Genomic DNA, 42,390 nt, shown 5'->3' on the forward strand with positions numbered 1-42,390 from the left:
CCGCCCTGGCCCTGACGCGTCGCGGGTCGGTAGGCTGAGGCGCGCATCGAAGCGCTTCGACGATCCACGGGGGGTATCGCGGCATGACGTCTGGTCTCGCACGGCTCACGGACGAGCTGGGCATCCTGTACGGCGGGGACTACAACCCTGAGCAGTGGGACCCGTCCGTCTGGCGGGAGGACGTCGCGCTGATGCGCGAGGCGGGGGTCAACCTCGTCACGGTGGGCGTGTTCAGCTGGTCGCACCTCGAGCCGCGGCCGGGGGAGTACCGCTTCGACTGGATGGACCAGGTGCTCGACCTGCTGCTCGACGCGGGGATCGCCGTCGACCTCGCCACCCCCGTCGCCTCTCCGCCGCCGTGGCTGGGCCACCTCCACCCGGAGTCCCTGCCGACGATGGCCGACGGCACGGTGCTGAGCTACGGGTCCCGCAACCAGTTCTGCCCGTCGTCCGACGCCTATCGCGCCGCGGCCGTGGGCATCGCCGAGCAGGTCGTGGCGCGCTACGCCAGCCATCCCGCCGTGCGGATGTGGCACGCGGGCAACGAGTACGGCCAGGTCTGCTTCTGCGACCGCTGCGCCGAGCGCTTCCGCGACTGGCTGCGCGCGCGGTACGGCACCCTCGACGCGCTCAACGCCGCGTGGGCCACCGTGGTGTGGTCGCAGGAGTACGGCGACTGGGCCGAGATCCTGCCGCCGCGCGTCGCGCCGTACCACCGCAACCCGTCGCAGGAGCTCGACTTCCGGCGCTTCGGCTCCGACCTGCTGCTGGACCTCTACCGCGAGCAGAGGGCGGTCGTCCGGCGGCACGACCCCGCCCGCCCGGTCACGACCAACCTCATGGGGTTCTTCGGCGGCATCGACCCGCACCACTGGCGCGCCGACCTCGACGTGATCGCCGACGACGCCTACCCCGACCCGGCCTCCCCCGACGCCGCCGCGGACGCGGCGCTCGTCAACCACCTGGCGCGCGGGCTGGCGGACGGCGGGCCGTGGCTGCGCATGGAGCAGGCGGCGAGCGCCGTGAGCTGGCGCGAGCACAACCTCACGAAGTCGCCCGCGCGGCTGCGCACCGAGGTGCTGCAGGCGCTCGCGCACGGCTGCGACGGCGCCCTGTTCTTCCAGTGGCGCCAGGCGCGCTCCGGGCCCGAGCGGTTCCACTCCGCGATGCTGCCGGTCGCCGGCGCGGACACGGCCGTGCACGAGGGCGTCCGTCGCCTGGGCGCCGAGCTGCGCGCGCTGCGCGGCCTCGTCGGCGCGCCCGTGCACCGCCGCGTGGCGCTCCTGTGGGACTGGACGTCGTGGTGGGCCGCCACCCAGGTCGCGCTCCCCACGGCACGCCTCGACCCGCTCGCCACGCTGCAGGCCTGGCACCGCGAGCTGTGGCGGCTCGGCGTGGTGGTCGACGTCGTTCCCGCAGACCGGGACAACGTCGCGCTGGACGGGTACGACCTGCTGCTCGCCCCCGCCCAGTACGTGCTCGACGACGACGCCGCGGCCCGCCTCGACGCGTACGTCGCGGGCGGCGGCCACCTCGTGTGGGGGCCGTTCGGCGGGGTCGCGGACGGGTCGTCCCACCTGCACGTCGGGCGGTCGCCCGCGTTGCTGCGGCACGTGCTCGGCGTCTCCGCGGAGGAGTGGGTGCCGCTGCCCGACGGCGGCAGCTCCGTGGTGTGGACGGACACGGGGCTCGGCGACCGGCCCGGCACCGCCACGGTGCTGGGCGAGCGCACGCGGTCCGACGGCGCCGCGGTGCTCGCGACCTACGACGACGGACCCCTGGCCGGGTGCGTCACCGTCGCGCACCACGCGTACGGCGCGGGCCGCGCCTGGTACGTCGGGGCCGACCTCACCGGGCCCGGCGGCGCCCTCACCACGGTGCTGCGCGCCGCGCTGGACGGCGCGGGGGTGCCGCTCGGCGGCCAGGTCCCCGGCGTCGAGACCGTGTGGCGCGGTGCCACCCTGGTCGCCGTCAACCACACCGGCCACCCCGCGACGCTCGACCTCCCGGCCGCCCTCGCGGCCGGGCCCGATGTCGTCCGCGCGGCCGCCGGGCTGACCGACGCGCTCACCGGGTCGCGGTACCGTCCGGCCGACACCCTCCCGCTCGCCCCCCACGACGTCGTCGTCCTCGGAGCGGGATGACCGCACCTGCGCGAGCGCGTCCTGAACCGGAGCCGGCTCAGGCCCCGACGTCCCCGTCCACGTAGTACCAGCGCCCGCCCTCGCGCACGAACCGGCTGACCTCGTGCAGACGGCCGCGCTCGCCCGTCGTCGTCTCGCGGTACTGCGCGACGAACTCGACCTCGCCGCCGTCGTCGAACGGGCCGCCCGCGTGGGTGGCCAGCACGACGAGGCGCCGCCACTCCTGGTCGGCGTCGAGCTCCAGCGACGGCGGCCGCGTGCGGGGGTGCCACGTGGCGCGCAGGTAGGCGGCGTCGCCGACGGCGAACGCGGTGTACCGCGAGCGCATCAGCGCCTCCGCGGTGGGGGCGGGTCGGTCGCCGCGCAGCAGCGGCCCGCAGCACGCGCCGAAGGTGTCGCCGGAGCCGCAGGGGCAGCGGTCGTCGTCGAGCACGGGTCCTCCTGTGGGTCGGTGCGTCGGGTCAGTGCGCGCCGGGCAGGCGCGGGTTGAACCGCTCCTCGCCGAGCGCGACGAGCAGCGCCAGCGCCACGACGACGGCGCTCGCGAGCGGGACGACGCGTACGTCGACGGCGGCGACCAGCGCCGCGCCCAGCCCGGAGCCGGCAGCGATGCCCACGTTGAACATGGACGACGAGATCGCCACCCCCATGTTGGTCGAACCCGGGGCCACGAGCATCACGCGGTGCGACAGGGCGGGTGGTACGCAGGAGAACGAGAAGCCGAACAGCGCCAGGGACGCGACGGCGGCGACCGGCTGCTCGCCGAACGCCCACAGGCATGTCAGCGCCACGGTGAGCACCCCGAGCGCCACCAGCAGCACCGCCACCGGGCGGGCGTCGATGAACCGTCCCACGACGATCGTGCCGACCACGCCGGCCGCGCCCTGCAGGAGCAGCAGCCGGGCCATGTCCGACTGCTCGAAACCGGTGACCTCGATGAAGTACTGCGTGACGAACGTGATGACGCCGAACGCGCCGGTCAGCACCAGGCCGGTCGTGACCATCTGGAAGAGGAACCGGCGCCGGTTGGGGTGCTGTGCCCTGCTCGCCCCGCCCTCCGACGGAGCCATCGTGGGGAACAACGCCAGGACGACGAACGTCACCACGAGCGACAGGGCCGCGACGGCCGCGAACGTCCACCGCCACGACGTGTGCTCGCCGAGCCACGTGCCCGCCGGCACGCCGAGCACCGGGGCGAGCGAGTTGCCGAGCGCGAGGCGCGTCATCACCCGGCCGCGCACCACGGGCCGGAACAGCCCGGTGGTCGCGGGCACCACGGCCGCCCAGAACAGCGCCTGCGCCGTCGCCGTCACCAGCCGCGCGACCAGCAGCTGCTCGTAGCTGGGGGCGAGCGCCGCCCACGCCGTCGCGACGGCGGCCACGCCCGCGCACGCGGACAGCACCCACCGGCGCGGCACGCGTCGCGCCCAGTGCGCCAGCGGCACGGTCGTGACGAGGACCACCAGCGCGTAGCCCGTGACGAGCAGGCCGATCTCGGACGTGGACCGGCCCAGGTCGGGGGCCATGAGCGTGAGCAGGCCGGACGGCAGCGACTCGACGGTGACGAACAGGAACGTCGACAGCGCCATCGCGACCAGGATGATCGTGGCGCGACGCTCGTCGACGGGTGGCGTGATGGCGGACGCCGGCGCGGGGGAACGGTTCTCAGTCATGGGGATCGAAACGATCTTAGGCGCGAGTTGTCAGGACCAGGCGCATGAAAACCCTCGCCTGGCCCTGACAGGTCCGAGGCGCGCCGAGGTGTCAGGGCCACGAGCACAGGAACTTGCTCCTGGTCCTGACAACTCGCGTGAGTGGGGTTGCGGTGACGTGCGGCGTTCCCGATTCTCGGAGGGTGCCCACGCTGGCGGAGGTGCTGACCGAGGTCGCCGGGGAGCTCTACGCCCTCGAGCCGGCGGAGTTCGTCCCCGCGCGCGACGCCCGGGCCGCCGCCCTGCGCGCCGACGACCAGGACGAGGCGGCCGACCGGGTGAAGCGGCTGCGCAAGCCGTCGACGGCGGCCTGGGTGGTCAACCTCCTCGCACGCGCCGAGGCGGAGCAGGTGGAGCAGGTGGTCGAGCTCGGCGCCGCTTTCCGCGAGGCGCAGGACGACCTCGACGGCAAGCGGCTCCGCGAGCTCACGCGGCAGCGGCGCCAGCTCGTCGCGGCGGTCGCGGCACGGGCGCGCTCGCTCGCCGTCGAGGCGGGCGCGACCGTCTCCGGCGCCGTCCTGGCGCAGGTGGAGGCCACGCTCACCGCCGCGATGATCGACGGCGACGCCGGCCGCGCCGTGCGCAGCGGGCTGCTGGTCGGCCCGCTCCAGGCCACCGGCATCGGGCGGGCCGACGTCGCGTCCGCCGTCGCCGTCCCCGACGCGCTCGGCATCGCGCCCGTCGACGACGACGGCGCGCCGTCGCGGCACCTGCACGCGGTGCCCGACCTGCCGGGAGGGGCACGTGGCGGCCGCCGTGGGGCTGCGTCGTCGCGGACGAAGGACGCCGCGGCGCGGGCGGAGGAGGAGGCGGCCCGGCAGGAGGCGGAGCAGGCGCTCGCCGAGGCGGAGGACGACGTCGCCGCCGCGCGCGACGCCGGCAGCGCGGCCGCCGCCGAGGTGAGCCGCATCGAGGGCGTCGCGCGCCGTACCGACGCCGAGCGCGACGCCGTCCGCCGTCGCCTCGCCGAGCTGGAGGACGAGGCCGCCGCCGTCGACGCCGAGCTGCGCGGCGCCGTCGTCGCCCGGCAGCGCGCCGAACGCACCCTCGCCGACGCCACCCGTCGCCGCGACGAGGCCGCCGCCCGCCTCGCCGAGGTAGCACCGAAACCGCCGAGGTAGTGCCGAACGTGCCGAGGTAGTACTACCTCGCCACACCGCGTACTACCTCGCCGTCCGGCGGACGGCGGAGGGGACGACGACGGATCTCCGTCGCCCGACGGATCCGCCAGCGCGACCGCCCTGCGAGGGTGGAGGCACCGACACCGAGGACGAAGGAGACACCATGCGCCGCCGCCGCATGCGCACGCCCCTGACCGTCACGACCGCCGCTGCGCTCGCGCTGGGCCTCGGCGCGCTGCCCGCGGGGGCGGACGAACCGCCGCAGCCTTCGACGCCACCCGCGGCGGCGTTCGACGCGGACCGCTCGTCCGTCGCCCGCGCGGTGGCCGACGCCGTCGCGGAGGCGGAACGTCGGGCGAGCGCCCGGACGTTCAGCGCTCCGAGCGAGACGTCGGGCGGGGACGACGCCGTGACGGACGCGCTCGACCGGGCGCTCGCGGACACGGCGGCGGGCGTCCCGGTCGGCGTCGTGGGACGCGTCGACGCCCCCGGCCTGCACTGGAGCGGCGCGGACGGCACGCGCCGCCTGGACGGGCGTGGGCCGGCGCGGTCGCAGGACCGGTTCCGCGCGGCGAGCAACACCAAGCTGATGGTCTCGACGCTCGTGCTGCAGGAGGTCGAGCGGGGCACGTGGACGCTCGACACCCCGGTGGTCGACGTCGTGCCCGAGGCGGCCGACGTCGTCCCCGACGCGTACGAGGACGACGTGACGCTGGAGCTGCTGCTCACGCACCGCTCGGGCCTGCCCGACCACCTCGGGCCACTCACCGCGAGCCGGATGAGCGACCCGGAGGACTACGACGAGTTCTTCGACGTCCTCGGCGAGGAGTACACGACGGCGGACCACCTCGCCGCCATGGACGACCAGCCGTGGCTGTTCGAGCCCGGGACCGACGCCTCGTACTCCAACGCCGGCTACGTGCTGCTGGGCCTCGCGCTGGAGCGCGCCACCGGGCAGGACGTCGAGCGGCTGCTGGAGAAGCGCGTCTTCAAGCCCGCCGGGATGCGCCACTCCGCGTACCCGGACGACCCGGGGTACCGGGGTCCGTTCCTGCGTGAGGCCGCGTTCACGGGCGACCTCGGGGCGGGCTGGTACGGGCTCGGCGGCTTCGACCCGAGCCTGTTCGGCTCGGCCGGCGCCGTCACCAGCACCACGGAGGACCTGCAGCGGTTCACCGAGGCGCTGGTGGCGGGCGACCTGCTCGAGCCGGAGACCGTGACCGACGCCCTCACGCCGCGCACCGTCGGCAGCCAGACGCTGCCCGACTACGGCCTCGGCGTGTACCGCCTGCCCGACCCGTGCGAGGAGAGCGCGTGGCTGTACGGGCACGATGGCGCGTCGTTCGGCACGCTCAGCATCACGCTGACCTCGCCGGACGCCGAGCGCCAGGTGACCGTGGCCCTCACCGGCCGCGACCTCACGACGCTCGAGTCCGACCTCAACACCGCCCTGGTGCCGGCGCTGCTCGCGACCTGCTGACCTGCGTCCTCGCTCCGCGTCCACGGGACCTCGGTCGGTCACTGCTCAAGGACGTCGCAACGGTCAGGAGCCCGATGCCATCACGCTGCCCACCTCCCTCGTGGTGCGCGAGTCGGCCTGAGCGGTGTCCGAGGCCGTCCCGTCCGCGGGGAACGTCGGCGGGTCGGCGCGCACCTCGTCCACCAGCTGCTCCAGCAGCACCTCCGGCTCCAGGTCGGCGGGGAGGTCCATGCCGTCGGGCACCAGGACGCCGACCGACACCAGCGCTCCCTCCGCGACGGTGGCGAGGGACGTGGTCCGGAACTCCGCGCCGTCCTCGCTTCGCTGATGGGTGGCGAGGCCGAACGGGCCGAGCTCGTCGAGCTCGATGTCGTACCGCTCGGCGGGAGCGGGCCGCCGGCCGACGTACTCGACGGACCGCACCGTGCCGTCCGGCACCCAGACCAGCGAGTCGTCGTCCAGCCCGTGCTCGGCGGCGCGCTCCGCCTCCTGCTGCAGCTCCCACACCGTGGCGCCCTCGTCCGCGAGCGTGTACGGGCCGTACGGGGAGACGGTGACGAACGTAATCACCTGGACACCGCCCACGTCGACGCCGGAGGTGGCGTCCAGCGGGTAGGGGCCGTCCTCGCGGTACCTCCAGGGGAGCAGCCCGTCGCTCGTGGTCGTGAACTGGAGGCCGGCGAAGTCGCCGGCGAACAACGGCCCGAGCGCGTCGTACATGACTGCCGAGACGCTCCATCCCGGCTGCCGCATCATCATCATCCGCGACGTGTCCACGGGCAGCGCGGTGGCGTCGTGGCCGGGGAACTCGTCCGCGGTCAGTCCCCACGGGTCCGGGCTCCAGTGCGCGGCCTCGGCGATCGCGCGGTCGTGCCGCCACTCCCGCCACGCGTCCCGGCCCAGGTGGAACCAGAGGAACAGCCCCGTCACCACGAGGCTGACGACCAGGAGCGGTGTCACGCTGGGGTTGGCGAGGACGAGGCGCGTCGTGGACCTCATGAACAGTGCTCCTCCGGGTCGGACAGTGCGTCGAACGTCTGGTCGAACCTCGTCGCCGGGTCGGAGCCGTTCTCGGTCGGGTCGAGCTCACCGACGAGCCTCTCGATCGCGCCGTCGGACAGGCCCAGGTCACGTTCGTTCTCGACCAGGGCCTCGTGCATGGCGGGGGCGTACCGGTCGACCAGTGCGTCCTCGGTGGCCCGGACCTCCTCGCGGGCCTCGTGGAGGGGCGCTTCGGTGTCGAGGAACCTCAGCGCCGGCACGCTCGCCAACGACACCGCCTCGGTCACGGCCTTGCTCCCGAGGTGCAGATGGCCGACGCCCGCCCCCGCGAGCCCGACGTAGGCCTCTCGGGCAGCCACCTCGGCCTTGGCCGCCTCGATGGTCTGGGCCTGCATCGCGCCGGCGACCGCGCCGATGTCCCCCAGCGCCGCGCGGACGAGGGGTGCGCCCGTGCTCGGGTCCGCGTCGACGACGGGCGACGTCGCGTGCTCGAGCGTCGTCGCCGCGTACCGGTCCGTCACGCCCAGCCAGGCGGCCGCCGCCTCGGGGGTGCGGGACGTCGCGCCGATCACGTCGCGCAGCGCGAAGGCGTCGAGCTGGGGCTGGACCACGAGCGGGAACAGCTCGTCGAAGCCCGGCGCCGCCTCGGCGTCGGGGCTGGTGCCCGGGGCGGGAGGCGGCTCGACGTCGGGACAGCTGGTCGTCAGCCCCTGTGCCGCGGCGGCGTCGCCCATGACCGGGACGTACGGCTCGTAGGCGAGCGCGACGGACCGCGCGGCGCCGTCCGCGAGGCCGGGGGTCAGCAGCAGCCCCCGGGGTAGGGCCTGGGTCGCGTGCGAGACGAGGAGCGCCGCACGTGCCTGGTCGCCTCGGTCGGTGGACGTCGACCCGACGTCGACGGCGGCCGAGAAGGCCCCCGCGACGGCGACGCCGCCGTCCGGCCAGCCGGCGCGGGGCACGCTGCCGAGCCACCGCGAGACCGACCCCGCGGTGCGGCTCTCGTCTGCGGGTGCGAGCCGGTCGAACGCCAGCCTCGGGTGCGCGGCGAGCCCGCCGGCGACCGCGACGAGCACCGGCGCCAGGACGGTGAACGACCCGTCGAGGGGTGCGTGCTCGCCCCACCAGGCGTCGAGCGCGTCGTCGGCGCCCGCGTGGACGGCGGCGGGCAGGGATGCCGGGAGCAGGGCGGCGGCGACCTCCGCCTCGCCGGCCGGCGTGAGCGGCGAGGCGGCGACGGCCGCGACGTCCTCCACCACCTGGCGTCCCAGGTCGCGCTGCTCCTCGGGCGACGCCGTCTGCACCCACTGGCCCACGCCGTCGCCGAGCGCCCGGGCCAGCTCGGCGTCCAGCTCCAGGCCGCGCCCGGCGTCGAGCGCGGCGGCTCGCGGCCCGCGGGCGACGAGCGCCGTGTAGAGCTGCGCGGGTGACGCGGTGTCCCAGAACACCGCCCAGAACGCGGGGTCGTCGCCGTGCGCGGTCAGGACGTGGCGGAGGTCCTCGCGCACCGTGCGCCGGTCGGCGGCGTCCCCTCCCGACACGGCGCGCGGCAGCAGCGCGACGGCCGAACGCGCGGCTGCGCCGGAGGCCTGGAGGCCCGCCACGTCCGCGCCCGCCGCGGTGATCGCCCGGACCGCGCGGACGTCGGCGAGCGACGACAGCGCGGCCGCCGACTGTCGCGACGCCGCGTCCTTCGCGTCCCGGGCGGCGCGCCAGCGGGTCTCCGCCGCAGCGACGTCGGCACGTGCCGCGGCCAGCTCGCGCTCGGCGGTGGCGAGGCGCGCGTGCGCGGACGCCGGGCCGCCGGGCAGCGCCGGGGCCCCCTGCCAGGCTGCCCCCGCCGTCACCGCTGCGGGCCCGCCGAAGCCCGGCACCGGAGCCGCGGAGGCGCCGCCCGCGGCGGCGATGTTCCACGTGGAACGGCGTGCGTCGTCCGCCTCCGCCAGCCACCGGGCTTCCCGGTCGCGGGCGTCCGTGCGGTCGGCGAGCGCCTGTCGCGCGGCCGCCTGCGCGTCGCCGAGCGCGTCGGCGTGGCGGCGCAGGGTGGCGGCCGCCGCCTCGAGCATGCCTCCGCACGCCCGGGCTCCGTCGGCCGAGGCCGTGACCCGCTCGACCGCCCGGTCGACCGCCGCGCTGCGCTGGCCGCCGAGCGCCGCGCGCACCCGCAGCAGGCGGGTGCGCGAGTCGAGGAGACGGGCCGCAGCGCGCCCCGCCGAGCCGGCGGCGTCGACCAGGGCGGGCGGGCTGCCGGGGAGCGGGCAGGGCTCGCCGGCTGGCGGCGCGAGCCGTGCTCCGAGGCCGCTGCCGTGCGGGCCCACCGGCGTCATGCGCCGGCCCCCGTGGCGTCTCCGCCGAGCAGCGCGGCCAGGTCGTGCGTCGTCGCGCGCTCCGCCCCCTCGAAGACCTCGGCTGCGTGCGAGAGCCCGACCGCGAGCGACCCGAGCTCGCCCGCGAGGGCCTCGTCGGTGGCACGCCAGGCCGCGGCGAGGTCCTGGAGGGCGGCCGACAGGCCGGCGTCGCCGCTCGCGGCGGGCGCTGCCGCGGCGACCAGCGCGCCGCGGGAGACGTCGGCGAGCGTCGCCGCGGCGCCGCGCACGTCGGCGCCCGCCGTGGCGAGGGTCGTGGTCTCGAGGTCGAGCTGAGTCATCCCGTCCCTGTCCTGGTCCGTCGTCGGGTCGTCCGTGCCTGCGCCGGGGCGCGCGGACGACGCTAACGACGACGGGCCCGGCGTCGCCGGGGTTATCCACAGGGGCGGTCCGGGAGGGCTCGGCCCGCGGCAGCGTCATGGCACGGCCGGCCGGTCAGTCCCACCAGACGCGGAACCACGGCGTGCCCGTCCCCGCGGGCGCGCGGTCGTCCGGTCTCCGCCCCCGCCACGGCGCGACCTCGTCCGGGGGCGCGTGCATGTCGTCGATGCCCAGCTCCGCGAGGGCGTCGACGACGTCGGGCGGCTCCCCGTCCGGTCCGCGCCCCGGCTCGAGGAGCACGTCCGGGCCCGGCCGGAGCAGCACCCCCGTCACGGTGATCCGTTCGTCGCAACGCAGCGGGCCGACGACGTACCCCTGCGCGCGGACCCGGTCGGGGTGCCGCACGACGGCCCGCAGCACCGCGCCGAGCGAGGGGCCGAGGTTCTGCCGCTGGGTCGCGAGCTCCACCGCGTCGAGCCGCTCCAGCAGTCCGGCGGCGGTCCGCTCGTCGAGGGCGACGAACGGGTAGAAGCCCGGTGTCGTCGAGCCCGCGAGCACGGGCTCGAGCAGGACGTCGAGCCCGTCGTCGAGCAGCCAGCCGTGCCGGCCCGGGCAGCCGCCGCCGCGGCCGCCATGGTGGGGGCTGCCCGCCCGCCGCGCGAGGGCGCGCTCGCGGGTCCAGGCGGTGCGCAGGTCGACGAGGTCCGGCGGGACGAACCGGGCCGGGTGCGGTGCGGGCGGGGGCGTCGTCGCGACGGGCATATCGGGCTCCTCGGGTCGGGGCGTCCGGGCTGGGCGTCCGTGTCCGAGGCTGGCGGGCGGAGGAGGGCGTCGGAGGCCCCGCGACCTCGACCTGTGGACGGGCGGGACCTGGGGGCAGGCTCCCGGGCGTGGCCCCCCGCGGTGGCGTCGTCGCCGGTCACGACCGATGAGTCCGGGGGTGGCGCGCCGTCCTTCCCACACCCAGGATGAGTACCCCCACCTCGGCCGACGGAGGCCCCCATGAGCGAGCTCACCACCCAGACCCTGGACGTGCCCGGCGCCGTCCTCACCTACGACGTCCGTTCGCCGGCCGTGCCCGGTGGGCACCCGCCGCTGTTCGTGCTCGCCTCCCCGATGGCGGCGTCAGGCTTCACCCAGCTGCTCGGCCACCTCGACGACCGCACCGTCATCACGTACGACCCGCGCGGCACGGAGCGGAGCACGCTCGCCGACGACGGCGAGGTGTCGGTCGAGCTGCACGCCGACGACTTCCACCGCGTGGTGGCCGCCGCCCGGCCGACGATCGGGGACGGCCCCGTGGACGTGTTCGCGTCCAGCGGCGGCGCCGTCAACGTGCTCTCGTGGATCGTGGACCATCCCGACGAGCTCGGCACCGTCGTGGCGCACGAGCCCCCGCTGTGGGCGCTGCTGGAGGACCGCGACGTGCAGCGCAAGGTCACGCAGGACATCGTGGAGACGTACCAGCGCGACGGGTTCGGGCCCGCGATGGCGAAGTTCATCCAGGTCTCCATGCAGGACGCGCCGCTCACCGAGGACTACCTGACGCAGCCCGCGCCCGACCCGTCGGCGTTCGGCCTGCCCACCGAGGACGACGGCTCCCGCGACGACCTGCTGCTGAACGGGAACATGCGGGCCCTGCCCTGGTTCGAGCCGGACCTCGACGCGCTGCGCCGCACCACCGTGCGGCTGGTGCCCGCCGTCGGCAAGGAGGGGGCGGGCACGATGCCGCGCCGCGGGGGAGAGGCGCTGGCCGCGGCGCTCGGCCTCGAGCCCGTCGTCTTCCCCGGCGACCACGGCGGCTTCGCGTCCAACGAGTGGTCGCCGGGCAACGACCCGGCGGCGTTCGCGGACCGCCTGCGGGAGGTGCTCGCCGGCTGACGAGCAGGGCGGCTCTCAGGCCCGCACCCGCGCGTCCCGGCCGACCCGTTCCAGGCCGGCGATGCCGGCCGGGGCGTACTCGAGGTACCGCTCGACGGCGGTGCGCACCTCGGGCCGTGCAGACTCCTCGGGCGGCACGCGGGCGGGGTTGAGCAGCACGGAGTGCGCCCACGCCGCGACGTCCGGGTCGGCCATGTAGGTCGCCGCCGCGCGTGCGCCGCGCCCCTGCATGGCCGCCCAGTCGGCCGGGGTGCTCCAGTAGGGGGTCGGCAGGCACAGGGCGTTCTTCTCCTCGTCCGGACGGTCGTGGCGGAGGCCTTCGACGTACCCCACGAGCGCCGCGCAGAACGGCGGGAAACCCGCACGCACCGACTGGAGCGTGATCCGCTCGCCCCAGATCGGCAGCGCGGGGCGCACCCGCAGCCCGTACGCCGCGCAGTGCACGACGACGGCGCCCTGCGGCACCGCCACCTCGTCGTCGTCGAGCACCAGCCGCCCCGGCTCGACCCGACGCAGGTGGCCGGCGCGGACCACACGGGTCACCGACCGCAACAGGTCGAGCTCCCACCGGCCGAGCGTCGGCGTGCGGGCCATGGTGGGCACGACGGCCGGGTCGATGCGCGTCATGACACCGGCGTCCTCGAGGCGCAGGAAGAGCTCGTCGGGCGACGAGGCGTCGGAGGCCGCGGCCATGAGCGTGCCCGCCATGCCCAGGAAGACCGCCGGGTCCGGCTGCATCACCGCGCGGTCGAGCATCCACGGGTCCCGCGGCCGCACCCACTGGATGGCGTCCGGGTCGACGCCGCGCCCGAGCAGCCACACCACAGCGTCGGTCGCCGTCTTCCCGGAGCCGACGACGACGAAGGCGGGGGCGTCCGCGACGTCGGGCAGCCCGCCGGCGGGGACGACGCGGGCGTCGTCGTCGACGTCGAACGGCGGCGGTCCCAGGGCGGGGACGGACGGCGAGAGGTAGCGCGCGTCCACCACCCTGCGGCGGACGCGCGGCTCGACGACGTCTCCGGACGCGAGGTCGACGAGCAGGCCGTCGCGGTACTCGTGCCCGGCGAGCAGCTCCACGCGACCGGTCGGCAGCAGCCGGTCGGCGAGCACCTCGGCGAAGTAGGCGCGGATCTCGGGCCCCGTGGCGCGCTCGTGCATCCCGCGCTCCGGGCCCGAGTCCTGGGTGCGCCCGGCACCGAGGCGGGTGGACGCGACCCCGTAGAACTGCGACGCCTGGTGCAGGCGGACGAACGGGTACGCGTCCAGCCAGTGCCCGCCCGGAGCCGCACGCCGGTCGACGAGCGTCGCGTGCGCGGCCGGGTCGTGGTCGACGAGCGCGTCGACGAATGCCATCCCGGCCGCACCGGCGCCGACGACCAGGTAGTCGGTGTCGACCGAGCGGGCCATGCTTCCAGTGACCCACCGGCGTCATGGGCCGGTCAACGGGCGCCGAGGGTGATTGAGGGTGCTCCGGGCGACGCCCGCCGCGTCCGCGTCCCGGACGACGGGGCGCGGCGCTCAGTCGTCGCCGCGCTCCTGCGCGACCTTCCCGTCCTGGATGCCGACGCGGTAGTCGGTCTCCGCGCCGTCCACCAGCACGGTGACCGACCAGTGGTACCGGCCGTCGTCCTCGTCGAGCTCGGCGTCGTCGAGGTCCCCGCCGGACGTCGCCACGGTCCGCTCGATCGCCTGCGTGATGGAGAACCTCGCGTCGGCCAGCGCGCGGCGGTCGTCGGCGTCGAGGTCGTCCTCCTGCGTACGGACCACCTCGGTGCCGTCGGCGCTGACCTCGACCTCGACGCTGATCGTGCCCGTCGCGACGTCGACCTCCCACGTGTTGTCGCGGTCCGGGTCGTCGATGGCGTAGGCGGTGCCGCCCGCCTTCTTCTCGGCGGTCGCGATCGCCAGCAGCCCGGCGGCCGTGCGGTGCTCCGGCGCGGCGGCGGACGCGCTGGCGGACGCGCCGTCGTCGTCGGTCGCGTCGTCGGTCGCGTCGTCGGTCGCGTCGTCGGTGGAGGTGTCGTCGGTCGCGGTGCCTGTCGCGTCGTCACCCGCGGACGTCGTGGTCTCGTCGGCGGGCGCCCCGGCGTCGTCGGCGCAGGCGGTGAGGGTGAGGCCGAGCGTCAGGGCGAGGGCGGCGGGGACGGCGAGGCGGCGTGCGGTGCGGTTGCTCATGACGACGATCCTCCGGACGGTCGGTGACCCCTGGATGAGGTGCGGATGTGAAGATCCTCATCCGCCACCCGGACGGCCGCGACCGGGCCTCCTGCGACGCCCCCTTGCGGTTGACGCAACGTCAACCTCTACCGTCGGTGTCATGACCCGTTCCATCCAGGACGTCGCCCGGCTCGCCGGCGTGAGCAGCCGCACCCTGCGGCACTACGACCAGATCGGTCTGCTGCCGCCGTCGGGCACCGGCTCCGGCGGGCTGCGTCAGTACGACGAGGCGGCGGTCCGGCGGCTGCAGCGCATCCTGCTGCTGCGCGACCTGGGCCTGCCGCTGTCCGACGTCGGCCGGGTGCTCGACGAGCAGGCGGACGAGGCCGGCGCGCTGCGCCGGCACCTCGACCAGCTGCGCGCCGAGCAGGACCGCCTGGCGAGGCAGATCGCCTCGGTGGAACGGACCGTGACCGCGATCGAGAAGGGAGAACAGCTCATGGCCGAGGACATGCTCGACGGCTTCGACCACACGCAGTACGAGGAGGAGGTGACCGAGCGCTGGGGCGCCGACGCGTACGCGAAGAGCGACGCGTGGTGGCGCGGGCTCGGCCCCGAGGGGCAGAAGGAGTGGCAGGCGCGCACCCAGGAGCTCGGCGAGGCCTGGAGCGAGGCGGCCCGCCGCGGCGTCGACCCGACGTCCGACGAGGCGCAGGCGCTCGCCGCCCGGCACGCCGAGTGGCTCGGTGGCATCCCCGGCACGCCGGGGTCCGAGCAGGGGCGGCCGACCAAGGAGTACGTCGTCGGCCTGGCCGAGATGTACGTGGCCGACCCGCGGTTCGCGAAGAACTACGGCGGCACCGACGGTGCCACGTTCGTGCGCGACGCCCTCGTCGCCTACGCCGAGCGCGAGCTCTGACCCGCCCCGTGAGTTGTCAGGGCCAGGTTCACAGGAACCCGCTCCTGGCCCTGACAACTCACGGCACGGGGAGTTGTCAGGGCCACGAGCGGCTATACCTGCGCGTGGCCCTGACAACTCGGGGGCCGTGGCGGGGTGGGAGGATGCCCCGGTGAGCGACGACTGGGCGGCGCAGCGCACGGAGGCGGCACGCGTGCAGGAGGAGCGCCTGCGCGCGCGGCAGGACGCCGAGCACACGGAGGCGGAGGCGCTGCTGCACGACTTCGTCCGGGCAGCGGCGGACGCCGGGCTGGAGCCGGAGCCGCTGCACGTCAAGGGCTACGGAGGGCGCGGGACGGCGCGCACGTCGCTGCGCGGCTGGTACCTGCGGCAGGACCGCACGGCCGCCGTCACGACCGACGGCACGTTCTACGTCCTCACCGCGCCGCTCACCCTGCTCGACCGGGTGCGCGGCGCGCGCGTCGCGCCGCAGCGTCCGCCGATGATCCTGGGCGCGGGCGGCAAGGACGGCAGCTCGATCGAGCTCGTCGACGCGCTCGAGCGGCTCCTGCCCGGCTGGCGGGACGCCGCGACGTAGCGGTTCCTCGTCGTCCCGCGCCGGGACGGCGAGCGCGCGCTACGTCAGCGCCTCGCCGACCGGCCCGGCGACCTCCGGCAGGGCCAGGTAGCCCGCCCAGGAACCGTCGTCGAGCGGGTACGCCGCCGCGTGGAAGCCCGGGGCCCGGTTCGTCACGCGCGGGGCCTCGATCGCCGGCGAGCCCGCCGGCAGCGGGAAGACGGCGGGCGTGAGGTCGTGCAGCGCGAGCAGGTCGCGCGGGTCGCGGGGGCTCACCCAGCGCGCCACCCGAGCGGGGAACACCAGCGGCGCACGGGACGCCAACGCGTCGCGGACCGCCCGGATGCCGAGCGGCGTGCCGGGGGTGAGCAGCAGCGGCACCTCCGGCCCGGGGCCCCGCCCGGCGAGCACCGAGTACGCGACCACGCTGCCGAGGGAGTGCGCGACGACGACGACCGGCTCGTCGCCGGACGTCGCGCCGGCCAGGGCGTCGACGAGGCCCGCGTCGATCTCCCGCCGGACGGCGTCGACGTGGAGGTAGGCGTACACGTCGCGCGTGAGCGTGAGCAGGACGGCGGCGCTCACGCCGGGCACGTAGCGGTCCACGAGCGCCAGCGCGGCGACGGCGGCCTCGACCAGCGCGTCGCCGACCACGCCCTCGGCGACGACGGGCGGCACGACGTCGGGCCGGTGCCGGGCGCCCGCGAGGATCTCGCGCGCCACGTCGAGCAGGAACCGCAGCTCGCCGTCGGGCAGCGCGCCCACGAGCCGCGGCAGGGCCGCCGGGTCCGCTGCCAGGGCGTGCACCGTCACCGGCGGCGGCGTGCCGCCGTCGACCAGCCGCTCCAAGGTGTCGCCGTAGTAGACGAACGCCGCGTCGTCGTCCGTGGGCCGCAGGGGCGACCCGGCCGCGGCGAGCCCCGCGCCGAGCGCGCCCAGCCACTGCGCCTCCAGCGCCTCCGGGTCGCGTCCGTCGAGGTCACGGCCGTGGACGAGCACCAGTCGGGTCACGCGGGCGACGGTACCGGCACCCGCGGGCAGACCGTGGCACGCTGGGCCCGTGGGAGACAGCGCAGAGTTCGTCGCAGCCCGGATCGCCGAGGTCGAGCAGCAGGAGCGCGAGCTCGTGCTCACCCGCTTCACGCACGACGACGCGTGGCAGCTCGGCTGCCTGCTCGTCGAGCTCGCCGCGGAGCGCGGCCTGGCCGTGACGGTCGACGTCCGCAAGGGCCCGCAGCAGGTGTTCCACGCGGCGCGCGAGGGCACGACGCCGGACAACGACTCGTGGGTGCAGCGCAAGGTGCGCGTCGTGGAGCGGTTCGGCGCGTCGTCGTACCTCACCGGCCTGCGCGCGCGGGTGAAGGGCGAGGACTTCAACGCCAAGCACCAGCTGCCGCTGCAGGAGTACGCGGCGCACGGCGGCGCCGTCCCCGTGCGGGTCGAGGGCGTCGGGATCGTCGGCGTCGTCACCGTGTCCGGGCTGGCGCAGGCCGACGACCACGCGCTCGTCGTCGAGGCGCTGCGCGTGCACGCCGCCGGCGGCGCCTGACCGGAGCGCGTCGCGACGCGCGCCGTCTACGGTGGGCCCGTGCCCGCCCTGCTCCTGACGAACGCCCGCCTCGCGGGCCGCACCGACCGCTGCGACATCCTGCTCGACGGCGGCCGGATCGCCGCCGTGACGCCGGCGGGCGCCTCGGCCCCGGTGCCGGTCTCGACCCTCCCCGAGCAGGTCGACGTGGACGGCCGCATGGTGGTCCCCGGGCTGTGGGACGCGCACACGCACCTCACGCAGTGGGCGATGGTGCGCCAGCGCCTCGACGTCTCGGCGGCGACGAGCGCGGCGCACGCCGCCGCCCTGGTGCGCGACCGCCTCGACCTGGCCGCCCCGCCCACCGGCGGCACGCCGCTCGTCGGCTACGGCTTCCGGTGGGCCACGTGGCCGGACACCCCCACCGCAGCGGTGCTCGACGCCGTCGCCGGTGATGTCCCCGTGGTGCTCCTGTCCGGCGACCTGCACAGCGCGTGGGCGTCGACGGCGGGCCTACGCTTCCTCGGCATCGCGGAGCACCCCACCGGGCTGCTGCGCGAGGAGGAGTGGATGCCCGCCAGCCCGCGCATCGTCACGGTGGACGACGCGGTGTCCGACGCCCTGGTGGCGGACGCGGCCCGCGCCGCGGCCGCGCGCGGCGTCGTCGGCGTCGTCGACCTCGAGGTGGCGGACAACCTCACCGCCTGGCGCCGCCGGGTGGCCGGCGGCTGGGACGGGCTGCGCGTGCGCGCCGGGGTGTGGGAGCAGCACCTGGACGCCGTGCTGGACGCCGGGCTGCGGCACGGCGACCCGCTCGGCGACCCGGCCGGGTCCGACCTGGTGACGCAGGGCCCGCTCAAGGTGATCAGCGACGGGTCGCTCAACACGCTCACCGCGTACTGCTTCGAGGAGTACGCGGGCGTCGCCGGGCCGGACGCGCACGGCATCCTCAACATCGCGACGGACCACCTCGTCCCGCTCATGACCCGCGCGCACGCCGCCGGGCTGCGGTGCGCGATCCACGCCATCGGCGACCGCGCGAACTCCCTCGCCCTGGACGCGTTCGAGGCGTCCGGCGCCCGCGGCTCCGTGGAGCACGCGCAGCTGCTGCGTCCCGACGACGTCGCCCGGTTCGCCGCGCTGGGCGTCACCGCGAGCGTGCAGCCCGAGCACGCGATGGACGACCGGGACGTCACCGAGCGGCTGTGGCCGGGTCGTGACGACCGGGCGTTCCCGCTGGCGGAGCTGCGGGCGGCGGGCGTGACGCTGGCCCTCGGGTCCGACGCGCCCGTCGCCCCGCTCGACCCGTGGGTCGCGATCGCCTCCGCCGTCACGCGGTCGCGGGACGGGCGCGCGCCCTGGCACCCCGAGCAGCGGATCGACGTCCGCTCCGCCCTCGAGGCGTCCGTCGACGGCCGGCCGCTCGACCTCGCCGTCGGCGGCCCCGCCGACCTGGCCGTGCTCGACGCCGACCCGCTCGCGCTGCCCGCGGCGCACGACGACCCGGCCGACCTCGCCGACGCGCTGCGCGGCACCGCCGTCGCCGGCACGCTCGTCGCGGGCCGCTGGACGCACCACGCCCTCTGACCCCGGCGGCCAGAGGGCGTGAGCGGTGCCGGTCAGCCGCGGAGCTCGGCGATCTCCGCGAGCAGGGCGTCACGCTGCTCGGCGCCGTCGACGTGCTTCGTCACGACGCGCTCGAGCCGGTCCCAGTCCTCGCGGGCGAGGGCGGAGAACAGCTGCTGCGCCTGGCCGGTGGACAGGTCGAGCGCGGCGAGCCGGGCGAGCAGGCCGGGGCCGGGCTCGGGCTCCGGGTCGGTTTGCTCCTGGGCGGCCTTCCAGCCGACGAACGCACCCGGGCGGTTGGTGATCATGCCCTCGACGCCGAGGTCGGTGAACCGGGTCCAGTCGGCGGCGGAGTCGATCGTCCACACGAACACGCCGACGCCCGCGGCGTTGAGGTCCTCGACGACGGACGGCCGCGTGGCCAGGGCCGAGCCGGAGGGGTTGTAGTACGTGGCGTGCAGGCGCTCCGCGGTGGCGACCGGGTCGGCGTCGAGGGTGCCGCGCAGCAGGCCGAGCGGGATCTGCGGCGCCCGGTCGTACGCGTACTCCAGGGCCTTCTCGTCGAACGACTGCAGCACCACGCGGTCCTCCAGCCCGGCCTCCAGGATCATGTCGACCGTCCGGTTCACCTCCTCGCGGGTCTCCGGCCCCTTGATCTCGAGCAGCAGGTCGGAGCTGCCGGTGTCCATGAGGTCGAGCACCTGGGCGAACGTGGGCACCTTCTCCCCGGTGAACGCGGGGCTGAACCACGAGCCCGCGTCGAGGGAGCCGACGTACGGCGACTGCAGGAACGCGACGTCGCCCGTGCCGTCGGTGGTGCGGTCGACCGTCTGGTCGTGCAGGACGACGGGGACGTCGTCGGCGGTGGTGTGCACGTCGATCTCGACGTACTCGGCGCCCGTCTTCATCGCCGCGGCGTACGCGGCGAGGGTGTTCTCCGGGTTCACGGCGGAGTAGCCGCGGTGCGCGGCCGTCACGGGCAGGTCGCCCGGCTCGTTCACGACCGGCTTCGGCTCGATCTCCGTGACGACGACGTCGTCGATGCTCACGCGCGCGCCGTCGGCGGAGAAGCCGAGCACGCCGTCGTCGGTGCGGCCGATGCGGCCCTCCAGCACCTCCTGGCCGTCGTAGACCCAGGTGGCGTGGTTGCCCTGCACCTCGATCGCGATCCGCACGTCCGTGCCGACGCCGGCGTCCGACGGCGCGGACGCCGTGAAGGGCACGTTCCACGTGTTCCCCGAGGTCCGCTCGGCCAGCTCGATGCCGTTGCTCGCCGTGGTCGTGGAGCGCATGGCGGCCTGCCACCACGGCACGCCGCCGGCGGGGTCGATGTCGAGGATCGGCGCGAGCCAGCGCGCCGCGTTGTTCACGGCCTCGAAGCGGACCGTCGCCTCGAGGCGGTAGTTCTCCAGGTGCGGGCCGAACGTGACGCGCCCGATCGTCGACGGCTCGCCCACGAGGCGGCCGTCCTGGACGGCCCACTCGCCCGCCCCGACCTGCCAGCCGTCGGGCAGCGCACCGTCCGCGACGTCGTCGAAGTCCTGGTCGTACACGACGTCGCCTGGCTCGGCGGCCAGGGGTGCGGCGGGCATCGGCGCGGCGGGCAGCGCTGCGGCCTCCGCGACGGGCGGGGCGACGACGGTCGCGCCGAACGAGGCGACGGACACCCCCGCGGCGACGGCGAACGCGAGCGTGGCGGGGACCGTGCGCGTCCCGGGCGGGGCGAGCAGGGTACGGCGGCGTGCGGTCATGGTGACCCTCCTGGCGTCTTCGGGCGGATGGCGGGCACGCTAGGCAGCGCGGGTGGCCGGACCGGGACCGGCGGGATGACCCGCCGGTGACGGCCGGACGAACTTCGGGTGTGAGTGCGAGACTGCCGGGATGACCGATGACGCGCACCCGGAGGCGCGCCTGCGGGCGCGGCTCGCGGAGGTGGAGGATCGTCTCGCGTCGCAACGCCGCGCCGTCGACGGGATCGTCGAGTCGGCCCGCGACTCCAACGCCGACGACGAGCACGACCCCGAGGGCGCCACGCTCGCCTGGGAGCGGCAGCAGGCGGCGGCGCTCGCGGCCGAGGCGGAGCGCGAGCGCGACCAGCTCCTCGCCGCGCTCGACCGCGCCGCCGCCGGGACGTACGGCGTCTGCGAGGTGTGCGGCCGGCCCATCCCCGCCGCGCGGCTGGAGGCGCGACCGGCCGCCACCCGCTGCGTCGAGCACGCGCGCTGAGCGGCGCCGGACGACGCTCGGCGCGGGACTTCCGGCGCACGGCGGCAGTCCGAACTGCCGCGCCGGGCACGAACTGCCGCGCCGAGCATCAGACCATGGCTCGACCTGGCAGCATGTCGGCGTGCGCGTGGAGCCCGTGACCCCGGACGGCGTGATCGAACATGTCGTGGAGCGTGTGCTCGCGCGCGACGGAGGGGCCGCTGCTGCGGTCCGCGTGCTGGTGGACGGGCACCCGTCCACCCACCCGGAGGCGCTGGCGGGCGCGCTGGTCGAGCCGCTGCGGGCGGCGGGGCGCCCCGTCGCGCGGGTGCGCGTGCGGGACTTCCTGCGCGCCCGGTCGCTGCGCCTCGAGCGCGGGCGCCGGGACCCCGACGCACTCCTGGACGAGTGGATCGACGTCGACGGGCTCAACCGGGAGGTGCTGGGTGCGGTCGTGACGCGCGGCCGCTGGCTGCCGAGCCTGCGCGACCCGGACACCGGACGCTCCACGCGCGTCGGGTACGAGGCCGCGCCGCCGGGCACCGTCGTCGTGCTCGACGGGTCGCTCGCCATGGGCCGCGGGCTCGACGTCGACCTCGCCGTGCACCTGGCGCTGCGGGCCGCGACGGAGACGCGGAACACCCCGCTCGACGACGCGTGGACGCTCGCGGCGTACGGGCGCTACCGGCGCGAGGCGCAGCCCGAGCGGCGCGCGGACGTCGTCGTCCGCGTGGACCACCCCGACCGCCCCGCGCTGGTGCTGCCGGGCTGAGGTCCGGCCGGCGCAGGTCTCACCCCGTACAGAGGCAGAACGGGTGCCCGGCGGGGTCGGCGAAGACGCGGAACGTGTCCTCGCCGCCGGGCAGGCGCGTCGCGCCGACGGCGAGGGCCGCCGCCTCGGCCTCGTCCAGGCTCCGCGGGCCGACCTGCAGGTCGAGGTGCAGCTGCTGCGGGTGCGCCGGGTCGGGCCAGCGCGGGGCGGAGTAGCCCTCCACCTGCTGGAACAGCAGGGCCCGGTCCCCGCCGAGCATCGCCATGCCCTCGGCGTCGTAGACCACCGGGTCGCCGAGCACGCCGGACCAGAACGCGGCGGCGGCCGACGCGTCCGGGACGTCGAAGGTGAGGCCCATGATCGTCAGGCCCTCGTTGTCGGGCGCGTGGCACAGGTCGAAGGGGTGCCCCGCCGGGTCCGCCAGCGTGGTCCACTCGGGGTTCTCGCGCAGCACGGTGGCGCCGAGCCCGACGGCGCGCTCCACGGCCGCCGCGACGTCGGGGACGCGCAGGTCGAGGTGGGCTTGCTGGGGGTGCTCCTGCCCGGGCCACTGCGGCGGCACCAGGTCGGGCGCGGGCTGGAAGGCGAGCGACCAGCCGTCGGGGGTGTTCAGCGTGATCCAGTCCTCGCCGTACCCCTGCTGCTCGACCTCCGCGCCCGTCAGCCGCTGCCAGAAGTCGGCCGCGACCTGCGTGTCGGGGGCGTCGAAGACCACCGCGTCCAGCGTCGCGACCCGCGTCGTCGTCGTGTCGTCGCTCATGCCGCCCAGCCTGCCGCGCGGCACCGACACCCGCATCGCGGGCGGCGGCGCCGCGCCGGTGCGATCGTGAGGGCATGGACAGGCAGGGACGCGCCGACCGCCGCGCCCGCGTCGCGACGGCGGCGGTCGTGGTCGGCGCGGCGCTCGTGCTGCTGGGCGCGTGCGCCGCGGGCCCGAACCCGGGCGTCGACACGTCGACGATCAGCGGCGCGGGGCCCTACGGGTTCTGGTGGGGGCTGTGGCAGGGCATGATCCTGCCGATCACGTTCGTCGTCTCCCTGTTCACCGACTCGGTGTCCGTGTACGAGGTGCACAACAACGGCAACTGGTACGACGTCGGGTACGTCCTCGGCATCTCGCTGGTCTTCGGCGGCCCGCTCGGCGCTCGCCGCGCTCGCCACTGAGCCGCTCAGCGCGGCGCCTCGGCGGCCGCGTGCTCGTGCGCGGCACGCGCGATGTTCCGCTGCATCCCGCCGAACACGATCCCGTGGAACGGGCTGATCGCCCACCAGTACAGCTGCCCGGGCAGGCCGCGCGGGGCGAAGATCGCCCGCTGCCGGAAGACCGGGGCCTCGCCCGGCCCGTCCTCGACCGACAGCTCCAGCCACGCCAGCCCCGGGAGCCGCATCTCGGCGCGCAGCCGCAGGAGCCGTCCCGGCACCACCTTCTCCACGCGCCACCAGTCCAGCGCGTCGCCCGGCTCCAGCCGGTGCGGGTGCCGCCGCCCGCGCCGCAGCCCGGGGCCACCGAAGAGGCGGTCCAGCACGCCGCGGGCCACCCAGCCGAGGCGCCACGAGTACCAGCCGTGCGCGCCGCCGATCCCCTCGATCACCGACCACAGCGACCCCGGCGTCGTGTCCACCTCGCGCGACCGGTCGTCCACGAGCAGGCTGCCGCCGGCCCAGTCCGGGTCGTCGGGCAGGGGGTCGGACGGCGCGCCCCGCGTGGACGCGGAGTTCCAGCTGGTCCGCACGTCCAGGTCGCGGATCCGCGCCAGCGCGAGCGCGACCGCGTCGTCGAACCCGACGAGCCCCTCCGGCGGGTCGGGGACGTGCTGGGCGATGTCGTGGTCGCGGGCGACGACCTCGTGCACCAGCGAGCCGACGAGCGGGCGTGCGATCGCGGGCGGCACCGGGGTGACGAGGCCGACCCACAGGCTCGCGAGCCGCGGCGTGAGCACGGGCACGGCGCGGATCACGCGGGGCCGCAGCCCGGCGACGGCGGCGTAGCGCTGCATCATCCGGCGGTACGTCAGCACGTCCGGGCCGCCGATGTCGAAGCCCCGGCTGACGTCGTCGGGGATCTCCGCGGCCCCGACGAGGTAGCGCAGCACGTCGCGGACGGCGATCGGCTGGATGCGGTTGTCGATCCAACGCGGGGCGACCATGACCGGCAGCCGCTCGGTGAGGTAGCGCATCATCTCGAACGACGCGCTGCCGGAGCCGAGGATCACCGCGGCCCGCAGCGCGACGGTCGGGACCTCGCCGTCGAGCAGGATCTCCTCCACCTCCCGGCGGGAGCGGAGGTGCGGCGACAGATCGGCGGTGTCGGGGGAGAGGCCGCCCAGGTAGACGACGCGGCGCAGCCCGGCCTCGGCGGCCGCCTGCGCGAACCCTTCGGCCGTGCGGCGGTCGGTGTCGGCGAAGCCGGAGCCCGCGCCGAGCGCGTGGATGAGGTAGTACGCGACGTCGACGCCGTCCAGTGCGCGGCGCAGGTCGACGCGCTCCTGGGCGTCGCCGGCCACGACGTCGACGTCGGCGGCCCACGTGCGGGCGGCGAGGCGCTCCGGGTGGCGGGCGAGCACGCGGACGCGGTACCCGGCGGCGAGCAGCTCGGGCACGAGCCGCCCGCCGATGTATCCCGTCGCCCCGGTGACGAGGACGAGCGGCGCGTCGGACGTCACGGGCGTCCTCCTCCGGTGACGGTCGGGGCCGGATCGTGGCCAGGTCGCTAGCCAGGCTAGCAATATCTCCCGAGCGATGGCAGGGTGGAGGGGTGCCGCGGACACTCGTCCGCGGCGTCGTCCGACGACCGAGGGGGACCGATGACCGACGCGAGACCCGCCCCGCGGCTGCAGCAGGTCGTGGTGACCGTGAGCCTGCTGGTGTGCGTCGTGGGCTCGATGATCGGCGTCGGGGTCTTCGGCGGCACGCGGATCGCGGATGCGGCGGGCGGCGCGCTCGCCGCGGACGCGACCCTCGTGGCGCCGGCATCCCCCGCGTTCTCGATCTGGACCGTCATCTACCTCGGCCTCGCGGGTTACACGGTGTTCCAGTGGCTCCCCGCGCGCGCCCGCGACGACCGGCAGCGCCGGCTGCGGCTCCCGGTCGCGGCGACGATGCTCCTCAACGCCGCCTGGATCCTCGTCGTCCAGGCGGGGGCGCTGTGGTGGAGCGTCGTGGTGATCGCGGTGCTCCTCGTGCTGCTCGCCCGGACCTTCCTGATCCTGGTGCGGACCCCGCCGAGCGGCGTCCTCGAGCGCGTGCTCGTGGACGGCACGCTCGGCCTCTACCTGGGCTGGGTCTGCGTGGCGACGGTCGCGAACGTGGCGGCGGCGCTCGCGGCCGCGGGGTTCGACGGCGGGGCCGTGGCCGCGGACTGGTGGGCCGTGGCGATCCTCGCGGTGGTCGCGGCGATCGGCGTCGCCCTCGCCGTGCGCGGGCACGGGCGGATCGCCGTCGCGGCGGCGATCGCCTGGGGCCTGGTCTGGGTGGCCGTCGCGCGCTCCCAGGGGGCGCCGGCGTCGGCGCCCGCCGCGGCCAGCGCCGTCGCTGCGGCGGTGGTGGTGCTCGGCGCGGCGGTGGTGCTGCGCGTGCGGGCCGTGCGAGCGGTCACGAGGTCGGCGGCATGACCGACCAGGTCGAGGACCACGTGATCCTGCTCGACGACGATGGCGCGCCGCTCGGGGTCGCGCCCCGCGCGACCGTGCACACCCGCGACACCCCGCTGCACCTCGGGTTCTCCTGCTACCTGTTCCGCCCGGACGGCGGGCTCTTGCTCACGCGGCGCGCGCTGTCGAAGCGGACGTGGCCGGGGGTCTGGACCAACTCGTTCTGCGGGCACCCGCGCCAGGGGGAGTCGCTGGGCCAGGCCGTCCTGCGGCACGGCCGGCACGAGCTGGGCCTGGACGTCACGACCGACGGCGAGCCCGCGCTCCCCTCGTTCCGCTACCGCGCCGTGGACGCGGGCGGCGTCGTCGAGAACGAGATCTGCCCGGTGCTCCTCGCGACGGTGGACCGTGACCCGGTGCCGAACCCGGACGAGGTCATGGACTGGCGGTGGGTGCGCCCGGGCGACGCCTCGGCGCTCGCCGACCTGGCGCCCTGGGCGGTCAGCCCGTGGATGGTCGAGCAGGTGCGGGAGCTGCGCACCGCGGGCTGGGCGGCGCCCCGCGCGTAGCGGGACGTCAGGCGGGCGCGTCGCCGGCCACCGTCCCCGCGGCGTGGTCGGACTCCCGCTCGGCCTCCGTCGCCATGGCCAGCAGGAAGTCCCGCACGGCCGGGCGGGAGCGCGCCGGTACGGCCCGGGCGATCTCGAGCATGCGGGCGTGGACCGGTGCGAGCCGCTCGCGCACCTCGGCGTGCGCCGCGTCGGAGGCGATGACGACGACCGAGCGGCGGTCCGACGGGTGCGGGCGCCGCTCGAGATGGCCGGACGCGACCAGGCGGTCGAGCAGCTTGGTGGTCGAGGCGGTGGAGATCGTCAGGTACTCGGCGAGTCCGCGCGGCGTCGCCGGCTCGCCGCGGCCCTCGCAGGCGATGACGTGCTGGAGCGCGCGGAGGTCGGTGAGGTTCATCTTCATGTCTCGGCCGGCGCGTCGTCGCATGGCCTCGTCCGCGCGCCGGAACGTCCGCAGCGCCTCGAGGAGGCTGCGGGCCTCCGCGTCCGACTCCCCGAACCAGTAGGAGCCCCCTGTGGGTGCCTGGGTCACGCGCTCATCCTAGTCGTCTGGGACGTGGCTAGTATCTTGCTAGGCGAGTGAGATGCCAAACTAGTAACATGTCGACCAGTGACCGGCCGAGCAAGGAGGTGGGTGCCGTGCATCGTGCGTCGCACCGCGGGGACGACCCGGTCGACCTCGTCGTCGAAGGGGCGCTCCAGCGGCTGCTCGACGACGGGGAACGCCAGGACGGCACCCGGCTCTGGGATGCCGTGCGCGGCACGAGCCGCGGGGGCAAGCGGTTGCGCCCGCGGATCCTGCTCGACGCGTACGACGCCCTCGCCGGGGTGGCGCCGCCCGAGCCGCGCGACGTCGCACTCCGCGTGGCCGCAGCCCTCGAGCTCCTCCACCACGCGTTCCTCGCCCACGACGACGTGATCGACGGCGCGGACACGCGCCGCGGGCGCCCGAACGCGGCCGGGATGCACGCCGCGCAGGCCCTGGAGTCCGGGGCGAGCACGCGGCAGGCGCAGGGCTACGGCGCCGCCGCCGGCATCCTGGCCGGGGACCTCGCCCTGGCGGCCTCCGTGCGGGCGGTCGCGCTCTGCGGGGCGGCCCCGGCGGCCACCGAGCGCCTCCTCGACGTCGTCGACGAGGCCATGCACCTCACCGCGGACGGCGAGCTCGCGGACGTCCGCCTCAGCCTCGGGGGGTGCGCCGACCTCGACGAGACGCTGCGGACCGCCGAGCGCAAGACCGCGGTCTACTCCTTCCAGCTCCCCCTGCGGGCCGCGGTGATCCTGGCAGGCCGGGAGGACCTGGACGGGGGCGTCCAGCGGCTGGGCCGCGACCTCGGGCTCGCGTTCCAGCTGCGGGACGACCTGGACGGCGTGTTCGGCGACCCGGCCGAGACCGGCAAGAGCAACGCGTCGGACCTGCGGGAGGGTAAGTGCACCCCGCTGATCGCCCTCGCGCACGGGACGGCGGCGTGGGGCGAGCTGAGCACGCTGCTCGGCGACCCCGACGCCGGGGACGCCGCGCTGCAGTGGGCCCGCGAGCTCCTGGAGGCCTGCGGCGCGCGCGCCGCCGTCGAGACGCTAGCCGCGAACCTCGAGCGGGACGCCGTCGTCGTGGGACACGACCTCGGCCTGGGCGCGCTGGCGGAGGCCGTCGCGGGCGCCCGCCTCCCTCGCGAGCCGAGCGCCGCATGAGCGCCGCGACGGTGCCCGACGGCGCGGCCGGCGCCCTCTCCGTCCCCGAGGCTGATGCCGTCGTCGTCGACCCGGTGTACGACGCCGTGGCCGCGCGCAGCGCCGCGGTGGTGGTCCGCGCCTACTCGACGTCGTTCGGCTGGGCGTGCCGCCTGCTCGGCGACGACGTGCGCGCCCATGTGCGCGGCGTGTACGCGCTCGTGCGGGTGGCCGACGAGATCGTCGATGACCCGCGGCCCGGGCTCTCCGTCGCCGAGAGCCGTGAGCTGCTGGACGAGCTCGAGCACGAGGTGGCGCGGGCGCGCGGGCGCGGGCGCAGCAGCAACCTCGTGGTGCACGCGTTCGCGCGCACGGCACGCCGGTTCGGCATCGGGGACGACCTGGTGGCGCCGTTCTTCGCGTCGATGCGGACCGACCTCACCGTCACCGCCCACGACGAGGCCGGCTTCGCCGCGTACGTGCACGGGTCGGCCGAGGTGGTCGGGCTGATGTGCCTGCGGGTGTTCCTGGCGGGCGACGACGCCGCGTACGAGCGCCTGGCCCCCGGCGCGGCCCGGCTCGGCGCGGCGTTCCAGAAGGTCAACTTCCTGCGCGACCTGGCCGAGGACGTGGACCTGCGCGGGCGGTCGTACTTCCCGGGCCTCGACGTGGACGCGTTCGGCGACGCCGACCGCGACCGGCTGCTCGCCGACATCGACGGCGACCTGGCCGCCGCGCGCGTCGCGATCGACGACCTGCCGCGCAGCTCGCGCGTCGCCGTACGGGTGGCGCACGATCTGTTCGCCGAGCTCTCCCGCCGGCTGGCGGCCACCCCGGCCGCCACGATCCGCCGGGAGCGGGTGAGGGTCCCCGGTCCGGTCAAGGCGCGGCTCGTGGCCGGGGCCCTTGCGGGGGAGATGTTGCGATGAGGGTGGTGGTGGTGGGGGGCGGCGTCGCCGGGCTGGCGACGGCGGGGCTGCTCGCGCGCGACGGGCACGACGTGGAGCTGCTCGAGCGGCACGACGCCCCGGGCGGGCGCGCCGGCTCGTGGGAGCGCGACGGCTTCCGCTTCGACACCGGCCCGTCGTGGTACCTCATGCCCGAGGTCTTCGACCACTGGTTCCGGCTGATGGGCTCGAGCGCCGACCGCGAGCTGGACCTCGTCGGCCTCGACCCGGCCTACCGCGTGTTCTTCGAGGGCCGCGGTGACGCCGACGAGCGACCTGACCCGCTGGAGATTTCCCCCGACCGGGCCGCCAACGTCGCGGCGTTCGAGGCCGTCGAACCCGGCGCGGGAGCGCGGCTGGACCGCTACCTGGACTCCGCGCACGACACGTACGACCTGGCGCTGCGGCGCTTCCTGTACACGACGTTCGCCTCATGGCGGCCGTTCGCGCACCGGGACGTCGTCTCGCGGCTGCACCGGCTCGGGCCGCTGCTCGGCCGGTCGCTCGGCTCCCGGGTCGCCGCGCGCTTCCGGGACGTGCGGCTGCGCCAGGTGCTGGGATACCCCGCGGTCTTCCTCGGCTCGTCGCCGGACCGGGCGCCGAGCCTGTACCACCTCATGAGCGCCCTCGATCTCGACGGCGGCGTGCGTTATCCCCAGCGGGGATTCGCGCGCGTGGTGGACGCGGTCGCCGGGCTCGCGGTGGGCGCAGGCGTCACCCTGCGCACCCGCGCCCGCGCGACCGCGATCACGACCACGGCCGTCGGGGCCCGCCCGGGGTCGGCTCGGTCCGGACCCTCCGTCCCTGGACCCCGCCGTCCCCGGGCCGCGGTGACGGGGGTGCGCTGGGTGGACGACGCCGGCCGGGAGCAGCACGCACCCGCGGACGTCGTCGTCGCCGCGGCCGACCTGCACCACGTGGAGCAGGATCTGCTGCCGCCCGACCTGCGCGACCGGGCGCCCGCGTGGTGGGACCGGCGCGACCCCGGCCCCGGCGGCGTCCTGGTGATGCTCGGCGTGCGGGGGCGGGTGCCGCAGCTCGCCCACCACTCGCTGTTCTTCACCGCCGACTGGGAGGAGAACTTCGGCGCCATCGCCGAGGGGCGCGTGCCCGACCCGGCCTCGCTGTACGTGTGCGCGCCGTCCCGCACCGACCCGACCGTGGCGCCTCCTGGGCACGAGAACCTGTTCCTGCTCGTCCCCGTCCCCGCCGACCCCGGCCTCGGGCGCGGCGGCGAGGACGGCGCGGGCGACGCCGCCGTCGAGGCGATCGCCGACGCCGCGATCGACCGCGTCGCCGCGTGGGCGGACGTGCCCGACCTGCGCGAGCGGGTGGTGGTGCGGCGCACCGTGGGCCCGGGGGACTTCGCGGCAGACCTCTCGTCGTGGTCGGGTGGCATGCTCGGTCCGGCGCACACCCTCCGTCAGAGCGCGATGTTCCGGGCCGGCAACCGGTCCCGGCGCGTCGCGGGGCTGCTGCACGCCGGAGGTTCGACCATCCCCGGCGTCGGGCTGCCGATGTGCCTCATCAGCGCGGAGCTCGCCGTGAAGCGGCTGCGGGGCGACACCACCGCCGACCCGCTGCCCGAGCCGTCGCCCGACCCGTTCGACGAGAATCGTCCGGCCCTCGCCTCCCGGGAGTGATCGCCCTGCACTGGACCTCCTTCGTCTACCTCGCGCTGCTGCTGGGCGCGCTGGCCTCGATGGCCCTCGTGGACCGGCGCGCCCGACTCGTCCTCTGGTCGGCGCGTCCCGGCCGCGGCGCCGCCGTCCTCGCCGTCGGCGCCCTGGTGTTCCTGGCCTGGGACCTCGTGGCGATCGCCGAGGGCTTCTACTCGCGCGGCGGCGCCGCCATGACCGGCGTCGAGCTCGCCCCGCACCTGCCGCTGGAGGAGCTGTTCTTCGTCCTGTTCTTCTGCTGGTTCACGCTGCTGCTGCACGGGCTCCTGCGGCGTGCCCTCGCCCGGCGACGCACCACCCGGGAGGCGCGATGACGTACGCCGGGCTGGGGATCGTCGCGGTCGCGGTCGCGCTCGTCGTCGCGCTGGTCGCGGCACGGGTGCGGCGCCTCGGCGCGCCGTATTGGGCGGCGACGGCGCTCGCCGCCGTCGTCCTCGTGGCGCTCACCGTCCTCTTCGACAGCCTGATGATCGCCGCCGACCTGTTCCGGTACGACGACGCGGCGCTCCTGGGCGTGCGGCTGTGGCTCACGCCCGTCGAGGACCTTGCGTGGCCCGTCGTCGCGGCGCTGCTGCTGCCCGCGCTGTGGGCGCTGGCGGACGGCGACGAGCCCGGCGTCACAGAGGAGCCCAGGTCATGACGGCGCCTGTGGCAGGAGGTCAGGCGGTGGGGCGCGCGGCCGCGCTGCGCCAGGTGGTCGGCTCGTCGCGCCCGGTGAGCTGGATCAACACCGCGTACCCGTTCGCGGCGGCGTACCTGCTGGCGGGCGGGGCCGGACGGGTCGGCGTCGCCGAGCTCGTCGTGGGCACGCTGTACTTCCTTGTCCCGTACAACCTGCTGATGTACGGGCTGAACGACGTCTGGGACTACGAGTCGGACCTGCGCAACCCCCGCAAGGGCGGTATCGAGGGCGTGGTGCTGTCGCGGCGGTGGCACCGCCTCACGGTGCGCGCCGCCGTCGTGAGCAACCTCCCGTTCCTCGCGTATCTGGTCCTCGTCGGGGATACCGCCTCCACCGCGGTGCTCGCCGTGAGCGTCTTCGCCGTCGTCGCGTACTCCGCGCCGGGCCTGCGGTTCAAGGAACGCCCGGTGCTGGACTCGGCGACGTCCGCGACCCACTTCGTCAGCCCCGCCGCCTTCGGCCTGGCGCTGGCGGGCGGCTCCCTCACCGGCCCCGTGGTCGCCGTGCTGGGGGCGTTCTTCCTGTGGGGCATGGCGTCGCAGGCGTTCGGCGCCGTGCAGGACGTCGAGGCGGACCGCGCCGCCGGGATCGGCTCGGTGGCCACGTGGCTCGGCGCGGCGCGCACCGTGCGCGGGGCGATGGCGGCCTACGCCGCGGCCGGCGTCGTGCTGCTCCTGGCGGGCTGGCCCGCGGCGCTCGCGGCCGTCCTCGTCGTGCCGTACGTGGTGAGCGTCGCGCCGTTCCGGAACCTGCCCGACGCCCGCTGCGAGGAGGCCCACGCCGGCTGGCGGAGGTTCCTGTGGCTCAACCTCGTCACCGGCTTCCTGGTGACGCAGCTGCTCATCGCCGTCAGCCTCGGCTGGCTCTGACGGCTGGCCGGGCCCGTTCCGGTCAGGCCCGCTCCCAGTCCTCGCGCGGCCCGGGGACGGTCGTGAACAGCGGGTGGGTTCGCACGACGTCGGCGTCCGCGAGCGCCCCCGCGCGCTCCGGCGTGCGCACGTGGAGCTTCGCCAGGAGGTGCGCGCGCTCGACCTCGAGCTGACCGTCGGTCACCGCGATCCGTGGCACGGGCGGGCGGCCGTCGCCGGGAGCGTCGAGGATCCGGCCGCGGTCGTAGGAGTACCCGCGGTCGGTGGCCTCGTCGGCGACGGCGGCGAGGTACGCGCCGACCGCAGCCAGCGGGTCGGGCGTCGCGCGGAAGCGGACGAGCTGCGGGTGGTTGCGGTAGCCCTTCGTCCGCCCGGCGAGCACCGCCTGGGCGAGCAGCGCCTCGCGCCAGCAGGCGGTCAGGCCCTGCCGGTCGAGGTAGTCGGGGGCGAGGGACCAGAGGCGCACCGGGTCATCGTGACACGCGCACCCACCGCACGAGCAGCCCGACGGCGAGCACCCCGGCTCCCGCGAGCACCGCGGCCGGCGGCAGCGTCGCGCACAGCACCACGCACCCGACCAGGCCCACGGCCTGCAGCGCCCGCGGGTACCGGCGGTGCGGGCCGGTCTGGGTCCACGCGGCGAGGTTGGCCACCGCGTAGTACGCGAGCACGCCGAACGAGGAGAAGCCGATCGCGCCCCGCAGGTCCACCGTGAGCACCAGCGCGACCACGACGACGGCGACGGCCACCTCGGCCCGGTGCGGCACGCTGAACCGGGGGTGCACGGCGGCGAGGGGCCGCGGCAGGTCGTCCTCGCGCGCCATGGCCAGCGTCGTCCGGCCCACGCCGGCGACGAGGGCGAGCAGCGCGCCGAGCGACGCGGCAGCCGCGCCGACGCGCACGACGACGCCGGCCCACGGCACCCCGGCGACCGCGGCGGCCAGGGGTGCGGGCGCGGCCGCCGTCCCCGCGAGCCCGAGCGCCGCGAGCAGCGTGACCGCCACGACCGCGTAGACCACGACGGCGCCGCCCAGGGCCCCGACGATCGCGCGGGGGATGGTGTGGGCCGGGTCGCGCACCTCCTCGCCGAGCGTCGCGACGCGGGCGTACCCGGCGAACGCGAAGAACAGCAGGCCCGCGGCCTGGAGCACGCCGTAGAGCACCGTGCCGGCGCCGGTCGGGGTCGTCGCGACCAGCGTCGCCGTCGGGCCGGGGGCGTCCGCCGGGCCGCCGGCGAGGGCCACGGCGACGGTCACCGCCAGCGCGAGCAGCACCACGACGACGATCCACCGGGCCAGCCGGGCGGTGCGCGTGACGCCGCGATAGTTGACGGCCGCCAGCGCGACGACGGCGAGCGCCGCCACGGGTCGTTCCCACCCGGGCGGGGCGGCGTAGGCGGCGAAGGTCAACGCCATCGCCGCGCAGCTCGCCGTCTTGCCGATGACGAACCCCCACCCGGCGAGGAACCCCCACCACGGGCCGAGCCGCTCGCGCCCGTACACGTACGTGCCGCCCGAGGCCGGGTACTGCGCGGCGAGCTGCGCGGACGACGTCGCGTTGCCGTACGCGACGACGGCCGCGACGGCGAGGGCGACGAGCAGCGCGGCGCCCGTGCCGGCGGGCAGCACGGCCGCGGCGGCGGGGGAGAAGGCGGCGAAGACGCCGGCCCCGATCATCGACGACAGGCCGATCACGACGGCGTCGGTGGTGGTGAGGCGGCGCGCGAGCTCGGTCACGGGTCGATCCTGCCGTGATCGCCGCCGCGGCGGGTCTTGCACCGCTACTGAACACGTGTTTAGTCTGTTGAACATGCGTTCAGTCGATGCCGCTCCCGAGGAGCCGACGACCGACCCGACAGCGGCCCGCGGGCCGCTCGTGCCGGCGTCCGACGGCAGCACCCGCGGCCGGATCCTCGACGTCGCGATGCGCCGGTTCGCCCGGTCCGGGTTCGGGGCGTCCGTCCGGTCGATCGCCTCCGACGCCGGGGTGAGCCCGGCGCTCGTCATCCACCACTTCGGGTCCAAGGACACGCTGCACACGGCGTGCGACGAGTACGTGCTCGCGTGGATCCGGGAGGTCAAGCGCGACTCCATCGGGCGAGCCGCGGGCGGCAACCTGCTGCAGGTGCTCGCGGCGGCGGACCAGTACGCGCCGCTCGTGGGCTACGTGCTGCGGTCGCTGCAGGCCGGCGGCGCGGTGGGCCGCGAGTTCACCGAGCACATGATCGCGGACGCCGAGGTGTACACCGCCGAGGCGGTCCGCGACGGCGTCGTGCGGCCCAGCCGGGACGAGTCGGCGCGGGTGCGCTACCTCGTCTACTCGGCGCTCGGCGCGATGCTGCTCTCCGTCACGCTCGACCCGCCGCAGGACGCCGAGGACGTCACCGCGGCTATGCGCCGCTTCATGAGCGAGCTGTACCTGCCGATGCTCGAGCTGTTCACCGAGGGCTTCCTCACCACCCGTCGCATGCTCGACGACTACCTCCTGTACGTGCCGGACCCGCCGGGCAGGGCGCAGGCCCCCACCGCCGGAACCCCCCACCACGACGAAGAGGAACCATGACCACCACGGCTGCATCCACCACCCGGTCGCGCGCCGCGACCGCGCCCGCGGTCGAGATCCACGACCTGCGCAAGTCCTTCGGCTCCGTCCAGGCCCTCGACGGGCTGGACCTGACCGTCGCCGCCGGCCAGGTGGCCGGCTTCCTCGGCCCCAACGGCGCCGGGAAGTCCACCACCATCCGCGTGCTGCTCGGCCTGCTGCGGACCGACTCCGGCAGTGCCCGCCTGCTCGGCGGCGACCCGTGGCGCGACGCCGTCGCGCTGCACCGCCGGCTGGCGTACGTGCCCGGCGACGTCTCGCTGTGGCCGAACCTCACGGGCGGCGAGGCCATCGACTACCTCGCCCGCCTGCGCGGCAAGCCCGACAAGAAGCGCAAGGCCGAGCTGCTCGAGCGGTTCGAGCTCGACCCCACCAAGAAGGCCCGCACGTACTCCAAGGGCAACCGCCAGAAGGTCGCGCTCGTCGCGGCGTTCGTCTCCCAGGTCGACCTGCTCGTGCTCGACGAGCCGACCTCGGGCCTCGACCCCCTCATGGAGGCCGTGTTCACCGAGCACGTGCGCGAGGCCAAGGCCGCCGGCACCTCCGTGCTGCTGTCGAGCCACATCCTGTCCGAGGTCGAGAAGGTCTGCGACACCGTGACGATCATCCGCAACGGCCGGGCCGTGGAGTCCGGCACGCTCGACGACCTGCGCCACCTCACGCGCTCCGCCGTCACCGCCGTCGTCGACGGCGACCCCTCGTCGATCGCCGCGATGGCGGGCGTGCACGACCTCGCCACGACGACGAGCGACGCCGGCATCCGCGTCACGTTCGACGTCGACAACTCCGAGATGGGGCGCGTGCTGCCCGCCGTGTCCGCCCTCGGCGTGCACTCGTTCACCGCGCAGCCGCCGTCGCTGGAAGAGCTGTTCATGCGGCACTACGGCGACGAGCTCGCCGCCGACGGCGTGCCCGCCCAGGGCGCCCGGGGCAAGGCGGGTGCGCGATGAGCGCCGTCACCGCCGCGCCCCCGCTCGCGCCGGCCCCGGCGCGCGGCGGCACCACGCTCACCGGCACCTGGAGCCTGGTGCGGCTCATCCTGCGCCGCGACCGCGTGCGCCTGATCGCGTGGAGCCTCGGCATCCCGCTGCTCTACCTGGGCGCGCTGCCGGAGTACGTGCTCATGGCCGACGACCCGGCCGGCCTGCAGGCGAGGGCCGCACTGGTCCAGTCGCCGGCGATGGTCGCGATGACCGGCCCGGGCTACGGCACCGACGACTACACGGTCGGCGCGGCCGTCGCGAACGAGCTGGTCCTGTGGGTCGTGCTCGCGCTCGCGGTGATGAGCATCCTCCAGGTGGTGCGGCACACCCGGGCGGAGGAGGAGTCCAGCCGGTCCGAGCTGGTGCGCGCGGCCGCGGTCGGCCGGCACGCGGCCGTCGTCGCCGCGGCGATCGTCGTCCTGGCGGTCAACGTCGTGGTCGCGCTGCTGTCCACCGGCGTCCTCGTCTCCAACGACCTGCCCGCCGTCGACTCGCTCGCCATGACGCTCGGCATCGGCGTGAGCGCGATGACGTTCGGTGCGGTCGCGCTCGTGGCCGCGCAGGTGACCGAGCACTCGCGGGGCGCCACCGGCCTGTCGATGGCCGTGCTCGGGGCGGCGTTCACGCTGCGCACCATCGGCGACATGCAGGAGGTCCACGGCAGCTGGGTCTCGTGGCTCTCCCCGATCGCGTGGGCGCAGCAGATGCGCGCGTACGTCGACCTGCGTTGGTGGCCCGCCGCCATCGGTGTGGTGGCGATCGTGCTGCTGCTGGTCGTCGCGTCGGCGCTCGCGTCGCGACGCGACTTCGGCGGCGGCCTCGTCCCCGACCGCCGGGGGCCGGCCGACGCCCGCCCGGGCCTCCGCTCGCCCGCCGCCGTCGTGTGGGGGCAGCAGCGCATGGCCCTGCTGTGGACGGCGCTCGGCCTGGGCCTCATGTGGCTCGCGACCGGCACGGTGATCGCCCAGATCCCCTCGATGACCGAGTCCCTGCGGGAGAACCCGGTGTACTCCGCGCTGCTGGGCGAGGGCGACCTGGAGAAGGCGTTCCTCGGCATCATCGTGCTGTACGCGGCGCTGGGCGCGGCGGCGTTCGGCCTGGTCGCGACGCTGCGGGCGAAGTCGGAGGAGGAGGCCGGGCGCGCCGAGTACGCCCTGGCGACCCCGGTCTCCCGCGGCCGCTGGCTGGGCGCGACGCTCGTGGTCAGCGCGGTCGGCACGGCCGTCGTCATGATCACGGGCATCCTCGCGCTCGCCGCGGGCGCCGCGGCGTCCGGCGTCCACGAGCCGTCGTTCGGCGCGATCGCCGAGGCCGGGCTGCTCTACCTGCCGGCGCTGCTGGTGCTGGTGGGCCTGGCCGCGGCGTTGTACGCGTGGGTGCCCCGGGCCACCGCGCTGGTGTGGCTCGTCTTCGGCTACACCCTCGTGGTCGAGATGTTCGCCGACCTGTTCGACCTGCCGGACTGGGCCCGCCGCGTCTCGCCGTTCTGGTGGGTGCCGGACTCGTTCACCGGCGACGTCGACTGGGGGCACGTCGGCGGGCTGTGCGCCGTCGCCCTGGCGCTGTTCGTGCTGGCGTTCGTCGGCTTCCGCCGTCGGGACGTCGCGACGAAGTAGCGCCCCGCCCCGCGAGTTGTCAGGGCCAGGAGCATGTTCCCGTGGTCCTGGCCCTGACAACTCCCGGTGCTGGGAGTTGTCAGGGTCACGCGCGCGTATCCGTGGACCTGGCCCTGACAAGTCGCGAGGGCGGGTTAGCGTGGTCGGCCGTGAGCACCCCCACGGATCCCGGCACGACGGCGCGCGACGCCCAGCTCGCGCACGGCCTGCGCACCCGCCACCTGACGATGATGGGGCTCGGCTCCGCGATCGGGGCGGGCCTGTTCCTCGGCGCCGGCGTCGGCGTCGCGACGGCGGGACCCGCCGTCCTGGTCAGCTACGCCATCGCGGGCGCGCTCGTCGTCCTCGTGATGCGGATGCTCGCGGAGATGGCGTCGGCGCTGCCCGCGTCGGGCTCGTTCTCGGTCTACGCGGAGGCGGCGCTCGGCCGCTGGGCCGGGTTCCTGCTCGGCTGGCTGTACTGGTTCACGCTGATCATGGTGCTGGGCGTCGAGGTGACCGGCGTCGCGGGCATCGTCAGCGGCTGGTGGCCGGACGTGCCGCAGTGGGTCGTGGCGGCCGTCGTCGTCGTGGTGCTCGGCGGCATCAACCTCGTGGGCGTGCGGCAGTTCGGCGAGTCGGAGTTCTGGTTCGCGGCGATCAAGGTGGCCGCGATCCTCGCGTTCCTCGTGGTCGGCGTCCTCATCGTGGTGGGAGTGATCCCCGTGTCCGGCAGCGTGCTGGGCGACTGGGCCGCGCACGGCGGCTTCGCCCCGGCAGGCTGGGCGGGCATCGCGGCCGGCCTGCTCACGGTCGTCTTCGCGTTCGGCGGCATCGAGATCGTCGCGATCGCCGCCGCCGAGGCGCGCGACCCGCGCACCGCCGTCGCCCGCGCCACCCGCACCATCGTGTGGCGGATCCTGCTGTTCTACGTGGGCTCGGTCGCGATCATCGTCGCGCTCGTCCCGTGGGACGACGCCGCGGCGCTGGAGTCCCCGTTCGTCTCCGTGCTGCAGCTCGCCGGGTTCGACGGCGCCGCGCGGCTCATGGAGGTGGTCGTGGTGCTGGCCCTGCTCAGCGCCTTCAACGCGAACGTCTACGGCACCTCCCGGATGCTCTTCTCCCTCGGCCAGCGCGACGACGCGCCGCCCGCCACCACCCGGGTCTCGCGACGCGACGTGCCGTGGGTGGCCGTGCTCGTGTCCGTGTTCTTCGGCGTCGTCGCGGTGGGCCTCAACTGGCTGCTGCCCGCGCAGATCCTCACGATCCTGCTCAACGCCGTCGGCTCCGCGCTGTTCGTCGTGTGGCTGCTCATCACGATCTCCCAGCTGCGGCTGCGGCCGCGCCTCGAGGCCGACGCCGCGCGCTCCGGCGAGCCGATGCGGCTGCGCATGTGGGGCTACCCGTACCTCACCTGGGTGACGCTGGCGGCGCTGGTCGCGCTGGCCGGACTCATGCTGTCCGACCCGGCGGCGCGCGCCCAGCTCGTCGCCACCGGCGGGCTGGTCGTCGTGATCCTGGCGGTCTACGCCGTCACGCGCCGGGTACGGAGGGCCCGGGCCTGACGCTCGTCGAGCCGGTCGACGACCGGCCGTTCGCCGATCTGGAGTTGCGGTCGTAGTAGCGGGCCATCAGTTCCCAGTACGCCATCAGCAGCCCCATCTCGAGTGCTGTCGCTGCTGCGGCCGGTACTGCACGGCGCCGATGGGCGGCGACCATCGCGACCAGCAGCGCGGCGGTCGCGGCGACGTTGACGGCCATCGCGGAGTCCATCGGCCGTTCGGCGATCCATCGCTCCTCCCCGAGAGCCGCCCGGGTCGCCCATGCTCGGTCGTGCGCGGGCTCGCGGAACACCACCGGGTTGACGGCCATCCACAGGCCGACCAGCATGGCGTCGCGCCGGCTGCGTCGCCACACCGGGACGAGCATCAGCGGTGTGCTCGCCCACCTCGTCCACATGCTCCACGGGTTGCTGTGTCGGGCGAACACCACCCGCTTGACCTTGTCCCGGTCCACCGTCGACGGCTCCTTCCGGCCCTGCTGCCCGTCCTGCTCTCGATCCTCCTCCTTGTGCGGACGGCGTGTGCTCAGCCGCCGGACTTGTCCGGCCGCACCGTCGGCACGTCGCCGACGATCGGGATGGGCCGGCGGTGGAACGGGAAGCCGTACCGGGTGACCAGCCCGGCGAGCGTCGTGACGCGGTTGCGCGGCCCGACCAGCGACATGATGTGCACGAACAGCCACACCAACCAGGCGAGCCCGCCCGTGAGCCGCAGCATCTTCGACGTCACCGGCAGGGTGATCTCGGCGATCGCGGCGCGGCGCCCGATCACCGCCATCGTGCCCTTGTCGTGGTAGCTCAGCGGCTCGGTGGCCCGGCCCGCGAGCAGCGCGAGGATGTTGCGCGCCACCTGCTGCCCGCCCTGGATGGCGGGCTGGGCGAGCTGCGGCAGCCAGTCCGGCGTCTCGGCGATGTCGCCGATCGCGAAGACCCCCGGCCGCCCCTCGACCTGGAGGTCCGGGCCGACGGCGATGCGCCCGCCCTTGCGGCGTGGCAGGTCCCAGTCGTCCACCTCGGGGTGCGGGCCGACGCCCGCGGACCACACGGTGAGGTCGGCGCGGAGGCGGGTGCCGTCGGTGAGCACGACGGCGTCGGGCAGCACCTCCGCGACGCCGGCCCCCAGGTGGAGCTTCACGCCGCGGTGCTCCAGCTCCTTCGCGGCGTACTCGCGCAGGCTGGGGTGGAACGACTTGAGCAGCTCGGCGCCGCGCTGCACGACCGTGATCTCGAACGCGTCGCCGTGGATCTCGGGGTAGGCGGGCGCGAGCCCGGCGGTGCGCAGCTCCGCGAGCGCCCCCGCGACCTCGACCCCGGTGGCACCGCCGCCCACCACGACGACGCGCAGGCCGTCGTCCGTCTCGGGCGTGAACGCCGAGTTCTCCAGGCGGATGAAGAGCTGGTCGCGGATCTTCAGCGCCTGCGACCGCGAGTACATCCCGAACGCGTTCTCCTTGGCGCCCGGGGTGTCGAAGAAGTTCACGGTGACGCCGTTGGCGAGCACCAGGTGGTCGAACCCGATCGTCTCGTCGTTGGCGAGGCGGATCCGTCGGGCGTCGTGGTCGATGCCGACCAGGTGCTCGTGCAGCACCCGCAGGTTCTTCTGCTTGAGCCGCAGCCCGCGCAGCCAGTAGGTGACGTCGCCCGGGTTCAGCCCGCCGGTGGCGACCTGGTACAGCAGCGGCTGGAACGTGTTGTACACGCGCCGCTCGACGAGCGTGACGCGCACGGGCGCCTTGGCGAGCGCCTTGACGACGGCGAGGCCACCGAACCCTCCGCCGACGACCACGACATGGGGAAGTTCGGTGCGCTCGCTCACGGGACCACGGTAGGTGACCTGAGAGGATGCTGCCGTGTCCGAGCTCCTCGCCGTCTGCCGCGTGCACGCCCTCCTGCCCGACGCCGGGACGGTGGGCGTCACCGCCATCGACAAGCGTCCCGTCGAGGGACGGGTCAAGGCCCGCCCGTACGGGCTGTACGCCGACGTGCAGGCGGACCGCAAGGACCACGGCGGCCTGGACCAGGCGGTGTACGCCTACTCCCAGGAGGACGCTGACGTGTGGGGCGCCGAGCTGGGGTACGAGGTGACGCCCGGGCTGTTCGGGGAGAACCTGCGCACCCGCGGGCTCGAGGTGAGCCGTGCCGTGATCGGCGAGCAGTGGCGCGCGGGCTCGACCCTCCTCGAGGTGACGCAGCCCCGCGTCCCCTGCCAGACGTTCGCCCGCCGCCTCGGCTCACCCCCGCGCTGGGTGCGCCGGTTCACCGAGGCGAACCGGACCGGCGCGTACCTGCGCGTCGTCGAGAACGGCGACCTCGGCGCGGGCGACGCCGTCGAGGTGGTGCACCGGCCCGCCCACGGGGTGACCGTCGCGGACTGGTTCGGGGCGCAGAACCGGCTCGACGGGGCGCCCGAGCTCGCCGACGTCGCGAAGGCCCTGCTGGTGGCCCACGACGCCGGCGAGGTGCGCCTCAGCGACGAGCTGCGGGGGCGGGCGGAGACGGCTCTGGCGAGCTGACGCCGTACCGGTGCCCGGCGTAGCCCCAGACGGCGAGGGCGAGCGCGGGGCCCCAGAACCACGCGGGGAAGTACAGGGCCGCGGTCCACCCCATCATCACGATCATGGGGACGGCAGCACCGCAGAGCATGACGGCGACGATCCCGCCCGGCACGATGGCGGCGGCCGGCGGCACCGGTCGTCCCGCGCGGCGGCCGAACCAGCGCGGCAGCCGCTCGCCCCACGGCAGGATCAGCCCGAGCGTGAGGACGATGCCGAGCCAGGCGCCGCTCGAGAGGGACAGGCCCTGGATGCGGACCGGGAGGGTCAGCTCCTCCGCGGGGCCCGCGAACGCCGGCCACGGGGTGAGCCAGGTGAGCCGGACGAGGGCGTACGGCAGGGGACCGAGAGCCGCGACGACCGTGAACAGCGTGCGGTGTCGTGTCACCCAGGCCGTGGCCCGGCGCAGGGACCCGCGCCGCCAGGCCGCCACGAGGGCCAGCCCGGCCCAGGCCGACGCCGTCGCGAGCGGAAGCAGCACGGAGAGCAGACCCCACCGTTCCCGTGCGAACCCCGCCGCGACGCCGCCGAGCCAGGTGCTGAAGGCGTCGCCGGCGACGATGACGCCGACGACGGCGGCCGCGGCCGAGAGCACCACCGGGACACGCCAGGCGGGGTGGGTGCGGAACACCTGCACCCCCGCCCAGACGGCGAGGACCGGGACCGACAGGGCGACGAGGTAGCCGGCGACGCTGAGCGTCCCCGACCCCTGGGCGAGCAGCCCGAACGCGAGCACCTCGACGACGGCGACCGGCACCACGGCACGCTGCGGCTGCTGCCGGGTCGCGAGCACGACGGCGGCGGTGGCGGCGCCGAACAGCGCCACGGCGAGCAGCAGCCAGGTGAGCGGCAGGCCAGGCAGGAGCGCGTGCCCGAGCGAGTTCCCGTCCTCGCGGAACGGGTCGACGCCGGGCCGCGCGGCGAGGAACCCGAGCAGGGCGGCGGTGGCGGCGGACGTGACGAGCGCGGCGACCGCGAGCCGGCGGTCCGGCGGCGGCGCCTCAGGGGTGCCGGGTGCGGTGCCGTGATCGGTGCCGGCGCCGCGCCGGGGGACTTCTCTGGGGACGGACGTGCTGGTCATCGTGCTGCCTCCGGTCGGTGGTGGGTGTGCTCCCACGCTCGCGCCCGCGGGTGGTGGGGGGCTTCCCCCGTGCGGGGGAACCCCGTCCCCCGCGCACGGGAACCTGCGCGCCGTCGTCCGCCGTGGCACCCACCGTCGACCGCCCGGGCGGGCGTTCCCCCTTGTGGAGTCCGGTCGGGACCGCTACTCTCGAACACATGTTCGAAGTCGACGGAGCAGGGGCCGCGCCGCCCGCGGTCCCGCGCCGTCGTCCTCGGGCGTTCGGTCCCGGCGCGGCCTGTGC

Annotated in this window: 42 protein-coding genes; 24 read left to right on the plus strand and 18 right to left on the minus strand. The window is 75.7% G+C overall.

Going from position 1 to position 42,390, the window contains the following annotated elements:
* Nucleotides 1-83 precede the first annotated feature (83 nt).
* Nucleotides 84-2,144 (plus strand): beta-galactosidase, encoded by a 2,061-nt coding sequence (locus tag ACFUVW_RS05275; protein ID WP_430570301.1) that lies wholly within the window; start codon nucleotides 84-86, stop codon nucleotides 2,142-2,144.
* A 37-nt stretch (nucleotides 2,145-2,181) separates the two neighbouring features.
* On the opposite strand, the gene ACFUVW_RS05280 is transcribed toward ACFUVW_RS05275, so the two are convergent.
* Together ACFUVW_RS05280 and ACFUVW_RS05285 are read right to left on the minus strand one after the other, a co-directional pair.
* On the minus strand, nucleotides 2,182-2,577 hold the full coding sequence (locus ACFUVW_RS05280) for a YchJ family protein (RefSeq protein ID WP_430570302.1): 396 nt from the start codon (nucleotides 2,575-2,577) through the stop codon (nucleotides 2,182-2,184).
* A 28-nt stretch (nucleotides 2,578-2,605) separates the two neighbouring features.
* A complete protein-coding gene (locus tag ACFUVW_RS05285; RefSeq protein ID WP_430570303.1) occupies nucleotides 2,606-3,817 on the minus strand; it encodes an MFS transporter in 1,212 nt (403 codons plus the stop codon).
* A gap of 182 nt (nucleotides 3,818-3,999) precedes the next feature.
* On the opposite strand from ACFUVW_RS05285, the gene ACFUVW_RS05290 reads away from it, so the two are divergent.
* Together ACFUVW_RS05290 and ACFUVW_RS05295 are read left to right on the plus strand one after the other, a co-directional pair.
* Nucleotides 4,000-4,977 carry a hypothetical protein gene (locus tag ACFUVW_RS05290; RefSeq protein WP_430570304.1) on the plus strand — a complete coding sequence of 326 codons (978 nt, stop codon included), beginning with the start codon at nucleotides 4,000-4,002 and terminating at the stop codon, nucleotides 4,975-4,977.
* Nucleotides 4,978-5,140: 163 nt separating this feature from the next.
* Nucleotides 5,141-6,457, plus strand: coding sequence for a serine hydrolase domain-containing protein (locus tag ACFUVW_RS05295; RefSeq protein ID WP_430570305.1), 1,317 nt, complete (start codon nucleotides 5,141-5,143; stop codon nucleotides 6,455-6,457).
* Nucleotides 6,458-6,520: 63 nt separating this feature from the next.
* Here ACFUVW_RS05295 and ACFUVW_RS05300 read toward each other — a convergent pair whose 3' ends face one another.
* The 4 genes from ACFUVW_RS05300 to ACFUVW_RS05315 all read right to left on the minus strand — a co-directional run bounded on the left by ACFUVW_RS05300 (nucleotide 6,521) and on the right by ACFUVW_RS05315 (nucleotide 10,905).
* Nucleotides 6,521-7,456 carry a hypothetical protein gene (locus tag ACFUVW_RS05300; protein WP_430570306.1) on the minus strand — a complete coding sequence of 312 codons (936 nt, stop codon included), beginning with the start codon at nucleotides 7,454-7,456 and terminating at the stop codon, nucleotides 6,521-6,523.
* A complete protein-coding gene (locus ACFUVW_RS05305; RefSeq protein WP_430570307.1) occupies nucleotides 7,453-9,783 on the minus strand; it encodes a hypothetical protein in 2,331 nt (776 codons plus the stop codon). The genes ACFUVW_RS05300 and ACFUVW_RS05305 overlap by 4 nt, the downstream gene beginning before the upstream one ends.
* Nucleotides 9,780-10,103 carry a hypothetical protein gene (locus tag ACFUVW_RS05310; RefSeq protein ID WP_430570308.1) on the minus strand — a complete coding sequence of 108 codons (324 nt, stop codon included), beginning with the start codon at nucleotides 10,101-10,103 and terminating at the stop codon, nucleotides 9,780-9,782. Before ACFUVW_RS05310 ends, ACFUVW_RS05305 begins: the two co-directional genes overlap by 4 nt.
* Before the next feature lie 154 nt (nucleotides 10,104-10,257).
* Nucleotides 10,258-10,905 carry a hypothetical protein gene (locus ACFUVW_RS05315; RefSeq protein ID WP_430570309.1) on the minus strand — a complete coding sequence of 216 codons (648 nt, stop codon included), beginning with the start codon at nucleotides 10,903-10,905 and terminating at the stop codon, nucleotides 10,258-10,260.
* Nucleotides 10,906-11,145: 240 nt separating this feature from the next.
* On the opposite strand from ACFUVW_RS05315, the gene ACFUVW_RS05320 reads away from it, so the two are divergent.
* Nucleotides 11,146-12,024, plus strand: coding sequence for an alpha/beta fold hydrolase (locus tag ACFUVW_RS05320; protein WP_430570310.1), 879 nt, complete (start codon nucleotides 11,146-11,148; stop codon nucleotides 12,022-12,024).
* 15 nt (nucleotides 12,025-12,039) lie between these two features.
* On the opposite strand, the gene ACFUVW_RS05325 is transcribed toward ACFUVW_RS05320, so the two are convergent.
* Together ACFUVW_RS05325 and ACFUVW_RS05330 are read right to left on the minus strand one after the other, a co-directional pair.
* Nucleotides 12,040-13,431, minus strand: a complete 1,392-nt coding sequence (locus ACFUVW_RS05325) for a pyridine nucleotide-disulfide oxidoreductase (protein WP_430570311.1) — start codon at nucleotides 13,429-13,431, stop codon at nucleotides 12,040-12,042.
* A gap of 111 nt (nucleotides 13,432-13,542) precedes the next feature.
* On the minus strand, nucleotides 13,543-14,199 hold the full coding sequence (locus ACFUVW_RS05330; protein ID WP_430570312.1) for a hypothetical protein: 657 nt from the start codon (nucleotides 14,197-14,199) through the stop codon (nucleotides 13,543-13,545).
* Between the two features lie 142 nt (nucleotides 14,200-14,341).
* On the opposite strand from ACFUVW_RS05330, the gene ACFUVW_RS05335 reads away from it, so the two are divergent.
* Together ACFUVW_RS05335 and ACFUVW_RS05340 are read left to right on the plus strand one after the other, a co-directional pair.
* Nucleotides 14,342-15,100 (plus strand): TipAS antibiotic-recognition domain-containing protein, encoded by a 759-nt coding sequence (locus tag ACFUVW_RS05335; RefSeq protein ID WP_430570313.1) that lies wholly within the window; start codon nucleotides 14,342-14,344, stop codon nucleotides 15,098-15,100.
* A 151-nt stretch (nucleotides 15,101-15,251) separates the two neighbouring features.
* Complete coding sequence (locus ACFUVW_RS05340; RefSeq protein ID WP_430570314.1) at nucleotides 15,252-15,677, plus strand: hypothetical protein; 426 nt, start codon at nucleotides 15,252-15,254, stop codon at nucleotides 15,675-15,677.
* 39 nt (nucleotides 15,678-15,716) lie between these two features.
* On the opposite strand, the gene ACFUVW_RS05345 is transcribed toward ACFUVW_RS05340, so the two are convergent.
* Nucleotides 15,717-16,667, minus strand: a complete 951-nt coding sequence (locus ACFUVW_RS05345) for a hypothetical protein (protein ID WP_430570315.1) — start codon at nucleotides 16,665-16,667, stop codon at nucleotides 15,717-15,719.
* Between the two features lie 49 nt (nucleotides 16,668-16,716).
* On the opposite strand from ACFUVW_RS05345, the gene ACFUVW_RS05350 reads away from it, so the two are divergent.
* The gene (locus ACFUVW_RS05350; RefSeq protein ID WP_430570316.1) at nucleotides 16,717-17,205 is read left to right on the plus strand and encodes a heme-degrading domain-containing protein; all 489 of its coding nucleotides are present in this window, start codon (nucleotides 16,717-16,719) and stop codon (nucleotides 17,203-17,205) included.
* 39 nt (nucleotides 17,206-17,244) lie between these two features.
* On the plus strand, nucleotides 17,245-18,771 hold the full coding sequence (locus ACFUVW_RS05355) for an amidohydrolase (RefSeq protein WP_430570317.1): 1,527 nt from the start codon (nucleotides 17,245-17,247) through the stop codon (nucleotides 18,769-18,771).
* Between the two features lie 32 nt (nucleotides 18,772-18,803).
* Here ACFUVW_RS05355 and ACFUVW_RS05360 read toward each other — a convergent pair whose 3' ends face one another.
* Complete coding sequence (locus ACFUVW_RS05360; protein WP_430570318.1) at nucleotides 18,804-20,501, minus strand: glycerophosphodiester phosphodiesterase; 1,698 nt, start codon at nucleotides 20,499-20,501, stop codon at nucleotides 18,804-18,806.
* A 130-nt stretch (nucleotides 20,502-20,631) separates the two neighbouring features.
* Here ACFUVW_RS05360 and ACFUVW_RS05365 point away from each other — a divergent pair, with 130 nt between their 5' ends.
* Entirely contained in the window at nucleotides 20,632-20,976 is a 345-nt protein-coding gene (locus ACFUVW_RS05365) for a TraR/DksA C4-type zinc finger protein (protein WP_430570319.1), read from the plus strand.
* A gap of 121 nt (nucleotides 20,977-21,097) precedes the next feature.
* Complete coding sequence (locus ACFUVW_RS05370; protein ID WP_430570320.1) at nucleotides 21,098-21,727, plus strand: uridine kinase; 630 nt, start codon at nucleotides 21,098-21,100, stop codon at nucleotides 21,725-21,727.
* Between the two features lie 19 nt (nucleotides 21,728-21,746).
* Here ACFUVW_RS05370 and ACFUVW_RS05375 read toward each other — a convergent pair whose 3' ends face one another.
* A complete protein-coding gene (locus ACFUVW_RS05375; RefSeq protein WP_430570321.1) occupies nucleotides 21,747-22,487 on the minus strand; it encodes a VOC family protein in 741 nt (246 codons plus the stop codon).
* 74 nt (nucleotides 22,488-22,561) lie between these two features.
* Between ACFUVW_RS05375 and ACFUVW_RS05380 the strand changes: the two genes are divergently transcribed.
* A complete protein-coding gene (locus tag ACFUVW_RS05380; RefSeq protein ID WP_430570322.1) occupies nucleotides 22,562-22,891 on the plus strand; it encodes a hypothetical protein in 330 nt (109 codons plus the stop codon).
* Nucleotides 22,892-22,896: 5 nt separating this feature from the next.
* Here ACFUVW_RS05380 and ACFUVW_RS05385 read toward each other — a convergent pair whose 3' ends face one another.
* Nucleotides 22,897-24,390: an SDR family oxidoreductase gene (locus ACFUVW_RS05385; protein ID WP_430570323.1), complete on the minus strand. Its 1,494-nt coding sequence runs from the start codon at nucleotides 24,388-24,390 to the stop codon at nucleotides 22,897-22,899.
* A 141-nt stretch (nucleotides 24,391-24,531) separates the two neighbouring features.
* Between ACFUVW_RS05385 and ACFUVW_RS05390 the strand changes: the two genes are divergently transcribed.
* Nucleotides 24,532-25,338: a tryptophan-rich sensory protein gene (locus tag ACFUVW_RS05390; RefSeq protein ID WP_430570324.1), complete on the plus strand. Its 807-nt coding sequence runs from the start codon at nucleotides 24,532-24,534 to the stop codon at nucleotides 25,336-25,338.
* Nucleotides 25,335-25,886, plus strand: a complete 552-nt coding sequence (gene idi, locus ACFUVW_RS05395; RefSeq protein ID WP_430570325.1) for an isopentenyl-diphosphate Delta-isomerase — start codon at nucleotides 25,335-25,337, stop codon at nucleotides 25,884-25,886. The genes ACFUVW_RS05390 and idi overlap by 4 nt, the downstream gene beginning before the upstream one ends.
* 7 nt (nucleotides 25,887-25,893) lie before the next feature.
* Here the strand turns inward: idi and ACFUVW_RS05400 are convergent, their stop codons facing one another.
* A complete protein-coding gene (locus ACFUVW_RS05400; protein WP_430570326.1) occupies nucleotides 25,894-26,418 on the minus strand; it encodes a MarR family winged helix-turn-helix transcriptional regulator in 525 nt (174 codons plus the stop codon).
* Nucleotides 26,419-26,486: 68 nt separating this feature from the next.
* Between ACFUVW_RS05400 and ACFUVW_RS05405 the strand changes: the two genes are divergently transcribed.
* Genes ACFUVW_RS05405 through ACFUVW_RS05430 form a run of 6 tightly spaced genes read left to right on the plus strand, consistent with a single transcriptional unit; the run spans nucleotide 26,487 to nucleotide 31,734 of the window.
* Entirely contained in the window at nucleotides 26,487-27,578 is a 1,092-nt protein-coding gene (locus ACFUVW_RS05405; RefSeq protein WP_430570327.1) for a polyprenyl synthetase family protein, read from the plus strand.
* Nucleotides 27,575-28,486 (plus strand): phytoene/squalene synthase family protein, encoded by a 912-nt coding sequence (locus tag ACFUVW_RS05410; protein ID WP_430570328.1) that lies wholly within the window; start codon nucleotides 27,575-27,577, stop codon nucleotides 28,484-28,486. Before ACFUVW_RS05405 ends, ACFUVW_RS05410 begins: the two co-directional genes overlap by 4 nt.
* Nucleotides 28,483-30,147, plus strand: coding sequence for a phytoene desaturase family protein (crtI, locus tag ACFUVW_RS05415; RefSeq protein WP_430570329.1), 1,665 nt, complete (start codon nucleotides 28,483-28,485; stop codon nucleotides 30,145-30,147). The genes ACFUVW_RS05410 and crtI overlap by 4 nt, the downstream gene beginning before the upstream one ends.
* On the plus strand, nucleotides 30,144-30,497 hold the full coding sequence (locus ACFUVW_RS05420; protein WP_430570330.1) for a lycopene cyclase domain-containing protein: 354 nt from the start codon (nucleotides 30,144-30,146) through the stop codon (nucleotides 30,495-30,497). Before crtI ends, ACFUVW_RS05420 begins: the two co-directional genes overlap by 4 nt.
* Nucleotides 30,494-30,823 carry a lycopene cyclase domain-containing protein gene (locus ACFUVW_RS05425; RefSeq protein ID WP_430570331.1) on the plus strand — a complete coding sequence of 110 codons (330 nt, stop codon included), beginning with the start codon at nucleotides 30,494-30,496 and terminating at the stop codon, nucleotides 30,821-30,823. Before ACFUVW_RS05420 ends, ACFUVW_RS05425 begins: the two co-directional genes overlap by 4 nt.
* On the plus strand, nucleotides 30,820-31,734 hold the full coding sequence (locus tag ACFUVW_RS05430; protein WP_430570332.1) for a prenyltransferase: 915 nt from the start codon (nucleotides 30,820-30,822) through the stop codon (nucleotides 31,732-31,734). Before ACFUVW_RS05425 ends, ACFUVW_RS05430 begins: the two co-directional genes overlap by 4 nt.
* Before the next feature lie 22 nt (nucleotides 31,735-31,756).
* Here ACFUVW_RS05430 and ACFUVW_RS05435 read toward each other — a convergent pair whose 3' ends face one another.
* Both ACFUVW_RS05435 and ACFUVW_RS05440 read right to left on the minus strand, forming a co-directional pair.
* Nucleotides 31,757-32,200, minus strand: coding sequence for a pyrimidine dimer DNA glycosylase/endonuclease V (locus tag ACFUVW_RS05435; RefSeq protein WP_430570333.1), 444 nt, complete (start codon nucleotides 32,198-32,200; stop codon nucleotides 31,757-31,759).
* Between the two features lie 4 nt (nucleotides 32,201-32,204).
* Nucleotides 32,205-33,470 carry an APC family permease gene (locus ACFUVW_RS05440; protein ID WP_430570334.1) on the minus strand — a complete coding sequence of 422 codons (1,266 nt, stop codon included), beginning with the start codon at nucleotides 33,468-33,470 and terminating at the stop codon, nucleotides 32,205-32,207.
* Nucleotides 33,471-33,543: 73 nt separating this feature from the next.
* Between ACFUVW_RS05440 and ACFUVW_RS05445 the strand changes: the two genes are divergently transcribed.
* The 4 genes from ACFUVW_RS05445 to ACFUVW_RS05460 all read left to right on the plus strand — a co-directional run bounded on the left by ACFUVW_RS05445 (nucleotide 33,544) and on the right by ACFUVW_RS05460 (nucleotide 38,478).
* The gene (locus tag ACFUVW_RS05445) at nucleotides 33,544-34,296 is read left to right on the plus strand and encodes a TetR family transcriptional regulator (protein ID WP_430570335.1); all 753 of its coding nucleotides are present in this window, start codon (nucleotides 33,544-33,546) and stop codon (nucleotides 34,294-34,296) included.
* Nucleotides 34,293-35,285 (plus strand): ATP-binding cassette domain-containing protein, encoded by a 993-nt coding sequence (locus ACFUVW_RS05450; protein ID WP_430570336.1) that lies wholly within the window; start codon nucleotides 34,293-34,295, stop codon nucleotides 35,283-35,285. The genes ACFUVW_RS05445 and ACFUVW_RS05450 overlap by 4 nt, the downstream gene beginning before the upstream one ends.
* The gene (locus ACFUVW_RS05455; protein ID WP_430570337.1) at nucleotides 35,282-36,934 is read left to right on the plus strand and encodes an ABC transporter permease; all 1,653 of its coding nucleotides are present in this window, start codon (nucleotides 35,282-35,284) and stop codon (nucleotides 36,932-36,934) included. Before ACFUVW_RS05450 ends, ACFUVW_RS05455 begins: the two co-directional genes overlap by 4 nt.
* Before the next feature lie 149 nt (nucleotides 36,935-37,083).
* A complete protein-coding gene (locus ACFUVW_RS05460; protein WP_430570338.1) occupies nucleotides 37,084-38,478 on the plus strand; it encodes an amino acid permease in 1,395 nt (464 codons plus the stop codon).
* Here ACFUVW_RS05460 and ACFUVW_RS05465 read toward each other — a convergent pair.
* Both ACFUVW_RS05465 and ACFUVW_RS05470 read right to left on the minus strand, forming a co-directional pair.
* Nucleotides 38,447-38,929 (minus strand): DUF6653 family protein, encoded by a 483-nt coding sequence (locus tag ACFUVW_RS05465; protein WP_430570339.1) that lies wholly within the window; start codon nucleotides 38,927-38,929, stop codon nucleotides 38,447-38,449. The genes ACFUVW_RS05460 and ACFUVW_RS05465 overlap by 32 nt on opposite strands.
* 71 nt (nucleotides 38,930-39,000) lie before the next feature.
* Nucleotides 39,001-40,290, minus strand: a complete 1,290-nt coding sequence (locus ACFUVW_RS05470; protein ID WP_430570340.1) for an NAD(P)/FAD-dependent oxidoreductase — start codon at nucleotides 40,288-40,290, stop codon at nucleotides 39,001-39,003.
* A 34-nt stretch (nucleotides 40,291-40,324) separates the two neighbouring features.
* On the opposite strand from ACFUVW_RS05470, the gene ACFUVW_RS05475 reads away from it, so the two are divergent.
* Nucleotides 40,325-40,987, plus strand: coding sequence for an MOSC domain-containing protein (locus ACFUVW_RS05475; RefSeq protein ID WP_430570341.1), 663 nt, complete (start codon nucleotides 40,325-40,327; stop codon nucleotides 40,985-40,987).
* On the opposite strand, the gene ACFUVW_RS05480 is transcribed toward ACFUVW_RS05475, so the two are convergent.
* On the minus strand, nucleotides 40,941-42,107 hold the full coding sequence (locus tag ACFUVW_RS05480; protein WP_430570342.1) for a hypothetical protein: 1,167 nt from the start codon (nucleotides 42,105-42,107) through the stop codon (nucleotides 40,941-40,943). The genes ACFUVW_RS05475 and ACFUVW_RS05480 overlap by 47 nt on opposite strands.
* Nucleotides 42,108-42,390 lie beyond the last annotated feature (283 nt).

The sequence above is a fragment of the Isoptericola sp. NPDC057391 genome (genome assembly GCF_042668085.1).
GTDB lineage: Bacteria > Actinomycetota > Actinomycetes > Actinomycetales > Cellulomonadaceae > Isoptericola.

What these genes read in the sequence shown, in the direction of transcription:
- ACFUVW_RS05275 (WP_430570301.1), top strand. Translation starts at nt 84, where the DNA reads ATGACGTCTGGTCTCGCACGGCTCACGGACGAGCTGGGCATCCTGTAC.
- ACFUVW_RS05285 (WP_430570303.1), bottom strand. Translation starts at nt 3,817, where the DNA reads ATGACTGAGAACCGTTCCCCCGCGCCGGCGTCCGCCATCACGCCACCC.
- ACFUVW_RS05295 (WP_430570305.1), top strand. Translation starts at nt 5,141, where the DNA reads ATGCGCCGCCGCCGCATGCGCACGCCCCTGACCGTCACGACCGCCGCT.
- ACFUVW_RS05300 (WP_430570306.1), bottom strand. Translation starts at nt 7,456, where the DNA reads ATGAGGTCCACGACGCGCCTCGTCCTCGCCAACCCCAGCGTGACACCG.
- ACFUVW_RS05305 (WP_430570307.1), bottom strand. Translation starts at nt 9,783, where the DNA reads ATGACGCCGGTGGGCCCGCACGGCAGCGGCCTCGGAGCACGGCTCGCG.
- ACFUVW_RS05310 (WP_430570308.1), bottom strand. Translation starts at nt 10,103, where the DNA reads ATGACTCAGCTCGACCTCGAGACCACGACCCTCGCCACGGCGGGCGCC.
- ACFUVW_RS05315 (WP_430570309.1), bottom strand. Translation starts at nt 10,905, where the DNA reads ATGCCCGTCGCGACGACGCCCCCGCCCGCACCGCACCCGGCCCGGTTC.
- ACFUVW_RS05320 (WP_430570310.1), top strand. Translation starts at nt 11,146, where the DNA reads ATGAGCGAGCTCACCACCCAGACCCTGGACGTGCCCGGCGCCGTCCTC.
- ACFUVW_RS05325 (WP_430570311.1), bottom strand. Translation starts at nt 13,431, where the DNA reads ATGGCCCGCTCGGTCGACACCGACTACCTGGTCGTCGGCGCCGGTGCG.
- ACFUVW_RS05330 (WP_430570312.1), bottom strand. Translation starts at nt 14,199, where the DNA reads ATGAGCAACCGCACCGCACGCCGCCTCGCCGTCCCCGCCGCCCTCGCC.
- ACFUVW_RS05335 (WP_430570313.1), top strand. Translation starts at nt 14,342, where the DNA reads ATGACCCGTTCCATCCAGGACGTCGCCCGGCTCGCCGGCGTGAGCAGC.
- ACFUVW_RS05360 (WP_430570318.1), bottom strand. Translation starts at nt 20,501, where the DNA reads ATGACCGCACGCCGCCGTACCCTGCTCGCCCCGCCCGGGACGCGCACG.
- ACFUVW_RS05365 (WP_430570319.1), top strand. Translation starts at nt 20,632, where the DNA reads ATGACCGATGACGCGCACCCGGAGGCGCGCCTGCGGGCGCGGCTCGCG.
- ACFUVW_RS05375 (WP_430570321.1), bottom strand. Translation starts at nt 22,487, where the DNA reads ATGAGCGACGACACGACGACGACGCGGGTCGCGACGCTGGACGCGGTG.
- ACFUVW_RS05380 (WP_430570322.1), top strand. Translation starts at nt 22,562, where the DNA reads ATGGACAGGCAGGGACGCGCCGACCGCCGCGCCCGCGTCGCGACGGCG.
- ACFUVW_RS05390 (WP_430570324.1), top strand. Translation starts at nt 24,532, where the DNA reads ATGACCGACGCGAGACCCGCCCCGCGGCTGCAGCAGGTCGTGGTGACC.
- idi (WP_430570325.1), top strand. Translation starts at nt 25,335, where the DNA reads ATGACCGACCAGGTCGAGGACCACGTGATCCTGCTCGACGACGATGGC.
- ACFUVW_RS05405 (WP_430570327.1), top strand. Translation starts at nt 26,487, where the DNA reads ATGTCGACCAGTGACCGGCCGAGCAAGGAGGTGGGTGCCGTGCATCGT.
- ACFUVW_RS05410 (WP_430570328.1), top strand. Translation starts at nt 27,575, where the DNA reads ATGAGCGCCGCGACGGTGCCCGACGGCGCGGCCGGCGCCCTCTCCGTC.
- crtI (WP_430570329.1), top strand. Translation starts at nt 28,483, where the DNA reads ATGAGGGTGGTGGTGGTGGGGGGCGGCGTCGCCGGGCTGGCGACGGCG.
- ACFUVW_RS05425 (WP_430570331.1), top strand. Translation starts at nt 30,494, where the DNA reads ATGACGTACGCCGGGCTGGGGATCGTCGCGGTCGCGGTCGCGCTCGTC.
- ACFUVW_RS05430 (WP_430570332.1), top strand. Translation starts at nt 30,820, where the DNA reads ATGACGGCGCCTGTGGCAGGAGGTCAGGCGGTGGGGCGCGCGGCCGCG.
- ACFUVW_RS05445 (WP_430570335.1), top strand. Translation starts at nt 33,544, where the DNA reads ATGCGTTCAGTCGATGCCGCTCCCGAGGAGCCGACGACCGACCCGACA.
- ACFUVW_RS05450 (WP_430570336.1), top strand. Translation starts at nt 34,293, where the DNA reads ATGACCACCACGGCTGCATCCACCACCCGGTCGCGCGCCGCGACCGCG.
- ACFUVW_RS05455 (WP_430570337.1), top strand. Translation starts at nt 35,282, where the DNA reads ATGAGCGCCGTCACCGCCGCGCCCCCGCTCGCGCCGGCCCCGGCGCGC.
- ACFUVW_RS05480 (WP_430570342.1), bottom strand. Translation starts at nt 42,107, where the DNA reads ATGACCAGCACGTCCGTCCCCAGAGAAGTCCCCCGGCGCGGCGCCGGC.